At 71.3% G+C, this 57,262-nt stretch carries 47 protein-coding genes and 1 pseudogene (1 of these 48 running past the window's edge); 27 read left to right on the top strand and 21 right to left on the bottom strand.

What is annotated here, in order from left to right:
* Positions 1-107 carry the start of an ABC transporter ATP-binding protein gene (locus ACWGJB_RS14755; protein WP_453380529.1) on the bottom strand. It extends 583 nt beyond the left edge of the window, so the window shows 107 of its 690 coding nt (coding positions 1-107); its start codon is at positions 105-107; the stop codon falls past the left edge of the window.
* Positions 104-628, bottom strand: coding sequence for a PadR family transcriptional regulator (locus tag ACWGJB_RS14750; protein ID WP_453380528.1), 525 nt, complete (start codon positions 626-628; stop codon positions 104-106). The genes ACWGJB_RS14755 and ACWGJB_RS14750 overlap by 4 nt, the downstream gene beginning before the upstream one ends.
* A 179-nt stretch (positions 629-807) precedes the next feature.
* On the opposite strand from ACWGJB_RS14750, the gene ACWGJB_RS14745 reads away from it, so the two are divergent.
* Entirely contained in the window at positions 808-1,746 is a 939-nt protein-coding gene (locus ACWGJB_RS14745; protein ID WP_453380527.1) for an NAD-dependent epimerase/dehydratase family protein, read from the top strand.
* 359 nt (positions 1,747-2,105) lie between these two features.
* Positions 2,106-4,517: a transglycosylase domain-containing protein gene (locus tag ACWGJB_RS14740; RefSeq protein ID WP_453380526.1), complete on the top strand. Its 2,412-nt coding sequence runs from the start codon at positions 2,106-2,108 to the stop codon at positions 4,515-4,517.
* Positions 4,518-4,614: 97 nt separating this feature from the next.
* Here ACWGJB_RS14740 and ACWGJB_RS14735 read toward each other — a convergent pair whose 3' ends face one another.
* The 3 genes from ACWGJB_RS14735 to ACWGJB_RS14725 all read right to left on the bottom strand — a co-directional run bounded on the left by ACWGJB_RS14735 (position 4,615) and on the right by ACWGJB_RS14725 (position 9,194).
* Positions 4,615-6,705, bottom strand: coding sequence for a SpoIIE family protein phosphatase (locus tag ACWGJB_RS14735; RefSeq protein WP_453380525.1), 2,091 nt, complete (start codon positions 6,703-6,705; stop codon positions 4,615-4,617).
* 305 nt (positions 6,706-7,010) lie between these two features.
* On the bottom strand, positions 7,011-7,724 hold the full coding sequence (gene fomD / locus ACWGJB_RS14730; protein WP_453380524.1) for a cytidylyl-2-hydroxypropylphosphonate hydrolase: 714 nt from the start codon (positions 7,722-7,724) through the stop codon (positions 7,011-7,013).
* Positions 7,725-7,808: 84 nt separating this feature from the next.
* Positions 7,809-9,194 carry a class II fumarate hydratase gene (locus ACWGJB_RS14725; RefSeq protein WP_453380523.1) on the bottom strand — a complete coding sequence of 462 codons (1,386 nt, stop codon included), beginning with the start codon at positions 9,192-9,194 and terminating at the stop codon, positions 7,809-7,811.
* Positions 9,195-9,413: 219 nt separating this feature from the next.
* Between ACWGJB_RS14725 and ACWGJB_RS14720 the strand changes: the two genes are divergently transcribed.
* Positions 9,414-9,788 carry a hypothetical protein gene (locus ACWGJB_RS14720; RefSeq protein WP_453380522.1) on the top strand — a complete coding sequence of 125 codons (375 nt, stop codon included), beginning with the start codon at positions 9,414-9,416 and terminating at the stop codon, positions 9,786-9,788.
* 106 nt (positions 9,789-9,894) lie between these two features.
* Here ACWGJB_RS14720 and ACWGJB_RS14715 read toward each other — a convergent pair whose 3' ends face one another.
* Positions 9,895-11,565: a fumarate hydratase gene (locus ACWGJB_RS14715; protein ID WP_453380521.1), complete on the bottom strand. Its 1,671-nt coding sequence runs from the start codon at positions 11,563-11,565 to the stop codon at positions 9,895-9,897.
* 169 nt (positions 11,566-11,734) lie between these two features.
* Here ACWGJB_RS14715 and ACWGJB_RS14710 point away from each other — a divergent pair, with 169 nt between their 5' ends.
* Both ACWGJB_RS14710 and ACWGJB_RS14705 read left to right on the top strand, forming a co-directional pair.
* Complete coding sequence (locus ACWGJB_RS14710; RefSeq protein ID WP_351741704.1) at positions 11,735-12,436, top strand: DUF1707 SHOCT-like domain-containing protein; 702 nt, start codon at positions 11,735-11,737, stop codon at positions 12,434-12,436.
* 153 nt (positions 12,437-12,589) lie between these two features.
* Positions 12,590-12,973 carry a WhiB family transcriptional regulator gene (locus ACWGJB_RS14705; protein ID WP_217551366.1) on the top strand — a complete coding sequence of 128 codons (384 nt, stop codon included), beginning with the start codon at positions 12,590-12,592 and terminating at the stop codon, positions 12,971-12,973.
* Between the two features lie 122 nt (positions 12,974-13,095).
* Here the strand turns inward: ACWGJB_RS14705 and glpX are convergent, their stop codons facing one another.
* Positions 13,096-14,130 carry a class II fructose-bisphosphatase gene (glpX, locus tag ACWGJB_RS14700; protein WP_453380520.1) on the bottom strand — a complete coding sequence of 345 codons (1,035 nt, stop codon included), beginning with the start codon at positions 14,128-14,130 and terminating at the stop codon, positions 13,096-13,098.
* Positions 14,131-14,255: 125 nt separating this feature from the next.
* On the opposite strand from glpX, the gene ACWGJB_RS14695 reads away from it, so the two are divergent.
* On the top strand, positions 14,256-14,780 hold the full coding sequence (locus ACWGJB_RS14695; protein WP_453380519.1) for a DUF4245 domain-containing protein: 525 nt from the start codon (positions 14,256-14,258) through the stop codon (positions 14,778-14,780).
* Positions 14,781-14,864: 84 nt separating this feature from the next.
* Here ACWGJB_RS14695 and ACWGJB_RS14690 read toward each other — a convergent pair whose 3' ends face one another.
* From ACWGJB_RS14690 to xseA, 3 genes are all read right to left on the bottom strand, one after another.
* Positions 14,865-15,455 carry a malonic semialdehyde reductase gene (locus ACWGJB_RS14690; protein WP_453380518.1) on the bottom strand — a complete coding sequence of 197 codons (591 nt, stop codon included), beginning with the start codon at positions 15,453-15,455 and terminating at the stop codon, positions 14,865-14,867.
* A 153-nt stretch (positions 15,456-15,608) separates the two neighbouring features.
* Entirely contained in the window at positions 15,609-15,857 is a 249-nt protein-coding gene (locus tag ACWGJB_RS14685; RefSeq protein WP_453380517.1) for an exodeoxyribonuclease VII small subunit, read from the bottom strand.
* Between the two features lie 36 nt (positions 15,858-15,893).
* Positions 15,894-17,102 (bottom strand): exodeoxyribonuclease VII large subunit, encoded by a 1,209-nt coding sequence (gene xseA / locus ACWGJB_RS14680; protein WP_453380516.1) that lies wholly within the window; start codon positions 17,100-17,102, stop codon positions 15,894-15,896.
* Between the two features lie 193 nt (positions 17,103-17,295).
* Between xseA and ACWGJB_RS14675 the strand changes: the two genes are divergently transcribed.
* Both ACWGJB_RS14675 and ppgK read left to right on the top strand, forming a co-directional pair.
* Positions 17,296-18,309, top strand: coding sequence for a 4-hydroxy-3-methylbut-2-enyl diphosphate reductase (locus ACWGJB_RS14675; RefSeq protein WP_453380515.1), 1,014 nt, complete (start codon positions 17,296-17,298; stop codon positions 18,307-18,309).
* Between the two features lie 75 nt (positions 18,310-18,384).
* Positions 18,385-19,134, top strand: coding sequence for a polyphosphate--glucose phosphotransferase (gene ppgK / locus ACWGJB_RS14670; protein WP_450754778.1), 750 nt, complete (start codon positions 18,385-18,387; stop codon positions 19,132-19,134).
* A 96-nt stretch (positions 19,135-19,230) separates the two neighbouring features.
* Here the strand turns inward: ppgK and ACWGJB_RS14665 are convergent, their stop codons facing one another.
* A complete protein-coding gene (locus ACWGJB_RS14665; RefSeq protein WP_453380514.1) occupies positions 19,231-19,764 on the bottom strand; it encodes a DUF6542 domain-containing protein in 534 nt (177 codons plus the stop codon).
* 196 nt (positions 19,765-19,960) lie between these two features.
* Here ACWGJB_RS14665 and ychF point away from each other — a divergent pair, with 196 nt between their 5' ends.
* On the top strand, positions 19,961-21,049 hold the full coding sequence (ychF, locus tag ACWGJB_RS14660; protein WP_453380513.1) for a redox-regulated ATPase YchF: 1,089 nt from the start codon (positions 19,961-19,963) through the stop codon (positions 21,047-21,049).
* A 58-nt stretch (positions 21,050-21,107) separates the two neighbouring features.
* Here ychF and ACWGJB_RS14655 read toward each other — a convergent pair whose 3' ends face one another.
* The gene (locus ACWGJB_RS14655; protein WP_453380512.1) at positions 21,108-21,686 is read right to left on the bottom strand and encodes a Uma2 family endonuclease; all 579 of its coding nucleotides are present in this window, start codon (positions 21,684-21,686) and stop codon (positions 21,108-21,110) included.
* A 105-nt stretch (positions 21,687-21,791) separates the two neighbouring features.
* On the opposite strand from ACWGJB_RS14655, the pseudogene ACWGJB_RS14650 reads away from it, so the two are divergent.
* Positions 21,792-22,068: pseudogene (locus ACWGJB_RS14650) on the top strand (Txe/YoeB family addiction module toxin).
* Positions 22,069-22,317: 249 nt separating this feature from the next.
* Here the strand turns inward: ACWGJB_RS14650 and ACWGJB_RS14645 are convergent.
* Complete coding sequence (locus ACWGJB_RS14645) at positions 22,318-23,712, bottom strand: M14 family zinc carboxypeptidase (protein ID WP_453380511.1); 1,395 nt, start codon at positions 23,710-23,712, stop codon at positions 22,318-22,320.
* A 219-nt stretch (positions 23,713-23,931) separates the two neighbouring features.
* Between ACWGJB_RS14645 and ACWGJB_RS14640 the strand changes: the two genes are divergently transcribed.
* Together ACWGJB_RS14640 and ACWGJB_RS14635 are read left to right on the top strand one after the other, a co-directional pair.
* Positions 23,932-25,104 (top strand): HesA/MoeB/ThiF family protein, encoded by a 1,173-nt coding sequence (locus ACWGJB_RS14640; RefSeq protein WP_453380510.1) that lies wholly within the window; start codon positions 23,932-23,934, stop codon positions 25,102-25,104.
* Positions 25,101-26,411, top strand: coding sequence for a hypothetical protein (locus tag ACWGJB_RS14635; RefSeq protein WP_453380509.1), 1,311 nt, complete (start codon positions 25,101-25,103; stop codon positions 26,409-26,411). The genes ACWGJB_RS14640 and ACWGJB_RS14635 overlap by 4 nt, the downstream gene beginning before the upstream one ends.
* A 186-nt stretch (positions 26,412-26,597) precedes the next feature.
* Here ACWGJB_RS14635 and ACWGJB_RS14630 read toward each other — a convergent pair whose 3' ends face one another.
* Positions 26,598-27,599 (bottom strand): LacI family DNA-binding transcriptional regulator, encoded by a 1,002-nt coding sequence (locus ACWGJB_RS14630; protein ID WP_453380508.1) that lies wholly within the window; start codon positions 27,597-27,599, stop codon positions 26,598-26,600.
* A gap of 248 nt (positions 27,600-27,847) precedes the next feature.
* Between ACWGJB_RS14630 and ACWGJB_RS14625 the strand changes: the two genes are divergently transcribed.
* The 6 genes from ACWGJB_RS14625 to ACWGJB_RS14600 all read left to right on the top strand — a co-directional run bounded on the left by ACWGJB_RS14625 (position 27,848) and on the right by ACWGJB_RS14600 (position 37,699).
* On the top strand, positions 27,848-29,191 hold the full coding sequence (locus tag ACWGJB_RS14625; RefSeq protein WP_453380507.1) for an ABC transporter substrate-binding protein: 1,344 nt from the start codon (positions 27,848-27,850) through the stop codon (positions 29,189-29,191).
* Positions 29,192-29,198: 7 nt separating this feature from the next.
* Entirely contained in the window at positions 29,199-30,149 is a 951-nt protein-coding gene (locus ACWGJB_RS14620) for a carbohydrate ABC transporter permease (RefSeq protein WP_453380506.1), read from the top strand.
* Positions 30,150-30,199: 50 nt separating this feature from the next.
* On the top strand, positions 30,200-31,006 hold the full coding sequence (locus ACWGJB_RS14615) for a carbohydrate ABC transporter permease (RefSeq protein ID WP_453380663.1): 807 nt from the start codon (positions 30,200-30,202) through the stop codon (positions 31,004-31,006).
* A gap of 23 nt (positions 31,007-31,029) precedes the next feature.
* Positions 31,030-33,756 carry a glycoside hydrolase family 38 N-terminal domain-containing protein gene (locus ACWGJB_RS14610; protein WP_453380505.1) on the top strand — a complete coding sequence of 909 codons (2,727 nt, stop codon included), beginning with the start codon at positions 31,030-31,032 and terminating at the stop codon, positions 33,754-33,756.
* Between the two features lie 38 nt (positions 33,757-33,794).
* Positions 33,795-36,779, top strand: coding sequence for a glycoside hydrolase family 2 TIM barrel-domain containing protein (locus tag ACWGJB_RS14605; protein WP_453380504.1), 2,985 nt, complete (start codon positions 33,795-33,797; stop codon positions 36,777-36,779).
* Positions 36,780-36,871: 92 nt separating this feature from the next.
* Positions 36,872-37,699 (top strand): oxidoreductase, encoded by an 828-nt coding sequence (locus ACWGJB_RS14600; RefSeq protein WP_453380503.1) that lies wholly within the window; start codon positions 36,872-36,874, stop codon positions 37,697-37,699.
* Positions 37,700-37,820: 121 nt separating this feature from the next.
* Here the strand turns inward: ACWGJB_RS14600 and ACWGJB_RS14595 are convergent, their stop codons facing one another.
* Positions 37,821-38,993: a serpin family protein gene (locus ACWGJB_RS14595; protein ID WP_453380502.1), complete on the bottom strand. Its 1,173-nt coding sequence runs from the start codon at positions 38,991-38,993 to the stop codon at positions 37,821-37,823.
* Complete coding sequence (locus ACWGJB_RS14590) at positions 38,990-40,195, bottom strand: serpin family protein (protein WP_453380501.1); 1,206 nt, start codon at positions 40,193-40,195, stop codon at positions 38,990-38,992. The genes ACWGJB_RS14595 and ACWGJB_RS14590 overlap by 4 nt, the downstream gene beginning before the upstream one ends.
* A 99-nt stretch (positions 40,196-40,294) precedes the next feature.
* Here ACWGJB_RS14590 and ACWGJB_RS14585 point away from each other — a divergent pair, with 99 nt between their 5' ends.
* The 6 genes from ACWGJB_RS14585 to ACWGJB_RS14560 all read left to right on the top strand — a co-directional run bounded on the left by ACWGJB_RS14585 (position 40,295) and on the right by ACWGJB_RS14560 (position 46,873).
* Complete coding sequence (locus ACWGJB_RS14585; protein WP_453380500.1) at positions 40,295-41,521, top strand: DUF4190 domain-containing protein; 1,227 nt, start codon at positions 40,295-40,297, stop codon at positions 41,519-41,521.
* 147 nt (positions 41,522-41,668) lie between these two features.
* Positions 41,669-42,421, top strand: coding sequence for a GntR family transcriptional regulator (locus ACWGJB_RS14580; protein WP_351708743.1), 753 nt, complete (start codon positions 41,669-41,671; stop codon positions 42,419-42,421).
* 302 nt (positions 42,422-42,723) lie between these two features.
* On the top strand, positions 42,724-42,924 hold the full coding sequence (locus ACWGJB_RS14575; protein WP_453380499.1) for an SPOR domain-containing protein: 201 nt from the start codon (positions 42,724-42,726) through the stop codon (positions 42,922-42,924).
* 30 nt (positions 42,925-42,954) lie between these two features.
* The gene (locus ACWGJB_RS14570; protein WP_453380498.1) at positions 42,955-43,362 is read left to right on the top strand and encodes a (deoxy)nucleoside triphosphate pyrophosphohydrolase; all 408 of its coding nucleotides are present in this window, start codon (positions 42,955-42,957) and stop codon (positions 43,360-43,362) included.
* A 255-nt stretch (positions 43,363-43,617) separates the two neighbouring features.
* Positions 43,618-44,034, top strand: coding sequence for an ATP-binding protein (locus ACWGJB_RS14565; protein WP_453380497.1), 417 nt, complete (start codon positions 43,618-43,620; stop codon positions 44,032-44,034).
* A gap of 250 nt (positions 44,035-44,284) precedes the next feature.
* Positions 44,285-46,873, top strand: coding sequence for a SpoIIE family protein phosphatase (locus tag ACWGJB_RS14560; protein ID WP_453380496.1), 2,589 nt, complete (start codon positions 44,285-44,287; stop codon positions 46,871-46,873).
* A gap of 208 nt (positions 46,874-47,081) precedes the next feature.
* Here ACWGJB_RS14560 and ACWGJB_RS14555 read toward each other — a convergent pair whose 3' ends face one another.
* Positions 47,082-48,560: a hypothetical protein gene (locus ACWGJB_RS14555; RefSeq protein WP_453380495.1), complete on the bottom strand. Its 1,479-nt coding sequence runs from the start codon at positions 48,558-48,560 to the stop codon at positions 47,082-47,084.
* Between the two features lie 82 nt (positions 48,561-48,642).
* On the opposite strand from ACWGJB_RS14555, the gene ACWGJB_RS14550 reads away from it, so the two are divergent.
* Both ACWGJB_RS14550 and ACWGJB_RS14545 read left to right on the top strand, forming a co-directional pair.
* Complete coding sequence (locus tag ACWGJB_RS14550; RefSeq protein WP_453380494.1) at positions 48,643-49,743, top strand: hypothetical protein; 1,101 nt, start codon at positions 48,643-48,645, stop codon at positions 49,741-49,743.
* Complete coding sequence (locus tag ACWGJB_RS14545) at positions 49,740-50,729, top strand: phosphotransferase family protein (protein WP_453380493.1); 990 nt, start codon at positions 49,740-49,742, stop codon at positions 50,727-50,729. Before ACWGJB_RS14550 ends, ACWGJB_RS14545 begins: the two co-directional genes overlap by 4 nt.
* Here the strand turns inward: ACWGJB_RS14545 and ACWGJB_RS14540 are convergent.
* Genes ACWGJB_RS14540 through ACWGJB_RS14525 form a run of 4 tightly spaced genes read right to left on the bottom strand, consistent with a single transcriptional unit; the run spans position 50,704 to position 54,568 of the window.
* Positions 50,704-51,480: a succinate dehydrogenase/fumarate reductase iron-sulfur subunit gene (locus tag ACWGJB_RS14540; RefSeq protein ID WP_453380492.1), complete on the bottom strand. Its 777-nt coding sequence runs from the start codon at positions 51,478-51,480 to the stop codon at positions 50,704-50,706. The genes ACWGJB_RS14545 and ACWGJB_RS14540 overlap by 26 nt on opposite strands.
* The gene (locus ACWGJB_RS14535) at positions 51,477-53,408 is read right to left on the bottom strand and encodes a fumarate reductase/succinate dehydrogenase flavoprotein subunit (protein WP_453380491.1); all 1,932 of its coding nucleotides are present in this window, start codon (positions 53,406-53,408) and stop codon (positions 51,477-51,479) included. The genes ACWGJB_RS14540 and ACWGJB_RS14535 overlap by 4 nt, the downstream gene beginning before the upstream one ends.
* The gene (locus ACWGJB_RS14530; protein WP_453380490.1) at positions 53,408-54,229 is read right to left on the bottom strand and encodes a hypothetical protein; all 822 of its coding nucleotides are present in this window, start codon (positions 54,227-54,229) and stop codon (positions 53,408-53,410) included. The genes ACWGJB_RS14535 and ACWGJB_RS14530 overlap by 1 nt, the downstream gene beginning before the upstream one ends.
* Positions 54,230-54,277: 48 nt before the next feature.
* Positions 54,278-54,568 (bottom strand): hypothetical protein, encoded by a 291-nt coding sequence (locus ACWGJB_RS14525; protein ID WP_453380489.1) that lies wholly within the window; start codon positions 54,566-54,568, stop codon positions 54,278-54,280.
* Positions 54,569-54,944: 376 nt separating this feature from the next.
* Between ACWGJB_RS14525 and ACWGJB_RS14520 the strand changes: the two genes are divergently transcribed.
* Positions 54,945-57,146, top strand: a complete 2,202-nt coding sequence (locus ACWGJB_RS14520) for an ABC transporter family substrate-binding protein (protein ID WP_453380488.1) — start codon at positions 54,945-54,947, stop codon at positions 57,144-57,146.
* Positions 57,147-57,262 lie beyond the last annotated feature (116 nt).

Below are 57,262 nucleotides of genomic sequence, written 5' to 3'. Positions count from 1 at the left end.
ACCTCGCCCGGGTGTATCGAGAACCCGGCCCCGTCGAGCGCGAGTGTGGGGCCGTAGGCCTTGCGCAGCCCCTCGGCCGCGAGCAGCGAACCAGCGGGAGCGGTCACTTGGTCACCTCCGTGCGGAGCTTGCCGAGGCGGGCGGCGGTCAGTTCCAGCCACCGCAGGTCCGCCTCCAGGTGGAACAGGGCGTGGTCGCAGACGAGCTGGTCGGCGAGGTCGCCCCGGCGCTTGCGGTCGGTGAGGATCCGCATGCTGCGCAGATGCTCGGAGCGCTGGCTGTCGAGGACGTCGCCGGCGTCGCGGTGTGTCAGCAGGGCGAGCACGACCTTGGTGTACAGGGTCGACTGGAGGTACTCCTCCGGCTTCTCCGGAGTGGCCAGCCACTTCTCGACGTCGGTGACGCCGGCGTCGGTGATGGCGTACCGCTTGCGCTCGGGGCCGCCGCCGGCCTCGATGCCGTCGACTTCCACGAGCCCGTTCTTCAGCAGGCGCGACATCGTCGAGTAGACCTGGCCGTAGTGCAGCGGCCGGTCGTGACCGAACTTCTCGTCGAAGGCCCGCTTCAGGTCGTAGCCGTGGCGCGGGCCGGACTCCAGGAGCCCCAGGAGGGTGTGACCGATGGACATGGCAGCACTGTACACACGGTGTATACGCCCTATGTATACGCACGGTGTGTAGATCATGGCGGGGCGTGCGAACGCGCACGTGGGAGCCGATTGTCACGGTTGTGCGACAGCGCGACGTCACGGCGCGCGAGCCTGTCTCGTCCCCTTTCCGGGAGTCTGTTCCTCAGCTCGGGAAGGTGATGGCCGTGCGGGTCTTCGTGGCGGGTGGCAGTGGTGTTCTGGGACGGCGGCTGGTGCCGCAGCTGGTGGCGCGGGGGCATCGGGTGACGGCCACCACGACCGGCGCGGCCCGGTTGGATCTGCTGAGGCGACTGGGGGCCGAGGGCGTGGTGATGGACGGCCTCGACGCGCTGTCGGTCGGGGCGGCGGTGGCCGCGGCCCGCCCGGAGGTGATCGTGCACCAACTGACCGCGATCTCCATGGCGCACGCGGGCAAGCCCGACATCAAGCACCCGGACCGCTGGTTCGCCCTGACCAACCGGCTGCGCACCGAGGGCACGGACCACCTGCTGGTCGCGGCCGAGGCGGCCGGCGTCCCCCATGTCGTCGCGCAGAGCCACGCCAGCTGGAACGGCATCCGCGAGGGCGGCTGGGTGAAGACGGAGGAGGACCCGCTGGACCTGATGGCCGGGACGGCGGCGCACCAGGGCATGCTGGCGCTGCGCCACCTGGAGGAAGCGGTCCTCGAAGCGGGCGGCGCGGCCCTGCGGTACGGCGCCTTCTACGGTCCCGGTGCCATCGACGACCAGGTCACCCTGGTCCGCAAGCGCCAGTACCCCCTGGTCGGCCGTGCCGAGGGGCACAGCAGCTGGATCCACCTCGACGACGCGGCGAGCGCCACCGTGCTGGCCGTCGAGCAGAAAGCGCGGGGCGTGTTCAACGTCGTCGACGACGAGCCGGCGCCGGCCGCCGAGTGGCTGCCGTATCTCGCCGAGTGCGCCGGGGCGAAGCGGCCGCTGCGGGTGCCGGTCTGGCTGGCCCGGCTGGTGGCCGGCGAACAGGCGGTGGTGATCATGACCGAGGGGTGCGGCTTCTCCAACGCCAAGGCCAGGCGGGAGCTGGGCTGGGAGCCGCGGTACCCGTCCTGGCGACAGGGTTTCATGGCAGAGCTGGCGTAAGCCCGCCTGAGGAGCCGAGGGGCCCGAGGAACTGCGTCCTCTTCCCTCCGGGCCGGGGGTGAAGGCCCGACCGGCCGGCGAGGGCGGGGCCGTTCAGGTCTTGGGGGGTCTGGGGGCCGAGCCCCCGGCCCACCGCGCCCGCGCGCTGATAACACTTTATGGAGCAGAGGCAACCCTCTGCCCTCTTCGCTCGTCGGTTCCGTTGGGGCGGGGTGCTCATTGTCACGTCCGTAAAGGGCGGATCGTCTGCTCTTTGTCATAGAGAGCGGTGTTAGCTTTCTGAGCTGACCTGAGCCACGTACTTGTGTGACACCCGTACACACGTGTGACAGCCGAGACGAAGCGGAGCAGACGGACTCATGGGACGAGCGGAAGAGAGAAAAGCGCGGCAGCGCGGTGGCCGCCGTGCCGCGCCCAGGCCCCGCTCGTCGCCGCAGGCCGCGCACGAGTCACCCGAGACCCCGGGCGGCACCGCGACGGCGGTCCAGGCGCCGCCGGCCGAGGGCGGCACCCGCGCGGAGCGCCGCAAGGCCGCCGCAGGCAAGGGGAAGCCGGCCAAGGGCGGCAAGCCCGCGAAGGGCCGGATACGCCGGCTGTTCACCTGGAAGAAGATGCTCGGCGCGTTCTTCGGCGTCTGTCTGCTCGGCATCGGCGCCTTCGTCCTGCTGTACGTGATGGTGGCCGTACCCCAGGGCAACGCGCTCGCACAGACGCAGAGCAACGTCTACAAGTACAGCAACGGCTCGGTCCTGGCCCGCAAGGGCACCGTCAACCGCGAGATCGTGGACCTCTCCAAGGTCCCGAAGGACGTCCAGCACACCTTCGTCGCGGCGGAGAACAAGACCTTCTACAGCGACTCGGGCATCGACCTCAGGGGCATGGCCCGCGGCCTCTACAACACGGCGCGGGGCCGCGGCACCCAGGGCGGCTCGACGATCACCCAGCAGTACGTCAAGAACTACTACCTCGACCAGGACCAGACCGTCACGCGCAAGCTGAAGGAACTGGTCATCTCGCTGAAGGTGGACCGCGAGAAGTCCAAGGACGAAATCCTCGCGGGCTACATCAACACCAGCTACTACGGCCGCGGCGCCTACGGCATCCAGGCCGCCGCCCAGGCCTACTACCGAGTCGACGCCGACAAGCTCTCGGTCCAGCAGGGCGCCTATCTGGCCGCGCTGCTCCAGGCGCCGAGCCAGTACGACTGGGCGGTGGCGGGCCCCGTCGGCAAGAAACTGGTGCAGCAGCGCTGGAACTACGTCCTGAACAACATGGTCGGCCAGGGCTGGCTGGACAAGACCAAGCGCGACGCCATGAAGTTCCCGATCCCCAAGGAGCCGAAGGCCGCCTCCGGTCTGGAGGGCCAGAAGGGCTATCTGGTCGAACTGGCCAACACCCAGCTGGAGAACCAGCTGATGAAGGCGCAGGGCCTCACCCGCTCCGAGGCCGAGGCCCAGGTCGTCGACCAGGGCTGGACGATCACCCTGAACATCGACCCGAAGAAGCAGGCCAAGCTGGAGGCGGCCGTCAAGAGCCAGCTCACCAGCAAGCTCGACGGCAAGAAGCGCAAGGTCGACAAGAACGTCCAGGCCGGCGGCGTCTCCGTCGACCCCAAGACCGGCAAGATTCTCGCCCTCTACGGCGGCGTTGACTACTACAAGCACTACACCGACAACGCCACCCGCGCCGACTACCAGCCGGCCTCCACCTTCAAGCCGATCATCCTCGCCGCCGCACTGGACCAGGACGCCAAGACGCAGGACGGCAAGGACATCAACGCCAACACGATCTACGACGGCACCAGCGGTCGCGCGGTCAAGGGCAGCGACATCGCCTTCTCGCCGCCGAACGAGGACGACGCCGACTACGGCAACATCACCGTGCAGACGGCGATGAACAAGTCCGTCAACTCGGTGTTCGCGCAGATGGGTGTGGACGTCGGCATGAAGAACGTGATGAAGGTCGCCGACGACCTCGGCCTGGACACCACGGACCTGCCGGCGGTGCCCGCGCAGACCCTGGGCAGCATGGGCGCGAGCCCGCTGGAGATGGCCGGGGTGTACGCCACCCTCGACAACCACGGCCAGAAGGTCACCCCGAGCATCCTCGCGTCGGCGGAGAAGACCGGCCGCAAGGTCGACCTGCCGGACCCGATCGGCGAGCAGGTGATCAACCCCAGCGCGGCCGACCAGGTGACCTCGGTCCTGACCGGCGTGGTCGACGACGGTACGGCGAAGGCGTCGGTGGCCCAGAACCCGCTGCGCAAGGGCCAGCAGGTGGCCGGCAAGACGGGTACCTCCGACAACAACAAGTCGGCCTGGTTCACGGGCTTCACGCCCGACCTGGTGACCTCGGTCGGACTGTTCGGCGAGGATGCCAAGACCCACAACCAGGTCTCGCTGACCGGCGCCACAGGCCTCATCCCCGGCACCGGCCGCATCAACGGTGGCGGTTACCCGGCGCAGATCTGGGCGACGTACACCTTCGGCGTCACGAAGAAGCAGAAGTTCGACCTGAACACCGACCTGGGCGCGGCCGTCCAGCCCACGGAGACCCCGTCGAAGTCCGCGACCCCGTCCGAGACGCCGTCGGAGACCCCGAGCCAGACGCCGACCAAGTCCGCGCCGCCGTCCCAGACCCCGTCTCAGACGCCGAGTCAGACTCCGACGACTTCCGCGCCGCCGTCCCAGACCCCGTCGCAGACGCCGAGCCAGTCCCCGACGGGAGGCATCACGGACAACCCGCTGGACCCGGCGGACAACTTCCAGTAGTCATCCGGGTGCCCCGCGCCCCTGAAAGGGGCGCGGGGAACTGCGCGACCGGCCCCCACCGGCCCGCGGTTCCCCGGCGACCTCACGTCCTACGGCGCTACCGGTTCAGCTCGAACCAGACGACCTTTCCGGTGCTCAGCCGGGTCGCTCCCCACCGTCTGGCCAGTCTGTTGACGAGGTACAGCCCCCGGCCGCCCTCGTCCGTCGCCCGGGCCTGCCGCAGCCGCGGCAACTGCGGCACGTCGTCGCCGACTTCGCACCGCAGCACGTCGGTCCGCAGCAACCGCAGCGTCACCGGCCGTGACGCGTACCGCACCGCGTTCGTCACGACCTCGCTGACCAACAGCTCGACGGAGTCGGACAGTTCCTCAAGTCCCCAGCGCGCAAGCGCCCGCCGGGCCAGCCGCCGGGCCCGCCCCGGCGCCGCGTCCTCCGGCTCCAGCAACCAGTACGCCACATCGCTCGGCGCGATCCCGTCGAACCGGGCCGCGAGCAGTGCGATGTCGTCGTCGCGGTCGCCGGGCCCGAGCATGTCGAGCACCTCGTCGCACAGCGCTTCGAGGGGCGGCGGATGGTCCGGCCCGGTCAGCTGCGCGGTCGCGGCGAGCTTCTCCCGCAGCTGCTCTATCCCGGTCCACACGTCCCGCAGCCGGGACTCCACCAGCCCGTCGGTGTACAGCAGCAGCGTCGCCCCGGCGGGCGCGTCCAGCTCGACCGCCTCGAAGTCGACCCCGCCGACCCCGATCGGCGCCCCCGGCGGCACCCGCAGCACCTCGGCCCGCCCGCCCAGGTGCAGCAGCACCGGCGGCGGATGGCCCGCGTTGGCGATGGTGATGCGGTGCGACACCGGGTCGTACACCGCGTAGAGGCAGGTCGCCATCCGGTCGCTGCCCAGCCGCTGCGCCTGCTCGTCCAGATGGTGCAGGACCTCCTGCGGCGGCAGGTCGAGTCCGGCCAGCGTCTGCGCGGTGGTGCGCAGCTGCCCCATGATGGCGGCCGAGGTCATGGAGTGCCCCATGACATCGCCCACGACCAGCGCCACCCGGCTGCCCGGCAGCGGGATCGCGTCGTACCAGTCACCGCCGACCCGCGCGGTCTCCGCGGCCGGCAGATAGCGCGAGGCCAGCCGCACGCCCGTGGCGCTCGGCAGGTGCTCCGGCAGCATGGTCCGCTGCAACTCGTCGGCGATATAGGCCTCCCGGCCGTACAGCACCGCCTTGTCGATGCCGAGCGCGCTGTGCGTGGCCAGCTGGGCGGCGACCAGCAGGTCGTCCGTCTCGAAGGCGAGCCGCTCCGGGCGGCGCAGGAACACGGCCGCGCCGATCACCCGGCGCCGGCCGCGCAGCGGGGCGAGGATCGCGTGCTGTCCGCCGGGTACGAGGGACTCGGCGCCCTCGCCGAGGAGTTCGGGCAGCGCGGCGCGGGCGGCGGGGGAGTCGGCGAAAACCGGTCGTACGCCCCGCAGTACCTCGTTGAGGGCGCCGCCCGGCCGTACCTCGCACAGTTCCGCGGTGAGCGCGGACAGGCCGATGTCGGCCGGTTCCGGCTCGGGGACGGGCAGCGGCGGGAAGCCGTCGGTGTCCCGCTCCTCCGGGATCCGGTCGGTACGGCGCAGCCGCAGCACCACCGGGCCGACCGGCCGCTCGTCGCCGACCGGCAGCGGGTCGCGCAGATAGACCAGGATCGCGTCCGAGAAGGTCGGCACGGTCGCCCGGCACAGCCCCATCACGATCTCGTCCAGGTCGATGCCCCGGGCGATCCGGCGGGTCGCGGCACCCACGAAGCGCAGCCGGTCGCCGTCCCGGCGCATCGGCATCGGCCGGCCGGGCGGCAGCCCGCGTCCGGTACGGCGCTCCTGGGCGCCCGCGCCCGCCACCCGCTCCTGCTCGGCGCCGGGCTGCGGCGGAATGCCCTCCGGGGCGGGGCGCGGCCGGTGTGGATCGGGCTCAGCGCTGGTGGGCTGGGCGTGCTCGGGGCCGTTGACGGAGTGCTCCTTGGACGTGCTGGTACCGGGGCCGGAGGGCGTCTCGCCCGCGCGGGCCTGTGCCGGTAAGGCGGTGGCGCCGAGCGGACGGGGCGGTGCCTGCGGCTGCGGCGGCGGTTGCGGGGTACGCAGGAGCGCCCCGCGGGCCTCCGCGGGGTCGGCGCCCGGCTGTGGGCGCTCGTAGGAGGTGGGGTGCTCCGTCACGCGTGTCGAATCCGTCCGTCCGGGGCTGCGCGCCGGGCGCGCAGGTGGTCCCGCCGAAACTCCGATACCCGGATTACGTGTCCCAGGAACGGAATTCCGGCGTGGCTGGAGGCTGTTCCTGTGCCACCGGCGAACGATCTGCGGGCCGCGCCCCGCCCGCCGGTGCTGCCCTCGTACCCCTCGCTCACGTCCTGCCGCCCCTCGGTGACGTTCGGTCAGCCCGGATGAACACTCCGGGAGTTGTGCTCAACGCGCCCTTGCGGAGGACGATCCTACGGTTGTGCACCGGGGGCGCATCAAGGGTCTCATGTGGACACGTGCGCGGGCGTACGGTCCCAGTCCTCCGGCAGCGACGGTACCGCCCAGGACGGGTCCGGGCGCCAGTGCTGCCAGCCGTCCGAGAACGGCGGCTCCCAGGCCCGTACGGCGGTCACCGCGGCCAGGCCCGCCGCCCGCACCCGTTCGGCCGTCTCCGCGTCCATCAGGCCGTCCCGCTGGGCCTGGGCGAACTCGTCCTCGTCGAGCCAGTGCCAACTCCGGTCCGGGTGCACGGAGATGTCCAGGAAGTGATCCTCCGAGTCCACTCCGCCGCCCCAACGGACCAGCGGCTGCTCAAGATTGACGTACCAGTTCTTGAACTGCCAGCCCGGCTCCCAGAACAGCCACACCGACCACGGCTGACCGGGCCGGGCCAGCTTCAGCACCCCGGTGCCGCGCCAGTGGCCGTGCGTGACCGCCCGGGGTTTGGTGTAGCGGGACTCCAGCGGTTCTTCACCGACCGACGAGCCGTCGGCGAGCACGGGCCTGACGCACTCGGTGCCGGGGGCCAGCCAGACGGCGAGCAGCTCCTCGTCGTCCCGGACTACGGTGACAGGACGCGCGATGTGGAAACCGTCTCCGGCGTTCTCCCGGTACCGCCACAGGATCTGGCTCCCCGGAGCCCAGAACCCGGCTCCGTCACCGGTCGCACCGCCCGTTTCCCCGCGCGTCACGCGTCTCACCGCTCCACCGTCTGCCATGCACAGATATTAGGTGCCGTAGGCATACGACGCTGCGGCGGACGTCACGGTTCTGGCCGGGCGGCGCGAAACGTTCGCACGCGGTTACGGCCGTGTCATCCGCAGGACATCCAGCGCCTCGTCCAGCTGCTCGACCGTCAGGTCACCCTTGTCGACGTACCCGCCCTCGATGACGACCTGGCGGATCGTCTTACGTTCCGCCAGCGCCTTCTTGGCCACCTTGGCGGCCTCCTCGTACCCGATGTACTTGTTGAGCGGCGTCACCACGGACGGCGACGACTCGGCGTACTCCCGGGCCCGCTCCCGGTGCGCGGTGATGCCGTCCACGGTCCGGTCGGCGAGCAGCCGCGAGACGTTGGCGAGCAGCCGCACGGATTCGAGCACGTTCTTGCCGATGACCGGAAGCATCACGTTCAGCTCGAAGTTCCCGGCCGCACCGGCCACCGCGATCGTCTGGTCGTTCCCGATGACCTGCGCGGACACCATCAGCACGGCCTCCGGGATCACCGGGTTGACCTTCCCGGGCATGATCGAGGACCCCGGCTGCAGATCCGGCAGCGCGATCTCGGCGAGCCCGGTCCGCGGCCCCGAGGCCATCCAGCGCAGATCGTTGGCGATCTTCGTCAGGCCGACCGCGACGGTCCGCAGCTGCCCGCTGGTCTCCACGATCCCGTCCCGCGCGCCCTGCGCCTCGAAGTGGTTGCGCGCCTCGGTGAACGGCAGCCCGGTGACCCGCGCGACCTCCTCGATCACGGCGGCGGAGAACCCGGGCGGGGTGTTGATGCCGGTGCCCACGGCGGTCCCGCCGAGCGGCAGTTCGGCCAGCCGGGGCAGCGAGGCCCGCAGCCGCTCCACGCCGTACCGCACCTGTGCCGCGTACCCGCCGAACTCCTGCCCCAGGGTCACCGGAGTGGCATCCATCAGATGCGTCCGCCCGGACTTCACGACGTCGGCGAACTCGTCGGACTTGCGCTCCAGCGACGCGGCGAGATGCTCGAGGGCCGGGATCAGGTCGCGCGTGACGGCGGCGGTGGCGGCGATGTGGATGGACGACGGAAACACGTCGTTCGACGACTGCGAGGCGTTGACGTGGTCGTTCGGATGCACTTCGCGCCCGAGGCGCTCGGTCGCCAGCGTCGCGACGACCTCGTTGGTGTTCATGTTCGACGAGGTCCCCGACCCCGTCTGGAACACGTCCACCGGGAACTGGTCGTCCCACTTCCCCTCGGCGACCTCCCCGGCCGCCTCCTGGATCGCCTGGGCCATGTCCTTGTCGACCACCCCCAGCTCGGCGTTCACCTTGGCCGCCGCGCCCTTGATCCGGGCCAGTGCCTCGATGTGCGCGCGCTCGATCCGCTGCCCGGAGACCGGGAAGTTCTCGACGGCCCGCTGCGTCTGGGCCCGCCACTTGGCGTGGGCCGGTACCCGGACCTCGCCCATGGAGTCGTGTTCGATGCGGTAGTCGCTCATGCCGGTATCAGCGATCGGGGCGCCGCGGTTGTTCCGGACCGTGGGCCGCACGGGGCACGGGGGAGACCTCGGCCTGCTGCATTGGCACCACCGACGTCACCGGGTCGGGGGACTGCATCCCCGGCTGCCGGGCCGGACATCACGGATAAATGTGATTATTCATCCCAAGGTGACAGGGCGATTCCCCGCCGTCACCACGGCTGGCAGGAGGACCATCCGATGAACTTCACTCCCAAGGGTCTGCTCGGCGTCATAGCGGCGGTGTCCATAGGCGCGGCGACCCTGCTGGGCACGGGAGCCGGCACCGCGGCCGCCACCGGCCGCGCCCACCGTGCCCACTGCGACCGCGCCGAACGGCCGGTCTGGAGTGGCGATCCCAGCCGCAACGTGACCGGCCGCGGCTGCAGCGTGCCGTCCGGCGAGGACCGCTGGTACCGCGTCGAGGTCGACACCCTCGTGGAGCCCCACCACAAGACGGACTACCTGAACGGACCGGTCGAGCGGACCGAGACGGAGCACGACACGACCCTCAGGTGCATGGGCTACACCAAGGACGGGGACCAGCTGAACTGGTTCGGCTGCATGCCCCACTGACCGGTCCGGCCGCGGCAGCCCCTGGGACGGTACGGGCGGGGTCGGCGGGGGCGCTGAATCCATCAGCGGCCCCGCCGCGGGCCCTCCCCGGCCGCCCCGAAAGGCACTACGCGAGCCCGGGACCGCGAACCGGGATCGAAGTGAACGTCGGCTGCGGCGCCGGGTCCTGGAAGAAGTCGTTGCCCTTGTCGTCGACGACGATGAACGCCGGGAAGTCCTCGACCTCGATCTTCCAGACGGCCTCCATGCCGAGCTCCTCGTACTCGACGACCTCGACCTTCTTGATGCAGTCCTGGGCGAGCCGTGCGGCCGGGCCGCCGATGGAGCCCAGGTAGAAGCCGCCGTGCGTGTCGCACGCGTCGGTGACCTGCTTGCTGCGGTTGCCCTTGGCGAGCATCACCTTGGAGCCGCCGGCGGCCTGGAACTGCTCCACGTAGGAGTCCATGCGGCCGGCCGTCGTGGGACCGAAGGAACCGGAGGCGTACCCCTCGGGGGTCTTGGCCGGACCGGCGTAGTACACCGGGTGGTCCTTCAGGTACTGCGGCATCTCCTCGCCCGCGTCGAGCCGCTCCTTGATCTTGGCGTGCGCGATGTCCCGGGCGACGACCAGTGGACCGGTGAGGGAGAGCCGCGTCTTGACCGGGTACTTGGTCAGCTCGGCGAGGATCGTGTCCATCGGCTGGTTCAGGTCGATCTTCACCACGTCGGAGGAGTCGTCCAGGTGCTCGTCCGTCGTCTCCGGGAGGAACCGGGCCGGGTCCGTCTCCAGCTGCTCCAGGAAGACGCCCTCGGCGGTGATCTTCGCGACGGCCTGGCGGTCCGCCGAGCAGGAGACCGCGATGGCCACCGGGCAGGAGGCGCCGTGCCGGGGCAGCCGGACCACGCGCACGTCGTGGCAGAAGTACTTGCCGCCGAACTGCGCGCCGATCCCGATCTTCTGCGTCAGCTCGAAGACCTTCTGCTCCAGGTCCTTGTCCCGGAAGCCGTGGCCGAGCTCGGAACCCTCCGCCGGGATCTCGTCCAGGTAGTGCGCGGAGGCGTACTTCGCGGTCTTCAGCGCGTACTCGGCGCTCGTGCCGCCGACGACGATCGCCAGGTGGTACGGCGGGCAGGCGGCCGTACCCAGCGAGCGGATCTTCTCCTCCAGGAACTTCATCATGGAGGCCTCGTTGAGGACCGCCTTCGTCTCCTGGTAGAGGAACGACTTGTTGGCCGAGCCGCCGCCCTTGGCCATGAAGAGGAACTTGTAGGCGCCGCCGTCGGTCGCGTACAGCTCGACCTGGGCGGGCAGGTTGGAGCCGGTGTTCTTCTCCTCCCACATGGTGAGCGGAGCCATCTGCGAGTACCGCAGGTTGAGGTTCAGATAGGCGTCGTAGATGCCGCGGCTCAGCGCCGCCTCGTCGCCGCCCTCGGTCAGCACGTTCTGTCCGCGCTTGCCCATGACGATCGCGGTGCCGGTGTCCTGGCACATGGGCAGCACGCCCGCCGCCGCGATGTTCGCGTTCTTCAGCAGGTCGAGCGCGACGAACTTGTCGTTGGCCGACGCCTCCGGGTCGTCGATGATCCGCCGGAGCTGGGCGAGGTGGGCGGGCCGCAGATAGTGCTGGATGTCGTGGATCGCCTCTTCGGCCAGCTTGCGCAGCGCCTCCGGCTCCACCTTGAGGAACGTCCGCCCGTCCGGTCCCTCGACGGTGGACACACCCTCCGAGGTCACCAGCCGGTACGGGGTGGTGTCCTCGCCCTGGGGGAGCAGATCGGTATACGCGAACTCAGGCATCTCAGCCCATTCCTCACTCTGACGGACGGCCGCCCGCCGACGCTGGCGAGCGCTCTCCAGCGTAGAACCTGGCTCTGACACGGAGCTTGTGAGGTAAGGCTCAGTTCGACACGCCCGGGGTTGTCCACACCCCTAGTCGCGATCTATCGCGTTTCGGTACTCTGCTGCCGTGGACCTTCAGAAGCAGACCCCTCAGGAGCGCGCCGGAACGCCGGTCGCCGAGTTGCGCGCCTCGGACGCCGACCGTGACCGCATCGCCGACATCCTGCGGGAGGCCCTCGCCGAGGGGCGCCTGACCGCCGACGAGCACGCCGAGCGCGTGGAAGGCGTGCTGAGCGCCAAGACGGTGGGCGAGCTGGAGGTCTTCATACGGGACCTGCCTGCGGCCCACGCCGGCCCGGCCGCGTCGGCCTACACGCCGGTCCCGCCCCGGCCGACGCCCGGCGCGATCCCCGTCGAGCCGGACAGCAACGTGGTGGCCGTCTTCAGCAGCGCCCGCCGCCGGGGCCGCTGGCGGGCGGGCCGCCGGCTGCACGCGTACGCGGTCTTCGGCTCCATCGAGCTCGACCTCACCGAGGCCATCTTCGAGTACCAGCAGGTCGTCATCAGGGCGTTCTCGATCTTCGGCGACGTCCAGATCAGGGTCCCGGAGAACGTCTCGCTGCGTGGCACCGGCGGCGGTGTGCTGGGCAACTTCGAGGCGGACACGCTGGATTCGGTCGACTCGGACGCGCCGGTCGTCTACGTCGAGGGATGGGCCGTGCTCGGCAACGTGGAGGCGCGGCCGAAGCGCGGGAAGTTCATCGAGGACATCCTGGACCGGGTTCAGGACAAGGTCGACAGGAAGTTGCGCAAACACCTGGACCGTTGACGGACGCGAATCACTGCTCGACGGACAGCGCCCGGGGTCGTGAACAGGCCGCCGCGCCACGGCTGTTGAGGACGCTGTGCATAGGCCCGCGCACAGCGGGTAGGCCTTGCTGCATCGTCTCTCGCTCGCGAAGCCGTCGTCAGGAGTAGACCCGTGCTGCAACCGCCGCATTCGTCCCTGCAGGTAGCTGCCGTACCGGCCCAGCGGGTGCCAGTGCGGGACAGGGACCAAGACGCACCCTGGCACACCGAGGCGGTGTGCCGGCGCGACGAGGCCGGCCTGTTCTTCGCACCCTCCAAGGAACCAACCGCCGCCCGGCTGTCCCGGGAGGAGGCGGCCAAACGGGTCTGCGCCCGCTGTCCGGTGATGGTCGAGTGCCGCGAACACGCGCTGCTCCAGCCCGAGCCGTACGGCGTCTGGGGCGGCCTCACCGCAGCGGAGCGCCGCGTGGTCCTGGCCAGGCGCAGGCGCCGCGACATGGAACTGAAGAAGGCGGCACGAGCGGCAGCGACGAACCGCATAGCGCAGGCGGGCTAGAGAAAAGGCGCCCTCTCCGCACAGAGGGCGCCTTTTGAGTAGTGCCCCGAAGGGGCGCGGGGAACTGCGCGACCAGCCACAACGCGCCTGTAGCCGCGTATGGTCAGCAGCCCCCGTGGGCGTTACTTGGGCCGGTCGAAGTCGACCGTGCTGTACGCCCGCAGCTTGCGCAGCCGGTGCTCGGAGTCGATCCGCCGCACCGTCCCCGACTTCGACCGCATCACGATGGACTCGGTGAGCGCGGTCTCCGACCGGTACCGCACCCCGCGCAGCAGCTCACCGTCGGTGATCCCGGTGGCGACGAAGAACACGTTCTCCCCGGTCACCAGGTCCTCGGTGGTCAGCACCCGGTCCAGATCGTGCCCGGCGTCGATGGCCCGCTGGCGCTCCTCGTCGTCCTTGGGCCACAGCTTGCCCTGGATGGTGCCGCCCAGGCACCTCACGGCGCACGCGGAGATGATGCCCTCGGGCGTACCGCCGATGCCGAGCAGCATGTCGACGCCCGTGCCCTCGCGCAGCGCGTAGATCGAGCCGGCGACGTCACCGTCGGAGATCAGTTTGATGCGGGCGCCGGCCTCGCGGATCTCCTGGATGATCCCTTCGTGCCGCGGCCGGTCGAGGATGACGACGGTCACGTCCTCGGGCGTGGCCCGCTTCGCCTTGGCGACCCGCCGGATGTTGACCGCGACCGGCGCGTTGATGTCGACGAAGTCCGCCGCCTCCGGGCCGGTGACCAGTTTGTCCATGTAGAAGACGGCGGACGGGTCGAACATGGCACCGCGCTCGGCGGCGGCCAGCACGGCGATGGCGTTGGGCATGCCCTTCGCGGTCAGCGTGGTGCCGTCGATCGGGTCGACGGCGATGTCGACCTCGGGCCCGGTCCCGTCACCGATGCGCTCTCCGTTGAAGAGCATCGGGGCCTCGTCCTTCTCGCCCTCCCCGATGACGACCACGCCGTTCATCGAGACGGTGGAGACGAGGGTCCGCATCGCGCGCACGGCGGCGCCGTCGGCGCCGTTCTTGTCGCCGCGGCCCACCCAGCGACCGGCGGCCATCGCGGCGGCTTCGGTCACCCGGACGAGTTCCAGGGCGAGGTTGCGGTCGGGGGCCTCGGAGGGGACATCGAGTTCGGATGGCAAGTGATGATGCTCGGTCATCGGAGCGCACCTTTCTGATACGACGACGGCCGGATGAGGGTTCCTGTCGACTCTATCGCCAGGCTGACAAAATGAGCAGGGGACCCCACGGATGAGCGCAGCGGGCACCTGCGACGATAGGGGACGTGGCAGGCACGAACGGCAAACAGCAGACGGTCCGGGACATGATCCTCTCCCTGGCCCTGATCGGCCTCGCGGCGGGCTTCATCTACCTGCTCGTCCCGCACGACGATCACGCTCCCGACATCCAGCGGGTCGACTACCGGGTCGAGCTGCTGACGGCTCGGCGGGCGGCGACCTACCCGGTGGCCGCGCCGGAGGGCCTGCCCAGCGCCTGGAAGGCCACCTCGGTCCGCTTCCAGGGCGAGGCCGGCGACCGCTGGCACCTCGGCTACCAGACCCCCGACGGTCAGTACGTCCAGATCGAGCAGTCGACTCAGAAGCCCACGGACTTCATCACCGACGCGAGCCAGGGCGCGTCGGCCACGAAGACGACCGAGAAGATCGGCGACCGCACCTGGACGCACTACACGGGTGGCCGCTACGACGCGCTGGTGCTGGCGAACACCCCGGGCTCCACGACGGTGGTGGCCGGCACGGCCTCCTTCACCCAGCTGACGAAGATGGCCGCGGCCCTGAAGATGTCCTGACCCGTCCTGTCGTGACCTGTCCGTCCTGACACGAGAGGCCCCCGGCGCCGTTGCCGGGGGCCTCTCGTGTGCGTGCGGGGTGGCTCAGACCGTCGTGACGACGTCGTCGTAGGCCAGGCGCGGGGAGCGCGGGAACCAGGCGTCCGGGCCCGGCTTGCCGATGTTGATGACGACGAACGGGGTGTGGTCGTCGTCCAGGAACTCCTTCTGGATGCCCGCGAAGTCGACGCCGGTCATCGGGCCGGCGGCGAGGCCGGCGGCACGGACGCCGATGATGAAGTACGCGGCCTGGAGAGCGGCGTTCAGGGCGGCGCTGCCCTCACGGACCGCGCGGTCGCCGAAGACGGCGTCCTTGGCCTGCGGGAAGTGCGGGAAGAGCTGCGGCAGCTCCTCGTGGAACTCGTTGTCCGCGGCGAGGATCGCGACCAGCGGGGCGGTGGCGGTCTTCTTCTGGTTGCCCTCGGCCATGTGCTGCACCAGGCGCTCGCGGGCCTCGGGGGAGCGGACCAGAACCACCCGGAGGGGCGACTGGTTCATGGAGGTCGGGCCGTACTTGACCAGGTCGTAGATCGCCTGGAGCTGCTCGTCGGTCACCGGCTCGTCGGTGAAGGTGTTGGCGGTGCGGGCCTCGCGGAACAGCAGGTCCTGGGCGGCGGGGTCAAGAACAAGAGACATGTTTTCGAACTTCCTGGAGATCGCGATCCGTCGAATCCGGACCGCGGTCCGGATAGGCTGACGCCACGACCATAACCCCTGAAGGTTCAACCTTCAACAAAGGCCAGGGCCTGGTGATCCGCCTCACAGCCACCGCCCGCTCACACCACCCGCTCACTCCCCCTCCGTGTCCCCGTCCTCCCCTTCCCCCTGCCCCTCTTCCTCGGCCAGCGCCGCGTCCAGCCGGGCCCGCGCCCCCTCCAGCCACCGCCGGCACACCTTGGCCAGCTCCTCGCCCCGCTCCCACAGCGCGAGGGACTCCTCGAGGCTCGTCCCGCCGGCCTCCAGCCGCCGCACGGTCTCGATCAGCTCGTCCCGCGCCTGCTCGTACGAGAGGGCGGCCTCTTCCGTCCTGCTGCTCATGCACTGACCTTTCTCATCGACGGGTACGACACGGCGTCAGCCGTCCACCCGCACCGTGAACTCGCCCTCGGCGACCCGCGCCCGCAACGCCTCGCCCGGCTCGACGTCCCCCGGGTCGCGCACCACATGACCGTCGTCCTTCTGCAGCACGGCGTAACCGCGCTTCAGCGTGGCGGCGGGGGAGAGGGCCACCACGCGCGCGTGGGTGTGCGTCAGCTCGGAGTCGGCACGGTCGAGCAGATGCCCGAAAGTGCGCCGCGAACGGTCCACCAGCGAGGCGAGATGATCGGCCCGCTCGTCGACCATCCGGTGCGGATCCTCCATGACGGGCCGCGCCAGCGCATGCGCCAGCCCCCGCTCCTCCCGCCCCACCAGCCCGTCGACACACCGCCGGGCCCGGTCCCGCAGCATCCGCACCCGCTCCAGCTCCTCGCCGACGTCCGGCACCACCTTCTTCGCGGCGTCGGTGGGGGTGGAGGCGCGCAGGTCGGCGACAAAGTCGAGCAGCGGGTTGTCGGGCTCGTGCCCGATGGCGGACACGACGGGCGTACGGCACTCGGCGACGGTCCGCACCAGCTGCTCGTCGGAGAACGGCAGCAGATCCTCCACGCTGCCACCGCCGCGAGCCACGATGATCACGTCGACGTCCTGCATCGCGTCGAGCTCCTTCACCGCCTGCACGACCTGCGGCACGGCGTGGACGCCCTGCACCGGCACGTTCCGCACCTCGAACCGCACCGCGGGCCACCGATGCCGGGCGTTCTCCAGGACATCCCGCTCGGCGGCCGAGGCCCGCCCGCACACCAGCCCGATCAGCTGCGGCAGGAACGGCAACGGCTTCTTCCGATCGGCGGCGAACAGCCCCTCGGCGGCCAGCGCCTTCTTGAGCGCCTCCAGCCGCGCCAGCAGCTCCCCGACCCCGACCGGCCTTATCTCGGCCGCCCGCAACGACAGCTGCCCACGCGGTGCGTACCACTCCGGCTTCGCGTGGACGACGACCCGCGCGCCCTCACCCACGACGTCCGCGACGGCGTCGAACACCTGCCGGTAGCAGGTGACGCCGATCGAGATGTCGTACGACGGATCCCGCAGCGTCAGGAACACCACACCGGCACCCGGCCGCCGGGAGAGCTGGGTGATCTGCCCCTCGACCCACACGGCACCGAGCCGGTCGATCCACCCACCGATCAACCGGGACACCTCGCCGACAGGCACAGGCGCTTCGACAGACGTGTTCAAAGCCATGCGCCGAGAGTAACGGCGCCGACTGACAGGCCCGTCCCCCCGCGGCCCGCCTGAACGCGGTGAACGCCACCGCGACCGTGGCGACGACATGGACGAGGGCCACCGCGCCGTCCGATGTGGCGTCCAGGGGGCGTCGGTCTCCCCGGAACCGTCACCGGGACGCGATCTCAGGCGCCCCGAACGCGGCCTTACGATGGGTGCCATGACTGCTTCGCCTGGCCGCCGTGTCCTGCTCGCCGCCCCCCGTGGCTACTGCGCGGGTGTGGACCGCGCCGTGATCGCCGTCGAGAAGGCCCTGGAACAGTACGGGGCCCCGATCTATGTCCGCCACGAGATCGTCCACAACAAGTACGTCGTCCAGACCCTGGAGAAGAAGGGCGCGGTCTTCGTCGAGCGGACCGAGGAGGTCCCGCCGGGGAACATCGTGATGTTCTCCGCGCACGGCGTCGCCCCCGTAGTCCACGAGGAGGCCCAGCGCGGCCGCCTCGCCTCCATCGACGCGACCTGCCCGCTCGTCACCAAGGTCCACAAGGAAGCCGTCCGCTTCGCAGGCGAGGACTACGACATCCTCCTGATCGGGCACGAGGGTCACGAGGAGGTCATCGGCACCTCCGGCGAGGCCCCCGACCACATCCAGCTCGTCGACGGCCCGGCGGACGTGGCCAAGGTCGAGGTCCGCGACGAGTCCAAGGTCGTCTGGCTCTCCCAGACCACGCTCTCCGTCGACGAGACCATGGAGACGGTCGACGCGCTGAAGGAGAAGTTCCCGCAGCTGATCTCCCCGCCGAGCGACGACATCTGCTACGCCACCCAGAACCGTCAGCTCGCCGTGAAGCAGATGGGCGCCGAGGCCGAGCTGGTCATCGTGGTCGGCTCCCGCAACTCCTCCAACTCCAAGCGGCTCGTGGAGGTCGCCAAGCTGGCCGGCTCCCGCGCGGCCTACCTGGTCGACTTCGCCGGCGAGATCGACGCGACCTGGCTGGACGGCGTGACCACGGTCGGCGTCACCTCCGGCGCCTCCGTCCCGGAGGTGCTGGTCGAGGAGGTCCTGGAGTGGCTCGCCGAGCGCGGCTACGGCGATGTGGAGATCGTCAAGGCGGCCGAGGAGTCCATCACCTTCTCGCTGCCCAAGGAGCTCCGCCGTGACCTGCGCGAAGAGGCGGCCGCCCTGGTCGCCGAGCGCGGCGGCAGCGGCACCGAGGCGTGAGTGGCGCTCGTACGACGGTGTGACCGGGGGCCGTCCGGCGTCGTGACTGTCAGTCGTACCACGTAACGTGAAGCCATGCAGATCTTCGGCGTGGACATCGGTGGTTCCGGGATCAAGGGCGCTCCTGTGGACCTGGACAAGGGCGACCTGGCCCAGGAGCGCTGCAAGGTGCTCACCCCGCATCCGGCGACGCCCGACAGCGTCGCCGACGGGGTCAAGCAGGTGATCGACCACTTCGGGTGGACCGGCCCGGTCGGGCTCACCTTCCCCGGAGTGATCAGCGACGGCACACATATCCGTACGGCGGCGAACGTCGACAAGAGCTGGATCGACACCGACGCGCGCACGCTGTTCAGCGACCGGCTCGGCGGCCTGCCGGTGACCGTGGTCAACGACGCGGACGCGGCGGGCGTGGCCGAGATGCAGTTCGGCGCCGGCCGGGACCGCAAGGGCGTGGTCATCCTGCTCACCTTCGGCACCGGCATCGGCAGCGCCCTGTTCACCGACGGCGAGCTGGTCCCCAACACCGAGCTGGGCCACCTGGAGCTGGACGGCCACGACGCCGAGAAGAAGGCCTCCAGCAAGGCCAAGGAGGACAACGACCTCACCTGGGAGCACTGGGCGCGCCGGGTCACCAAGTACCTCGCCCATGTCGAGATGCTGTTCACCCCGGAGCTGTTCATCATCGGCGGCGGCGTGAGCCGCAAGGCCGACAAGTTCCTGCCCCTCATCGAGGGCATCAGGGCCGAGATCGTGCCGGCGCAGCTGCAGAACAACGCGGGGATCGTGGGCGCGGCGATGCGCGCGGCGCACCACGCCAAGTAGCCGCCGACAGCCGACAGCCGCAGCCGACAGCCGCAGGCGGCAGCCGGCAGGCGGTAGCCGCCCGCCGCCCGCGGGTCGCGGGGAGCAGCCGGGGGATCAGCCTCCGCGCCGGTGCCGGATCAGCCGGATCCGGCGGACGACGACGATCACCCCGGCGACGAGGGTGCCGCCGTAGAGCCAGCCGGCCTGCGTGGACAGGGCCGTCACCAGGCCCATCACACCGCCCAGGAAACCGCCGCCGCCGTCGTCGGCGACGGTCAGCAGGCCGGCGGCGAAGGCGATCGGGACGATGACGGGGGCGGTCAGCAGATCGCTCCCGCGCACCCACAGCGCGGTCAGTGCGCACACCGGCAGGGACAGCACGCCGTACACCGTCAGGGACGCCCCGAACAGCAGGTCGTCCAGGAAGCCGACCAGGAACATCACGGTCCCGCAGAACAGGCCGCCGCCGAGTCCGGTGAGCCGGGGGCCGGACGGCCGCCGGGGCCCGGCCGCCGCCGTACCGGACCCGCCCGGGGCCGGCCGGCGCTCGGCCGTCGTCGGCCGTCTTCCGGCCTGCGGAGGCAAGGGCGGGCGGGGGGCTCCACGGCGCTGTCCGTGCTGTCGGGGACGGGTCCTGTGATGCTCCACCGGACCAACTTAGGTCGGTTAATGTGCCGAATCGCAGCCCAGACACGCCGAAACCAAGCCGAAGAGCGGAGCTTGTCCAGGTGTTCGACGCGGCCGCCGGCCCGGGCCCCCGAACCCCGTAAACTGGTGGCTCGGCCGGCCCGCCGGCACTGGCAGCCTCCGGCTCACTCACCCACTCACTACGGGAAGTCGCAACGTGTCGCTCACGATCGGAATCGTCGGCCTGCCCAATGTCGGCAAGTCGACCCTGTTCAACGCCCTGACCAAGAACGACGTGCTGGCGGCCAACTACCCGTTCGCCACGATCGAGCCCAACGTGGGTGTGGTCGGCGTCCCCGACGCCCGCCTGGCCAAGCTGTCCGAGATCTTCTCCTCGCAGCGGATCCTCCCGGCCACGGTCGACTTCGTCGACATCGCGGGAATCGTGAAGGGCGCCTCCGAGGGTGAGGGCCTGGGCAACAAGTTCCTCGCGAACATCCGTGAGTCCGACGCGATCTGCCAGGTCATCCGCGCCTTCAAGGACGAGAACGTCGTGCATGTCGACGGCAAGGTCTCGCCGAAGGACGACATCGAGACGATCAACACCGAGCTGATCCTCGCCGACCTCCAGACGATCGAGAAGGTCCTGCCGCGCCTCCAGAAGGAGTCGCGGATCAAGAAGGACGTGGCGCCCAAGGTCAAGGCCGTCGAGGAGGCCAAGGAGATCCTGGAGAAGGGCGACACGCTGTTCTCCCAGGACATCGTCCAGGGCTCGGACCGCGCCGAGCTCCTCCACGACCTGCACCTCCTCACCGCCAAGCCCTTCCTCTACGTCTTCAACGTCGACGAGGACGAGCTGACCGACGACACCTTCAAGGCCGAGCAGCGCGCCCTGGTCGCCCCGGCCGAGGCGATCTTCCTCAACGCCAAGCTGGAGCAGGACCTCGCCGAACTCGACGAGGAGGACGCCCTGGAGCTGCTGGAGTCGGTGGGCGCGGAAGAGCCCGGCCTCGCCACCCTCGCCCGCGTCGGCTTCAACACGCTCGGCCTCCAGACCTACCTCACGGCAGGCCCCAAGGAATCCCGCGCCTGGACCATCAAGAAGGGCGCCACGGCCCCCGAGGCGGCCGGCGTCATCCACACCGACTTCCAGAAGGGCTTCATCAAGGCCGAGGTCATCTCCTTCGAAGACCTGGTGGAAACGGGCTCGGTGACCGAGGCCCGCGCGAAGGGCAAGGCCCGCATGGAGGGCAAGGACTACATCATGCAGGACGGCGATGTGGTGGAGTTCCGCTTCAACGTCTAGCCGCAGCCTCACCTGAGCAGGTCGGACGGGGTTCGGCTCTCCGGAGCCGAACCCCTGCTCAGCCTCGCGGCGGAGTGAGCTTGTCGAGATCCAGGCTGATCTCGAAAGGCACCGGTCGCTTCAGGGCGCCCCGGAAGATCCCCGCGGGTGCGTAGGCTCCGGTCGGTTCGTCGAGTTCGTAGGCGTGCACGACGGGAGCGCCACCTTCGTCCTCGATGCACCAGTAGTGCGGGATGCCCGCCTCTGCGTACTTACGGAGCTTGACCGTGCGGTCCCGATGAGCGGACTCGGGTGAGACGACCTCGATGACGAGCCGCACCTCGTCCGGCGCGAACCAGGTACGGTCTCCGTCGTAGTCGGCCGTCGTCAGCAGCAGGTCCGGCTCAGGCCGGTTACGCTCGTCGAGCTTTATGGTCATCTCACGGCCGACCCTGACATCACCGGGCGCCTGCTCCATGAGAGCGACGGTGAGCATGGTGACGAGGTGGCCGTGCCACCACCTCTGCGGCGACATCATGAAGACAAGCGCTCCGTCGATCAGCTCGGTGTGGCGTGGTGCCTCGGGGAGGCGGTCCAAGTCCTCCGCGAACCAGCCTTCCGCGCGCGGCGGGCGCATCCAGTCGGGCAGTGCGGTCATGGCTCAACCGTAGCGATCCGGCGAGGCTGGGGCCAAAAACGTACGAGAACGCCCTGGCCGACATCAACGTGGCAGAGCGAGAACTGATCGACCCCGACTCGCCAGATGCGGCCAGTGGGGGCATTGCGTGAGGTTCGGCTTCGAGAACAGGGCCGGGAGGACTACACGTCCTGGCCCAACAACGACCGCAAGATGCCCGCCCGGATCAACAAGCTTGTCGAGGACGTCAAGCGTGACCCCTTCACGGGCATTGGCGCGCCCGAGCCGCTGAAGCACCACTTGTCCGGGGTGTGGCCGACGCGGATCGACGGACGAACACCGCCTTGTCCACCTGGCCACGGACAAGGAGACCGTCATCCTCGCCGCTCGGTACAACTACTGACCGAGACGGGATGCCGGGGTTCGTCGGCCGTGGTCATCGCCGGTCGGCTTTTCCGCCTGACAGTTCTTGCTGGGGCGACGGGGCTGGGGGCCATCAGGCTCAGGCCTTCGTCTGTCTGGGCCATGGCGTCTGCCCATCCCTCACGAGTGAGGTCGTCCCTCAGCCGGATCCGGTGGGCGCCTGACACTGTGCTGGCTCTCGCGGTGTCGTAGGCGGGCACGGCCGGGGTGATGTCGCCGGGGATGAAGGTCAGTGCAAGGCGGTCAGTGTGCTCTCGGCTGCCGCCAGTACCGTGCGGGTCTGGTGGGCCACCTGCCGGCGCACGGGTACCCGGCGTAGCCGCAGGGTCTCCTCGAAGTCCGTGCACCAGGTGGTGAAGAGGCCGTCCAGGTCGCGGTGCAGCCCCGGCGCCGCGGGGTCGTCCGCCGCCTCGAGCAGTCGTAGCAGCAGACCCGCGGCGCGCAGCGGCTGTCGGCGGGCCACGATGTCCAGCGCGCAGACCTGGGCCGTCGTCAACCCCGGCGGACCGTCGGCCGCCTGCCGGGCGAGCGGTTCCCAGGAGCCGGCGACCAGGTCGTAGAGGCCGTCGGCCATCCACTCCAGGACGCGTCTGGGCGCGTTGTCCCGGGCCGGCGGCAGAAAGGGGCGCGCCTTGTCGAGGACCGCGGTCACCTGGCGTCCGCCGTCCCGTACCAGCCCGGCCAGGCCGCGCAGGACGGCACCGGCGTCCGGGTGCGGGGACGGGTCGTCGGCCAGGTCGGTCGCCCACAGCGGTACTTCGACGATCGCCGTGACCCCGCCGTACCGCCCGGGTGCGCACCAGGTCGACGCCCCGATGTTCTCGGACCCGGCCGCCAGCCGGGCGGCGCTCTCCGGCGGCGGCAGGACGTAGATGCCGGGGCCGGGGTTCTCCCAGTACAGGGCGTCGAACGTGCCGTGCTGGAGCGGGATGCCGAGCGACGCGGCCGACTTCTCGAACGGTGTGCCGAGTTGGGGAAGAGCGCGGGTCAACTGGACCCAGGTGCCGCCCGCTTCGACGCTGTGCAGGGAGCACTGGAGGACCGGCCGCAGTTCGTCGATGACGTCGAACAGAGCCTGGCTCTCGGGGAGTCGCCGGGACTCGATGGGTGCCCACTCCGGCTGTTCCGCCGCGACCGGGCGGTAGGCGGCACGGTAGTAGTCGGCCAGGGTGCGGCCGGTCCGGGCCGTCGCCTCTTCGATGCCCTGGCTCAGCGCGGCGCCGTCCGGGTCCAGGCACAGGACGATGTCCCAGGTGACGAGGGACGGGTCGGTCGCCGTGGCCGGAAGGTCGCCGCGCGGTACCTGATCCACGCGGGCGCTCGGCCCCCGCTCCGCCGGGGCGCTCGGCCCTCGTTCCGTCAGGGCGCGCGTCCTTCGTTCGGTCAGGGCGCTCGCCACCTGCTCCGCCAGGGCGATCGCGGTCGTGCCGCCGACCGGCTCGTCGGGGTGCGGCCGGGCGACCACCAGGACGTGGTGCGGCCCGTGTCCCACGGACAGCGTCAGGATCGGGCGGCCGGCCCGGGACGTGCCGATCCGGCGCAGCCGGCCGGTCCCGGGGAACCGGGAGACCAGCCGCCTCGCCGAGTCGGTGACTTCCGCGACCGTGAGGTAACGGTCAGGCATCGGCGTCTGGGTCAGCTGCCGCCGTTGCCACCGCTGTCGCCGGTGGTTTCCTTCTTGTCCAGCGGCCGGATCTCGATCTTGTTCGGCATGCCATGTCCTCCCGGTGGTGGCGGTGGCGTGCGGTGATTGACGTGCTCTTGCCAGAGTTCGCCGTACCGGCAACTCTTGTCAACGTCCTTGGTCCACCCGCGATTTGAGGCTCAGGAGATTGGCGCGAAGATGACGGTACCCGCGATGCGGCGGCCTCGGATCAAGCCGGAACACCGGGCCTACCGGACCGTCGACGGCCATGTGCGGATCGGGAGTGTCGTGCACGGCATCGGTGCCGAGGTCACGGATCCCGACGGCTGGGTGTGGACGCTGGTCGAGACCATGGACGGCACCCGGAGCGCCGCGGACATCGTCGCCGAGGTGTCCCGCCGCCATCCGGGACTGCGGCTGCCGGACCCGGACATCGCCCAGGCGATCACGGACCTGACCCTGGCCGGGTATGTGGAGGACGCCGGTGTCGCGCCGCCGGCGGAGCTGTCCGACCGGGAACGCGAGCGGTACGGCAGGGGCATGACCCTGCTGCGCTGGATGGACCTCCGGCCCCGGGAGAGCGCCTGGGAGCCGCAGCTGCGGCTGCGCCGGGCCCGGGTGCTGCTGGTCGGCGTCGGCGGTACCGGCGGGACCGCCGCACGGGACCTGGTGGCCTCCGGGGTGGGGCGGCTGCACTGCGTCGAACCGGACGTCGTCGAACTGTCCAACCTCAACCGGCAGACCCTCTTCGGCGAGCGCGACCTCGGCACGCCGAAGATCGACGCGGCGCTGTCAGCACTGCACGCCCTCAACTCGGACACGACGGTCACGGGCGAACGCCGGGAGGTGCACGGGCCGACGGACCTCGAAGAACTGCTGACCGCGGGCTCGGCCGACGGCGCGGGGTACGACGTGCTGCTGCTGGCCGCCGACCGCCCCGCGGCGATCCGCAGGTGGGCCAACCAGGTCTGTCTGGCCACCGGCACGTCGTGGGCCGAGGCCGGGTACCGGGGTCCGCTGGTGAGCGTCGGGGTGTTCAGGCCCGGCCGGGGTGCGTGCTGGGAGTGTCTGCGCGGCGCCGAGATCGAGCGGCGCGATCTGCGGCTTGCGCCCGGCCAGGACGAGGAGGTCGCCTCACCCCGGATGCCGTGGAACCCGGTCAACGCGGTGACCGCGGGCCTGTCCGGCAGCCTGCTGGCCCATGCCGCGCTGATGCTGCTGTGCGGGATCCCGCCGGTCGACCCCGGATGCCGGTTCGGCCTCAACCTCATGCTGCCCGGCGACCCCGTCATGCAGCGCTCGGAGCGCCGCCCCGACTGCCCCGCCTGCGGCGCGGCCCGCGCGGCCCGGCCTGCCGGGGAGCTCGCGTGACGGAGACCGCGGCGTTGGACCGGCCCCGGATCGAGCCGTCGACCCGGGTCCTGCTGCACGACCTCGGGACACGGCGGGACCGGGACGAGTGGATCGTGGGCCGTATGGCCACCCGGACCTTCGTCGCCCTGCCCGCGGCCGGGGCCCGGGCGGTGGAACTCCTCGGCCAGGGACTGAGCGTGGCCCGCACGGCGGAGCTGCTGCGCGAGGAGACCGGCGAGGAACTCGACATCACGGACTTCGTCCGGGACCTGGCCGCCCTGGGGTTCGTGGCACGGATCGGGGACCGCCCGGTCGCGGATGCCGTACCGCCGCGCGCGTCACTGCCGTGGCTGCGGCCCCGCGCCGTCCGGCTCGCCCTGCACCCGGCACTCGCGGTGCTCGTCGCGGTACTGCTGACGGCCGCCGTCGCCGTCCTGGTCCGCCGTCCCGACCTGGTCCCCGGCTACCGGGACCTGCTGTGGAGCCCGCACGGCAGCCTGGTCCTGCTCACCGGGGCGGCGGCCGGGTGGGCGCTGCTGTTCGCCCACGAGCTGGCGCATCTGGTCACCGCCCGGGCCGCGGGTGTGCCGGGGAGGATGCGGCTGGGCACCCGGCTGCAGTTCCTCGTCATGCAGACCGACATCAGCGGCATCGAGCTCGCGCCCCGCCGCCACCGGCTGACGGCCTACCTGGCCGGTATCGCCCTCAACCTGTCCGTCGCCTCGGTCCTGGTGCTGGTCCTCGCCCTGACGGACACCGGGACGACGGTCCACCGGGTGCTGGCCGCGGCCCTGCTGCTGGCCCTGTTGCCCCTGCCCTTCCAGTGCATGGTGTTCACGCGCACGGACCTCTACTTCGTCCTCCAGGACGTCACCGGCTGCCGGAATCTGTACGGCGACGGTCTGGCCTACGCCCGCTACCGGGTCCGACGGCTGCTGCGCGCCCCCCAATTCGGCGCCCCCCACTCCGGTGTCCCCCACTCCGGCGCACCTCACCCCGGCGCCCCCCACTCCAGCGCACCCCACCCCGCCGCGACCGGTGACCCGAGTACCCGGCTCCCGCCGCACGAGCGCCGCGCCGTCCGCCTCTACAGCGTCGTCCTCGTGATCGGCACGGTGGCCTGTCTGGCGTTCATGGCCGCCGTCACCCTTCCCGCCGACCTCACCCTGCTGGTCCGCGCGGCCCGCGGACTGGGCCCGGACCACGGCCTCGCGCGCAACGCCGACTCGGCGGCCGTGCTGGTCACCCTGGGCGGAGTCAACGTCCTGTGGCTGGTGACCCGCTGGCGCAACCGCCGCGCACGCCGGTCCACAGGAGGAGCCTGAGCACGGCGACCGTGCCCGGGCATCCACCGCCGCCCCGAGAGGGGCCGGCGGCCTCCGGCGGTGCCGCCAGGACAACGGACCGCGCACCGGCGCGCCTGGGCACGGCGGACGCGTGACCGGTCACCGAGCCCGCGTGACCGGCCCACCGGTGACGCCGACTCGCGCAGCCGCTGTTCCCGGCGCCGGCTACGCCGACTCGCGCAGCCGCAGTTCCGCCCCCACCGTCAGTTCGTCGGGGCGCAGCGGGCCGGCTCCGGTCAGGAGTCTGGCCGTCTGTTCGACGGCGAGCGCGCCGAGGCGGCGGGTGTCCAGGGCCACCGTGGTCAGCGCCGGCTCGACGAGGGTGCCCAGGCCGAGGCCGTCGAAGCCCAGTACGGCGAGATCCCCGGGGACCTGGCGGCCGAGCCGGCGGGCGGCGCGCAACGCCCCGAAGGCGATGATGTCGTTGAACGTGAAGACGGCGGTCAGGTGCGGGTGCCGGGCCAGGAGTTCCTGGAGCGCGTGCTCCCCGCCGTCCACGCTCTGGTCGGCGCGGGCCACCGAACCGGCGTCCAGCCCGCATGCCGACATCGCGGTGTCGAACCACTCGTGCCGGACGCTCGGCTCGGAGCGCTCCGCGTGGTCCAGCATGCCGATGTGCCGGTGCCCGGCCCCTATCAGGTGGCGTATCGCCGCGTGCACGCCCGCCTCGCCGTCGATCCGGATCGAACTGAACCGCTCGGTGGGGCGCTTCCGGTCGATGAGGACGACGGGCAGCCCCCGGGTGAGCCGCGCGATGTCGTCCTCCGGCAGGCTCAGATAGCCCACCACGGCGTCCACCTGCGAGGCGATCACCTCCAGGGTGCCCTGCTCCTCCTCGACGCGGTCGCCGGTGTCGTACACCACGACGTGCCAGCCGCGGCCCCGGGCCGCGTCCAGCGCGGCGGCGGCGACCTCGGTGAAGAACGGGTTGAGCAGATCGGGGATCACCAGTCCGACGGTGATCGTGTCCTGCCGGACCAGCCCCCGGGCGAACCGGCTCGGCCGGTAGCCCAGCGCGAGGGCGGCGTCCAGGACGCGCTGCTTGGTGGAGACGCCGATCTCGCCCTTGTCGTTGAGCGCGCGTGACACGGTCTGCCGGGACACGCCCGCGGCCTCGGCCACATCGTCGATCGTCACCCTGCGGGGTCCGGTCCCCGACGGCGCCATCACTCACCTCCGTGCAGTTGCCGACGCGACCGCGTCGCAGGGACACCGAGTATGCCGGGTCCGATGTTCTGAGCCTTGACACTCCGGCGGACCGGAGCTCACACTCCCAATCAACTTCCCGTTACCGCTCCCGTGAGCGCTCACGTTACCGCTCACGGAACCTGATTCCAACCAGAAGGCATCCGCCTCCAGGTGTCAACGTCGACCCGCCTGCCGACCCTCGGCAGGCGTTCTCTGGAACGGAAGATATGAGCAGCACAGTCACACGCACCCGCCTCGCCGCCGCGGTCGCGGCCGCCACAGCGGGCATCGTCGTACTCGCCGGGTGTTCCTCGTCCGGTTCGTCGGACAAGGCGTCGTCCGCCTCGTCCTGCGCGCCCGCGAAGGGCAAGGTCACCCTCCAGTACTGGAACACGGTCCCGGGCATGGACAAGGTCGTCGCCCTGTGGAACAAGCAGCACCCCGACGTCCAGGTCGAGACCAAGAACATCTCCAACGACCAGTACGGCACCCTCGGCAACGCCCTCAAGGCGGGCAAGGCGCCGGACCTCGCCCAGGTCGGCTACGACGAACTGCCCAACCTGCGCACCCAGAACGCCTTCGTGGACGCCTCCGCCTGCAAGGCGGCCACCGCCGCCAAGTCGAAGTTCGTGCCCTGGACCTGGTCGCAGACCAGCTTCGGCAACACCGGGGTGTTCGCCCTCCCGCAGGACACCGGCCCGATGGCCCTGTTCGTGCGTACCGACATCTTCAAGAAGTACAACGTTGCCGTCCCCACGACCTGGGACGAGTACGCGACGGCCGCCGAGAAGCTGCACAAGGCGGACCCCAACCTCGACATCACGTTCTTCGATCCGAACAACGCCGAGTGGTTCAACGGGCTCCTCTGGCAGAACGACGCCCAGATGTACGGCTACTCCGGCGACAAGTGGCAGGTCAGCGTCGAGTCGGCGCAGAGCAAGCAGGTCGCGGACTACTGGCAGAAGCTGATCTCCGGGAAGCTGGTGCGCACCGACCTCGCCAACGGGTCGACGCAGATGTACGCGGCGTACCAGAAGGACCAGATCGCCAGCTATGTCGGCGCCGCCTGGGGCTACAGCATGTTCCGCGACAACCTGCCCAAGCAGTCGGGCAAGTGGTCGATCGTCCCGATGCCGACCTGGGGCACCAACGGCTCCTCGGGTGACTGGGGCGGCTCGACCGTCGCGTTCATGAAGGGCAGCAAGCACCTCTACGAGTCGGTCGAGTTCAACACCTGGCTGAACTCCGACCCGCAGGCGCTGGCGATGGAGAACGAGCTGGGCGGCCTCTACCCGGCGGCCGACGCCGGGCTGAAGCTGCCCGCGCTGTCCAAGGGCGTGCCGTACTACAACAACGAGAAGATCTTCGACGTCTTCGCCGACTCGTCCAAGAAGATCGACACCAGCTTCAGCTGGGGCCCCACCCAGAAGACGGTGAACCTGGCGCTCCAGGACGCGATGGCCAAGGCGGCGGCCGGCGACGGCACCCTCACCGACGCGCTCGCGGCCGCCCAGGCCGCCGCGCTGAAGTCGATGAAGGACCAGGCCATTCCGGCCGAGGCGGGCAAGTGACCGCCGTATGACCGACATCGCGCCCCGCCCGACCAGCGCGGTGCTGCCGACCGGGGGTCGCCGTCGTCGTCTCGACGGCGGCGGCCCCCGGCTGGGCACCATCGCCGCCTTCGTCACCCCGTTCTTCCTGCCGTTCCTGCTCTTCTACCTGGTGCCGGTCTGCTACGCGCTCTGGCAGAGCTTCCGCGTGGTGCGCCGCAGCGGAGGGCAGTACGGCACCTCGTACACGACCTTCGGCGGCTTCGACCAGTACGTCCAGGTGTTCCAGAACACCGAGTTCTGGTCCAGCATCGGCCGGATCGGGCTGTTCGGCATCGTGCAGGTGCCGGTCATGCTGTTCGTCGCGCTGGTCATCTCGCTGCTCCTGGACACCCCGGTGCTGAAGGCCAAGGCGTTCTTCCGGATCACCGCGTTCATGCCGTACGCGGTGCCCGGTGTGATCGCCGCGATCATGTGGTCGTACCTCTACTCGCCGCAGCTCAGCCCCGTCGTCGACCTGCTGAACAGCGTCGGGCTGCATCCCGACTTCCTCGGCCCGGGTGCCGTGCTCTGGTCGGCCGCGAACGTCTCCACCTGGCTGTGGACCGGCTACAACATGCTGATCATGTTCTCGGCGCTCCAGTCGATCCCGCAGGAGCTCTACGAGGCCGCCAAGATCGACGGCGCCTCCAACTGGACGATCGCCTGGCGGGTGAAGGTCCCGATCATCGCCCCGTCGATCGTGCTGACCACGGTGTTCTCGATCATCGGCACGCTCCAGCTGTACGCCGAGCCGGCCGTGCTGCGGCAGATCTCCTCGAACATCTCCAGCACGTTCACCCCGAACATGCTCGCCTACACGGTGGCCTCCGGGAACAACTACCAGCAGGCCGCGGCCATCTCCGTCGTCATCGCCGTCATCACCTTCGTCTTGAGCTTCGGGTTCATGCGACTGACCTCGAAGAAGGCCGGACTGTGAGCAACCACCCCACTGTGATCAAAGAGAGCCGCGTCAGCCGGACCGCCGCCATGGGCCTGATGCTGCTGCTGGCCGTGTACTTCCTGCTGCCGGTCTACTTCCTGGTCGTCGCCTCGACCAAGCCGCAGGGCGACCTCGCCTCCACCAACGGGCTGGCGTTCTCGCACTTCAACCTGTTCGACAACCTGCATGTCCTGTTCACCCGCAGCGACGGCATCTTCGGCCGCTGGATCCTCAACACCGTCATCTACGCGGTGCTGGGCGCGGCCGTCGGCACCCTGATCTCCGCGCTGTGCGGCTACGCCCTCGCCAAGTTCCGGTTCCGCGGCCGGGAGTTCCTGTTCTCCGTCATCCTCGGCGGCGTGCTGGTGCCCACCACCGCGCTCGCCCTGCCGCTGTTCCTGCTGTTCTCGGCGACCGGGCTGGTCAACACCTACTTCGCGGTGTTCCTGCCGAGCATCGTCAGCCCTTTCGGCGTCTACCTGGCGCGGATCTTCACCAACGCGGCGGTCCCGCAGGAGCTGATCGACTCGGCGCGGCTGGACGGCGCGGGCGAGTTCCGCACCTTCTTCTCGGTGGGGTTCCGGCTGATGACACCGGCCCTGGTGACCATCTTCCTGTTCCAGTTCGTGGCCATCTGGAACAACTTCTTCCTGCCGATGGTGATGCTGCAGAAGGAGTCCCTCTTCCCGATCACGCTCGGCCTGTACGAGTGGAACGGCCAGACCGCCCGGGCTCCCCTGTTGCAGCAGTCCATCATCACCGGCTCGCTGGTGTCGATCGTGCCCGTGATCATCGTGTTCATCCTGCTCCAGCGCTTCTGGCGGACCGGTCTCGCCGCCGGCTCCCTCAAGTGACCACCCGGAAGGTGCCCCTCGTCATGCCCGACTCCGCCGTCTTCGTGCCCCACTTCCACTGGGACCGGGAGTGGTACGAGCCGTTCCAGGTGTTCCGGCACCGCCTCGTCACCGCCCTCGACACCGTGCTGGCGACCGCCGACGCCGACCCGGACTTCCGGTTCACCGTCGACGGGCAGATGGCCGCGGTCGAGGACTACCTGGAGATGCGCCCGGAGAACCGCGACCGGGTCGCCGCCCTGGTCCGCGAGGGCCGGCTGGCCGTCGGGCCCTGGCTGATCCTGCTCGACGAGTTCCTCTGCTCCGGCGAGACCATCGTCCGCAACCTCCAGATGGGCTGGGCGGCCGCGGAGCGCCTCGGCGGGGCCATGCCCATCGGCTACCTCCCGGACATGTTCGGCCATGTCGCGCAGATGCCGCAGATCCTGGCCCGCGCCGGCATCGAGCACGCCGCCCTGTGGCGCGGGGTGCCCGGCTCGGTCGAGGGCCACGCCTTCCGCTGGCGCGCCCCCGACGGCTCCGAGGTCCGCACCGAGTTCCTCTTCGACGGGTACGACAACGGACTCGACGTCCTGCTGGTACCGGACCGGATCCGGCAGGCACTCGCCGAGTACGCCGAGCTGACCGCCGGGCGCTGGGGCGGCGACCCGCTCCTCGCCATGGCCGGCACCGACCACAACGCGCCCGACCCGAAGCTGGCGGACTGGCTGCGGAAGGCCTCCGGCGAGGAGCGGCCGATCACCGTCGCGACCCTCGACGAGTACCTCCGCAAGCACGTACGCGACGAGGTCACCGCCGTCGTCACCGGTGAACTGCGCAGCCATGTCCGGGGCAACATCCTGCCGGGCGTGCTGTCCGTGCGGCTCGGGCTCAAGCAGCGGATGGCCCTCGCCGAGCGGACCGTCGACCACGCCGAGCGGATGAACGCCCTGTGGTCGCGGCGCGACGAGTCGCACTTCCTCGCCCTCGCCTGGCACAAGATCATCGAGTCGACCGCCCATGACTCGGTGGTCGGCTCCGGCACCGACGAGACCTGCGACCAGGTCGCCGCCCGCCTCGCCGAGGCCACGCAGACCGCCCGGGCGGTCCGGGACGCGGCCCTCGCCGAGCCCGCCGCCCTGGTCCCGAGCGACGGCCACCTGGTCGCCAACCCGCTGCCCGTACCCCGTACCGCACTGGTCGAGGTGGATGTCGTGGCCGCCACCGAAGGGCGCACGCTGGTCGCGACCACCGCCGACGGCTCGGCGCACCCCGTCCAGCTGGTCTCCGAGGCACCCACCGCCCTCAGCGACGAGCGGCTCGACGCCTCGCAACTCGAACGCGTGCTGCGCCGTATCCACCGCCGCGAGCTGTTCGGCCTGCTCATCGACCGCTACGAACTCACCCCGAACTCGCTGGTCTTCCACCTCGCCGAGGCACCGGCCGGACCCTTCGACCTGATGACCCTGCGCGGCGAGGTCGCCGCCGCCGCGGCCGCGCACCCGGGGGAGTGGCGGGTGCGGACCCTGGCACAGGCCCGGGCCACCGCGCTGGTGGCCGTGCCGGTCCCCGCCGGCGGACTGGCCGCCTTCCGGGTCGAGCCGGCCGACCGGCCCACCGCCTTGGCGGCGCAGCCGGTGACGGCGGCACCCGACCGTCTCTCCAACGGGCTGGTCGAGGTCACGGTGGCCGCCGACGGCACCCTGGAGGTGACCGGACCCGACGGCACCGTCCTGTCCGGAGTCGGCCGTCTGGTCGACGGCGGCGACCGGGGCGACAGCTACAACTACGCCCCTCCGGCGCACGACGCCCTCGTCTCCGAGCCGGCCCGGGTCGGCGTCGAACTCCTCGACCAGGGCCCGCTGCGGGCCAGGCTGCGCGTCACCCGCGTCTACGACTGGCCGGCCGCGCTCGCCGACGGCGACCGGGACCGGCGCGACGGCGCCACCGTCGCGACCCCCGTGGACATGGTGGTGGAGGTCCGCGCGGGCGAGCCGTTCGTCCGGATCGCCACCGCGTTCCTCAACCAGAGCGCCGACCACCGGCTGCGCTTCCACGTGCCGCTGCCCGAACGTGTCACCACCTCCGCGTCGGCCGGGCAGTTCGCCGTCACCGAGCGCGGACTGACCGCCGAGGGCGGCTGGGGCGAGTACCCCCTGCCGACCTTCCCCGCCAGCTCCTTCGTGTCGGCGGGCCCGGCCACCGTCCTGCTCGACCACTCCGCCGAGTACGAACTCGTCGACGACGGCTCCGCCCTCGCGCTCACCCTGCTGCGCGCCATCGGCTCGATCAGCGTCAACATCCACCCCCTGCGCGACGAACCCGCGGCGAGCGAGATCCCCGTCCCCGGCGCACAGGACCTGGGCATGCGCATCGAGAACCGGTTCGCCGTGCTGCCCTCGGCGAGCGGCTGGCAGGGCGCGGACGCGGTCGCGCTCGCCGAGGAGTTCCGGGCCGACGTCCTGGTCGCCCGCGGCACCGCGCCCGGCGGCGGCCCGCTGCCCCCGGACGCGACCGGGGTGCGGGTCGACGGCCGGGACGTCCAGGTGTCCAGCATCCGCCGGGTCACCGACCCCGAGCACGGACCCGGCACCGAGGTCCGGCTGGCCGCACTGCGTGACACGGCGGCGGCCGTCCGGGTGATCGGCGCCTTCACCGAGGCCACGACCGTCGACCTGCTCGGCCGGCCGATCGCCGCGGAGCCGGTGACCGGGGACGGGCTCGAACTCGTCCTCGGGCCCTGGGAGATCCGCACCGTCGTCCTGCGCTAGCCGCCAACACCCCCAGATACCAAGAAAGTTGTGAACTCTTGCCCTCCGAGCACTCCGCGTACGTATCGGACACCGCCCCGTGGCGTGGCGCCCTGCGCCCGGCCCGCTCGTGGCTGCACTCCGACGCCCCCGCCCTCTCGCTGAACGGAAACTGGCGCTTCAGGCTGTCGCCGACGGCGGCCGTCGCCGAGGAGTTCGCGGCCGAGGACTTCGACGACCACGGCTGGGACGGCATCCCGGTGCCCGCGCACTGGGTGCTGGAGGGCGACGGCGCCTACGGCCGGCCGATCTACACGAACATCCAGTTCCCGTTCCCGATCGACCCGCCGCACGTCCCCGACGAGAACCCCACCGGCGACTACCGCCGCCACTTCGGGCTCCCCGACGGCTGGTCGGACGCCGAGCGGGTGCTGCTGCGCTTCGACGGGGTGGAGTCGCTGTTCAAGGTGTGGGTGAACGGCGTCGAGATCGGCAGCGCGAGCGGCAGCCGGCTGGCCCACGAGTTCGACGTGACGTCCGCGGTCCGCCCCGGTGACAACGTCGTCGCCGTCCGGGTGCACCAGTGGTCGGCGGCCAGCTACCTGGAGGACCAGGACCAGTGGTGGCTGCCGGGCATCTTCCGGGACGTCACCCTGCTCGCCCGGCCGGCCGGCGGCGTCGAGGACGTCTGGCTGCGCCCCGGCTACGCCGACGGGCACGGGCGGATCGACCCGGAGATCACCGCCGACGCCTCGGCCTTCCCCGTCACCCTGCGCATCCCCGAACTCGGCGTCGAGCGGGTCTGGGAGACGGCAGCCGACGTGACGCCCCTCGACGTCCCGGGCGTGCAGCCGTGGTCGGCCGAGGAGCCCCGGCTGTACGACGTCACCGTTTCGTCGGCCGTCGAGACCATAGCCCTGCGGGTGGGCTTCCGCACCGTCGAGATACGCGGTGACCGCTTCCTGGTCAACGGCCGCCGGGTGGTCTTCCACGGCATGAACCGGCACGAGGCCCACCCCGAGCGCGGCCGGGTCTTCGACGAGGCGCACGCCCGCGAGGACCTGGCCCGGATGAAGCGGTTCAACGTGAACGCCATCCGCACCAGCCACTACCCGCCGCACCCCCGGCTGCTCGACCTCGCCGACGAACTCGGCTTCTGGGTCGTCCTCGAATGCGACCTGGAGACCCACGGCTTCGACAAGGCCGGCTGGACCGGCAACCCGACCGACGACCCGGCCTGGCGCGCGGCCTGCCTCGACCGTATCGAGCGCACGGTCGAGCGCGACAAGAACCACCCCGGCGTCGTGATGTGGTCGCTCGGCAACGAGGCCGGGACCGGCGCCAACCTCGCCGCCATGTCGGCCTGGGTGCACGCCCGTGACCCCGAGCGTCCCGTGCACTACGAGGGCGACTACACCGGCGAGTACACCGACGTCTACTCACGCATGTACGCGACCGTCACGGAGACCGAGCAGATCGGCACGGACGGCTCCCGCGCCCCGCTGCTCGGCTGCACCCCCGCCCAGGGCGCCCGGCAGCGCACCAGGCCGTTCCTGCTGTGCGAGTACGCCCACGCGATGGGCAACGGACCCGGCGCCCTCGACCAGTACGAGGAACTGGTCCACCGGCACCCCCGGCTGCACGGCGGCTTCGTCTGGGAGTGGCGCGACCACGGCATCCTGGCCAGGACCCCGGAGGGGACGCCGTACTACGCCTACGGCGGCGACTTCGGCGAGGTCGTGCACGACGGCAACTTCGTCATGGACGGCATGGTGCTGAGCGACGACGTGCCGACGCCCGGCCTCCACGAGTTCAAGGCCGTGGTGCAGCCGATCCGCTTCGCCTTCGACGGCGACCGGCTCGCGATCACCAACCTGCGGCACTCCGCGGACACCTCCGACCTGCGCTTTTGCTGGCGCGTCGAGCACGACGGCACCCTCGTGGCGTCCGGGGACCTGAAGGTCCCGGCGGTGGCGGCGGGCGAGTCGGGGCGGGTGCCGCTGCCGCCGGTCCCGGTCGCCCCGGACGCCGAGACCTGGCTGACGGTCGAGGCGGTACTGGCGGCGGAGACAGCCTGGGCACCCGAGGGGCACGAGATCGCGACCGCCCAGCTGGACCGCTCGACACCTCGCCCGGTGCCTGCCGTCCGGCGCCGGACCGGCTGGCGGCCCGCCGCGGGCACGCTCACCCTCGGCATCGCCGAGTTCGCCGGCGGATCCCTCACCCGCCTCGCCGGACGGCCGGTGACCGGCCCGCGGCTGGAACTGTTCCGCGCCCCGACCGACAACGACGAGGGCACCTCCGACCGGCTGGAGGGCAGCGACGCCAGCGCCGCCGATGTGTCCAGCGCCGACCTGTGGCGCCGGGACGGACTCGACCGCCTCACGGCACGGCGGGTCACCGTGGAAGAGACCACGGACGCCCTGCGCACCGTCGACCGGGTCTCCGCCGCGCACTCCGCGCTGTCGGTGACGGTGGAGACCGTGTGGTCCGTCGAGGACGGCGAGCTGGAACTGCGCGTGGACATCGAGCCCTCGCGCGGCTGGACGACGGTGTGGCCGCGGATCGGGGTGCGCTTCGAACTGCCCGACGGGACGGCCCCGGTGGACGGCGCGGACTGGTTCGGCCTGGGCCCGCACGAGTCCTACCCCGACAGCCTCCGCGCGGCCCGCACCGGCCGCTTCTCCGCCGCCGTCCCGGACCTCGCGGCCGGCTACGCCCGTCCCCAGGAGACCGGCCACCGCTCCCGGCTTCGCCACCTCGCGCTGACCAGCGCCGACACCGAGGTACTGCACCTCACGGCGCTCCCCGACACCCAGGGACGGCGCCCCGGCTTCACCCTCGCCCGCCACACCCCCCAGCAGCTCGCCCGCGCCGCCCACCCCTTCGAGCTCCCGGAGTCCACCACCAGCCACCTGATCATCGACGCGGCCCAGCACGGACTCGGCTCCCGGGCCTGCGGACCTGACGTGTGGCCCGAGTTCGCGCTGCGCCCGGAGGCACGCACGATCAGGCTGCGCATCACCCAGGGCGTACGCCGGTGAGGTGAACCCGTCCCGGAAACCCGTTGGACGCGAACTCCCTCCCGGGTGAGGGTGGTTGGCTGGACCGACCGCGGACAGCAGGGAGACGGGACATGACCAGGATCTGGCTCATCACCGGGGCGAGCAGCGGCTTCGGACGGGCGCTCGCCGAGGCCGCGCTCGCCGCGGGTGACACCGTCGTCGGGGCGGCCCGGCGCCCCGGGGCACTGGACGACCTGGCCGCCGCCCACCCGGGGCGGCTGGACCCGGTACGTCTGGACGTCACGGACATCGCCGCGATCGAGCCCGCCGTACGGGACGTCGTGGCCCGGCACGGACGGATCGACGTCCTCGTCAACAACGCCGGCCGTACCCATGTCGGCGCCTTCGAGGAGACCACCGACGCCGAACTGCGCGACCTGTTCGACCTGCACGTGTTCGGCCCGGCCGCGCTGGTCCGGGCGGTCCTGCCGCAGCTGCGGAGACAGCGCTCGGGCGCGATCGTGCAGATGAGCAGCATGGGCGGCCAGATGTCCTTCGCGGGCTTCTCGGCCTACAGCGGCACGAAGTTCGCGCTGGAGGGCATGTCCGAGGGGCTCGCCGACGAGGTGCGGGAGTTCGGGATCAAGGTGCTGATCGTGGAACCGGGCGCCTTCCGCACCGCCCTCTTCGACGCCGGCCGGGTCGGGGCCAGCCCCGACACCGGGGTGTACCCGAAGGTCGCCGAGACCCGTCACGCCGTCGAGGGCGGCCACGGCACCCAGCCCGGCGACCCGGCCAAGGCGGCCGCCCTGATCCTGACCGCCCTGGCCGCCGACGAGACCCCGCTGCACCTGCCCCTGGGCGACGACGCGGTGACCGCCGTACTGACCCAACTGGACGCCGTACGAGGGGACATCGTCGCCTGGGAGAAGCGCACCAGGGCCACTGATTTCGGCTGAGCATCAGCGCCCCGTAAGGGGCGCGGGGCTGTATCGAATTTGCGGCTGCCGCCGCGCGGGCGCGACCAGCCACGACGATGCCGCGGACGCACGACGGCGCACGGCCGCACCCCCAGAGCGCTCAGCCCACCACCGCCGGCTCCGTCACCCACCCCGCCGCCAGGACCAGACGGGTGTCGCGGTGCACGGCGAGGAAGCCGAACGGGCGGTCGAAGGTGGCCCGGACGACGGTCGACTCGTGCCGGTACTGCGGCGGGCCGCCGCCCGGCGCCGCCAGCACGGCCGTCACCGCGGCGGCCCGGAAGCCCAGCGGGCCGAACTCCGCGACCGCGGACTGCCCGGCCGCCCCGATGGCCAGTGGCGCGTCGCTGATGCCGGGGAAGTGCCCCTCGCGGGCGTCGGCGGCCGTGGAGAGCCCGAACAGACCGTGCAGTTGCAGCAGATCGTGGTCGGCGCGCACCTCGAAGCCGACGGTCGTCACATCCAGCCGCACGGGGTCCGGGGTGGCCGACGGCAGCCGCTCCACGGTCACCCCGGGACCCGCCTGACCGTAGGGGAGCTGACCGCCGGTGGTCACCGCCAGGGCGCGCTCCAGGACGCCGATGCCGGTGTGCAGCACCTGCCCGGGCGCCATCCCCTCCTCGCCGAGCAGCAGATGGACGTCGAGGGCGTTGCCGCCCAGCACCTTCAGTGTGGTGACGTGCCCGTCCGGACCCGCGGCCACCCCGATCCGGTCCGTCCGCACGCTGCTGCGGTGCAGACCGGCCAGCGTACGGCCCTGCCAGGGCCCGGAGCCGGGCCGCAGCGTCGTCTCCCGGAACGGCTGCCGCCAGTCCGTGTGCAGGGCCAGCGCGGTCGCCAGCACCATCCGGGCGCCCTCGGTCAGCTTGACCGGCATCCGCCCGACCAGCCCCTCGGTGCGCTTGGCCGCCCAGGCGTCCAGCACCTCCTGGGAGGCCGCGGCGTCGGCGCCGAGCACTCCGTGCGCGCCGGCGGGCAGCCCGGCCGCCCACTGCTCGCGCAGTTCCAGCGCACGGTCGGTCCACAGTCCCAGGGCCGCCCCGACACCGTGCGTCGAGTCGAGCCCGCCGAGTAACTCCCGGGCACCTGCGGCCGCTTGGTCCGCTTGCACTCCCACGGCCTGGGTCAGTTCGTCCCGGGCGCGGCCGGCGGCGCCGTCGGCGAGGAGGGCCAGCAGCGGCCAGACACCGGCGGCCGAGAAGACCGTGGCCTGTCTGGTGCGCTGCGCCCAGCGTGCGGTGAGCGCGTTGACGGCGCTGACGGTGTCGTTCATTCGTCGTCCTCCCAGGAGTACTCGGGGAAGGGCAGGGGATCCGTGACCCAGCCGGCCGCGAGGACGAGCCGGGAGTGCCGGTGCAGGGCGAGGAAGCCGAACGGACGGTCGAAGCGGGCGTCGATCCGGGTGGTGACGTAACGCCGCTCGGGCGGGATACCTACCCCGGCCATCCCGAACGCTGTCACCGCCGCCGCCTCGAAGCCCAGCGCGCCGAACCTCGCCATGACGGCCTGCTCGGCGGACCCGACGGCGAGCGGGAAGGAGCTGATGCCGGGGAAGTGCCCCAGACCGCCGTCCAGCGCCGTGGTGAGCCCGAACAGCCGGTGCAGTGCCGCCAGGTCGTGGTGCGCGGTCATGTCGTACGCCACGGTCGTCACGTCGAGGGAGGGGGGCTCAGGGGTGGTGCACCGCAGCCTCTCCACGGTCAGGCCAGGCCCGGGTGCCCCGAAGGGGAGCCGGTCGCCCCGGACCGGCCGATGCGTGCCGGCCAGGATGCCGACGCCGGCCCCCAGCACCTGCCCCGGCGTCATCCGCTCCTCGCCGAGCAGCAGATGGACGTCGAGGGCGTTGCCGCCCAGCACCTTCAGCTCGGTGACGAAACCGTCCGGGGTGTCCGCCACGCCGATCCGGTCCAGCAGCACGCTGGAGCGCCGCAGGCCGAGCCGCTCGGTGGCCGCCCAGGGCCCGTACGCCGTCTCCAGCGCCACCTCGTCGAACGGCGCCAACCAGCGGGTGCGCATCGCCAGCGCGCTCGCCAGGACCAGCTCCGTGTCCTTGTCGAGGGCGACCGGCATCCGGTCCACGAGGCCGCCCGTGCGCCGCGCGGCCCAGGCGTCCAGCTCCTCGCGGTCCACCGGCTCGTCCCCGGTCAGCACTCCGTGCGCGTCGGCGGGCAGACCGGCCGCCCACTCCTTACGCAGCTCCAGGGTCCGCTTCGTCCACAGGCCCAGCGCGGTGTCCAGGCCTTCCGCACCGGCCATCGCACCGAGCAACTCCCGTGCGGCACCGGCCGCTTCCCCGGCCGGCAGGCCCAGCGCCGCCGCCAGTTCGGCCCGCGCCCGCCCGTGCGCCCCGTCCGCCAGAAACGCCAGCAGCGGCCACACCCCGGCCGCCGAGAACACCGTGCCGTCCCCCGCGGCGGTCGCCCAGCGGGCGGTCAGCGCGTTCACCGCGCGCACGACCGCTCTCCCCACCCTCATTCCGCCCCCGTTCACGGCGCGCTTACGATGCGCGCAGTCGTACGTCAGTTCAGCCGTCCGTTTCACGCGGCCAGACGCCCCCTCAGGAGCACGGTACCGGTGTCCATACCTCCGCCTCCCGGCCCCCAGCAGCCACAAGGGCCGTACCAGCCGCCCCAGACGGGTCAGCCGCAGTACCCGCAGTACCCGCAGTACCCGCAGGGACCGTACGGACAGCAGCCGCCGCACCCCTCGCCGTACCAGGCCTGGGGCCAGGGCTACAGCCCCTACGCGGTCCCGGCGCCCGTCAACGGCCTCGCCATCGCCTCCCTCGTGCTCGGGCTGCTGTGCTGCCTGCCGGGGGTGGGGCTGGTGCTGGGGCTGGTCGCGCTGAGCCAGATCCGCAAGCGCGGTGAGCGCGGCCAGGCGATGGCGGTCGTCGGGTCGGTGTTCTCGGGGATCGGGCTGGCCCTGTGGGTGCTGCTGCTCGCCACCGGCGGCGCCGGCGACTTCTGGGAGGGCGTCAAGGAGGGCGCCAGCGACAGCTCCAGCCTCTCGCTGTCCACCGGCGACTGCTTCGACACCCCCGACGGCACCCTCACCGGCGACCTGGTCACCGACGTCACGCACGTCACCTGCGACGACGCGCACGACGGCGAGGTCTTCGCCACCTACGACCTCAAGGGCGCCGACTACCCGGGCGACGACTCGGTCGGCGACTCCGCGGACCACCGCTGCTACGGCCTGGAGGACACCTACGCCTTCGACCTCTGGGCGGTCCCCGACGACGTCGCCGTGTACTACTTCACGCCCAGCGAGGACAGTTGGGCGGCCGGGGACCGCAGCGTCGTCTGCGCCTTCGGCGGTGCCACCGAGGGTGACGAGCTCACCGACTCCTACCACCAGGACGCCGACTCCTACGCCCCCGAACAGGTCGCCTATCTCAAGTCCGCGCACGTCCTGAACGCGGCCCTGGACACCGCACCGGACACCGAGTACATCGAGGACGACCTGCCCGGGAACAGGGCGTGGGCGGGCCGGGTGGCCACGGCGCTCGGCAAGGAGTCGGCGCTGCTGCGCTCGTACGAGTGGACCGCGGACACCAGGAAGCCGGTCCTCGCCCTCGCCGCCGACCTCGACAAGGCGCGTACCGAGTGGGCGAAGGCCGCCAAGGCGTCGGACGTCGATAGCTTCTACGCGCACTACGACAAGGGGTACAAGCTGATCGACCCGCACCGCACGGTGACCGTACGCGATGCTCTGGGCCTGACCACCGTCCCGCCCGCGTACGACGACGGAGACGGCGGCTCCGGCGGCGGAGGAAGTGGCTCCGGTATGCAGGTGTGACTGCGGCCATAGCGGGGAGAAAGTGCCTGCGTAAAGCCTTCCCCGGCCACATGTCATCACATCGAGTGATTCTCTGGCCTTTGCTTGCACGGTGGAACCCACGGTTGCCAGGCTGTTGCTGTCTGTACAACCTGATGGGAGCGGCCAGTGACTTTCGGTGAGCAGCCGGCGTATCTGCGTGTCGCGGGTGATCTCCGTAAGAAGATCGTCGACGGTTCGCTGCCCCCGCACACCCGGCTCCCCTCCCAGGCCCGCATCCGCGAGGAGTACGGCGTCTCCGACACCGTCGCCCTGGAGGCCCGCAAGGTGCTGATGGCCGAGGGGCTGGTCGAGGGCCGCTCCGGCTCCGGGACCTATGTGCGGGAGCGGCCGGTACCCCGGCGGGTGGCCCGCTCCGGGTTCCGCCCGGTCGGCGGCGCCACCCCGTTCCGGCAGGAGCAGACCGAGGCGGCCGCACGCGGCACCTGGGAGTCCAGCAGCGAGCAGGCCGAGGCCGGCGCCGTGATCGCCGACCGGCTCGGTATCCACGTCGGCGACCGTGTGATGCGCACCCGGTACCTCTTCCGGGACGCGGGCGAGCCGATGATGCTCTCCACCTCCTGGGAGCCCCTCGCCGTCACCGGCCGCACCCCGGTGATGCTGCCCGAGGAGGGCCCCCTCGGGGGCATGGGCGTGGTCGAGCGGATGCGGGCCATCGACGTCATCGTGGACAACGTCACCGAGGAGGTCGGCGCCCGCCCCGGCCTCGCCGAGGAACTGCTCACCCTGGGTGGTGTCCCCGGCCATGTGGTCCTGGTGATCCAGCGGACGTACTACGCCTCGGGCCGCCCGGTGGAGACCGCTGACGTCGTCATCCCGGCCGACCGGTACCGAGCCGCGTACCACCTGCCCGTGAAGTAGCGCACACCCTTGCGATAGTTGACGTCTGCACGGCCTCTGTCGGGGCCTGGACCCGGCCGCTGCGATCCGGCCGTTCTTGCAGGTGGGTCGGGCTGTCCGCGGTATGTCTCCGACTCGAAGTGCCGGGTGCGCGAACGGCGCATTCGTCATCGTGCGCCCCCACCCTTCTGGCTGGTTGCGTACCTCTTTGTGAAAAGCCGTATTCGCTGCGTAAAGGTTAGGCGTACGCTCGGGCATATGCGGAGTGCGGTTTCCTTAGCGGGGCGGGGATGGGCGGGAGCCGGGAGAAACGGAGGGGCGCGATGACGGAAGGCACGGTCTCTCTCCCCTGGCTCGTCATACGGCAGGACGACAGCGGCAATCGCTATCGCGTCGGCCGGTACGCGACCCGGGCCGAGGCGCAGAAGATCGCCGACAGTCTCGACGACCGCGGACACAAGCAGCTCTACTGGGTCGAGCGCATCGGCCTCGGCGGTGGCGGCGGGGACAGCACGCGCAACTGACCGCGCACCGCCTCCCGTAGGCTCCGGGCCATGAGCGAACGGATCGTGGTGGTCGGAGCCGCCCTGCTCGACGCCGGCCGCCTGCTCGCGGCCCGCCGCAGTGCACCCCCGGAACTGGCCGGCCGCTGGGAACTGCCCGGCGGCAAGGTCGAGCCCGGCGAGACCCCCGAACAGGCCCTGGTGCGCGAACTGCACGAGGAGCTGGGCGTGGCGGCGGAGCCGCTGACGCGGGTGCCGGGCGAGTGGCCGTTGCGGGAGCCGTACGCCCTCCAGGTGTGGACGGCCGCCCTGCGCCCGGGTTCCCCCGCCCCGAAGTCCCTCCAGGACCACGACGAGCTGAGGTGGCTGACCATGGACGAGCTCTGGGACGTGAACTGGCTGGACCAGGACGTACAGGCGGTACGTGAGGTTGCCGCGATGGTGGAACTCGGGGCGTAGCCCCGGTTCCACCGGGGGTGCGGGGCTGCGTTGAATATGCGGCTACCGCCGCGTGGGCGCGACCAGCCACGACGGCGCCGCAGCCGCCCGACGCCCGCACCCCCTACCCCCTGGGCGCTCGGCCCTCTTTCTGTGCGCCGTTCGGGCCACAGTGCGCCCTCTCACGCGGTACTGACTCCTGGTATCCGGGTATGTGCCCATTAACCCCACGAAACCGGACATGGGTGGGCTCGCGGCCAGCGATGTGACTGGGAAGTGATCGGTGTGATCGACACCGAAGGTGAGACCGCCGAGTGGACCTTTCCCGCGGAACCGGGCGCCGTGCGCACCGCCCGGACCGCGGTCCGTCACCAACTGACAGGCTGGGGCCTCGACGGCCTCGCCGACATCACCGCCCTGCTGGTCAGCGAGCTGGTCACCAACTCGCTCCGGCACGCCACCGGCCCCATCGGCGTCCGCCTGGTCCGCCCCGCGGACCTCGACCACACCCTCCGGGTGGAGGTCTCCGACCCGCTCCCGGACCCGCCCCGCGAGCGCGCCGCCAGCCCCGACGACGAGAGCGGCCGCGGTCTCCAACTGGTCGCCGGCTCCTCGCGGAGCTGGGGTACCCGGCCCGGCGACACCGGCAAGACGGTCTGGTTCGAGCTGGCGATACCCGACCGGACGGGGTGAACGGGGTGTACACGCAGTGCTACGGCGTCCACTCTCGGGAGTGGCCGGGGAATGGGTGCCGGAGCGCGTGATTCGACGGCGTGTTCCCTGGTTAGAAGACTGGAAGTGTTGTCACGGTCCGGTCCGGAAAACGTCGGGACCGTGCTGTGATCGTGAACACCGTGTCAGGCGGCACCGTAGTGCTGGATACTGCGGGCAGCCGCCCCCGGTGACCGGTGCCGGGCGCGGTGAGCTGGAGGGGACGGTTCGCGTGAGCGAGATACCAGCTAAGGCCACGGAGTCCGAGGACCCGTCGGACGGTGCGAGGGCGGGGACCGCGGAGACAGCCGCGGCCCCCGGCGACGCCATGTGGCAGAGCAGCCCACCCGGCTCGATCTACGACTACATCAAGGTCGCCTCGTTCTCCATCGGCGCCGGCGGCCTGGTCGACCAGTGGAGCCTGCGCGCCGAGCAGATCTTCGGCATCCCCGCGGAGCGCGCCGTCGGCATGGACCCCATCGAGGCGTTCGTCGACCCGGACCTGCGCGAGCGCGGCCAGCGGAAGATGGCCGAGATCCTGGACGGGCGGGAGTGGACCGGTGTGGTCCCCTTCCGGATGCCCGACACGGCGGACGGCGAGCGCGGTGAGGAGGGACTCGCCGAGGTCTACGTCATGCCCACCCGCACCGCCGAGGGCGAGAACGCGGCCGTGTGCATAGTGGTCGACGTCCGCACCCTACGCAGCATCGAGACCGACCTCGCCGCCTCGCAGTCGATATTCGGTCAATCTCCGTTCGGCTTCCTGCTGATCGACCCCGACCTGCGGATCCGCCGCGCCAACGTACGGTTCTCCTCCATCTTCGGCGGCAGCCCCGACGACCACCGCGGCAAGGGCGTCCACGACTATCTGCCGCGCTCGGAGGCCGAGCGGGTCGCGGCCACCCTGCGGCGGGTCCTGGAGACCGGCAACTCCATCACGGACATGCACGTCACCGGATTCGTGCCGGGCTCCGAGGAGCGCCGGCACTGGTCCATCAACCTCTACCGGGTGCACAGCGGCACCGGCCGCCCCATCGGCATCGCCTGGCTCGGCCTGGACATCACCGCCCGCCGCGCCGCCGCCCGCGAGGCCGCCGCGGCCCGGCGGAATCTCGCCCTCCTCAACGAGGCCGGCGCCCGGATCGGCAACTCCCTCGACCTGGAGACCACCGCCCGCGAACTCCTCGACGTGGTCGTGCCCGGCTTCTGCGACCTCGCCACCGTCGACCTCTACCAGGGTCTGCTGGCGGGCGACGAGCGCCCGCCGGGGCTCTCCGACGGCAGTGCGGAGCTGCGCCGGGTCGCGTTCGCCAGTGCGGTCTCCGACGCGCCCTTCGTGGGCGGCGGTGCCCCGGTCGCCGTCGGCGCGGTCCACCACTACCCCTTCAACTCGCCCTGTGCGGACGCCCTGCGCACCGCCCGCCCGCAGCAGGTGCCGGCCGAGGAGGGCGGCCTCGTCCAGTCCACCCTCGCGGTCCCGATGGTCGCCCACGACACGGTCGTCGGCCTCGCCCAGTTCGCCCGAACCAAGGGCAGCGAGCCGTTCGGCGACCGCGACCGCGAGCTGGCCGTCGAGCTGGCCGCCCGCGCCGCCGTCTGCATCGACAACGCGCGCCTTTACCGACGTGAGCACGAACGCGCGTTGATACTGCAACGGTCCCTGCTCCCGCCCGGTGACCCCGAGGCGTCCGGGCTGGACATCGCGTGCCGCTACCTGCCCGGCAACGCGGCGACCGAGGTCGGCGGCGACTGGTTCGACGTCATCGAACTCCCCGGCCACCGCACGGCGCTGGTGGTCGGCGACGTGATGGGCCGAGGGCTGCGCGCGGCGGTCGCGATGGGTGAACTCCGCACGGCGGTCCGTACGCTGGCCCTTCTCGATCTCGAACCCGCCGAGGTGCTCTCCGCGCTGGACGAGATCGCCCGCGGCCTCGGCACCCCCGGCGGAGTCCAGCAGGCCACCCGCACGGCCCGCCAGCCCCGCGACGCCGACCTCTCCGAGGTCTACCTCGCGACCTGCGTGTACGCCGTCTACGACTCCGTCACCAGGCGCTGTACGTTCGCCAACGCCGGCCACCTGCCACCGGTGCTCGTGGAACCGGGCGAGGACGCGCTGATGCTCGACGTGCCGCCCGGCATGCCGCTCGGCGTCGGCGGCGAGCCCTTCGAGGAGGTCGAGGTCGAACTCCCCGAGGGTGCGCTGCTCGCCCTCTACACGGACGGCCTGGTCGAGTCCCGCGACCATCCCCTCGACGAGGGGCTCCAGGCCTTCGTGGGGGCGCTCACGGACCCCTCCCAACCCCTTGAGGACGTCTGCGACCACGTTCTGAACACCCTCGACACGCACCACGGCGAGGACGACATCGCGTTGCTGATGGCACGTGTACAGGGGCTGCCGGCCGAGTCGGTCGGCGACTGGACGCTGCCGCGCGAGCCGCGCAGTGTGGGCCGGGCCCGTGAGTACGCGCGCGGCCAGCTGCTCAGCTGGGACCTGGAGCCGCTGGTCGACACGGCGGAGCTACTGGTCAGCGAGCTGGTCACCAACGCGCTGCGGTACGGAGAGGGCGAGATCCGGCTGCGGCTGCTGCTCGACCGGACCCTGGTCTGCGAGGTCTGGGACTCCGGCCTGGTCCAGCCGAGGCGCCGGCGCGCCCGCGACACCGACGAGGGCGGCCGGGGTCTCCAACTGGTCGGGCTGCTGAGCGCGGCGTGGGGCTCGCGCCGGACGCCACGCGGGAAGACCGTGTGGTTCGAACTCCCCCTGCCGGACGGCGAGACGGGCCTGACGGACCCCGCGGAGGCTCTGCTCAGCCTGTTCTGAGAGGGACGACACCGACCGCCTAAGAGCACGGCACCGTCACGGCGGCCCCGCGTCCCTAGCGCCCGTGCGGCGCCGCGGGGGCTGGTCGCGCAGTTCCCCGCGCCCCTGACGGGGTTGCGGCGGGTTCGCCCCGTGCGGCGCCGTCGTGGTTGCTCGCCCCCACGGGCCCGTAGGCGCCCGACGGCCGGTCGTGGCACCCCCGTGGGCGTCAGCCCAACCGCGTCCGTGTCTCCGGGCCGCCGAACGCCACCACCGGCCCCCCGTCCCCTTCCTCGCCGAGCAGCACACCCCCCAGCACCGCCCCCGCGAGCCCGCTCTCGTGGGCCGCCTCCCCGGCGTACGGGTTGCCATGGACGCGTACGTCCCGCCCCGCCAGCTCCCGGGCCCGCCGTGCCAGCCGGTCCGCGTCCGCGGGCGCGGCCCGCCGCGCCTCCGCCAGCAGCGCCCGCGCCTCCGCCCCCACCGCCCCCCGATGCACGCCCACGAAGTCGTCCGCCGCACCCAGCGCGCTCCGCGCCACCAGCTCCGCCCCGGCGGCGATCACCCCGGACCGCCCGCCCCCGGCGCCCTCCACCGCCCGTACGATCCGGCGCAGGGCGTCCAGCGCGTCGTACGGGCCGCCGGTCACCTCGTCCCGCACCGCGGCCAGCACGGTGTCGGCGTGGGCCAGGCGCGACGGCGAGGCGGCTGCCCGGACGCCCACCAGTTCCGCCTCCGCGCCCGTGAGCGCGGCCGGCACCAGGCCCGCCGCCGTCCGCAGTTCCGCCGCGAGCCGGGCCACCCCGCCCAGCAGCACCCCGGCCTGCGCCACCGCCCCCTCGGCGGCACGCACGCCACGGCGGAACCCGTCGCCGTCGCCCGAGTCGGCGTCCTGGCGGGCCTGGTTGAGCCGTCCGGTCGCGAACACCAGCCGGTCCTTGGCCTGTTCGACGTACCCCACCACGGCGGCCGCGGCCCCGTTCCCGTACCGCTCGCCGGCCTCCGTCAGCGCACCCGCCCCCCCGCCCGTGCCCGCGGCCAGTTCCCGGAACCGCCCCTCGGCCACCGCCAGCGCGTCCCCCGCACCCCACTCGGCGTCGAACCCCTCAGCCGCCGCGTCCAGTTGCCGCCCCGCCTCCGCACACCGCCCCACCACCCCGACCAGCGCCTGCCGCCGGCCGGTGTCGTCCCCGGGTATCCCCTCCTCGTACCGCCGCCATATCGCGAACGCCGCCGACAGTTCGGTCTCGGCCGCCCGCAGGGCCCCTGCGACGGAGTCGCCGCCGTCGACGTACCCGAGCGCCTCCCGGCTGGTGCGGACGCAGTCGTCGGCCAGGACCAGGGCGGCCCGCGCCTGCCGCTCGAGATCGACCGGCGACGGCCTCGGCGGGGCGGCGGAGACGATCCCGGGGGTGGTCCGCGAGCGGGACCGCCGTACCCGCCGTACGTACCCGTAGCCGCCCAGCGCACCGGCGGCCGCCACCGCGACCAGCGGCATGACGTAGTCGGCGGTGGACGCCCCGTCCGCCCGGGCCGCGGCGACCGGCTCGCGCGCCGCCGCGGGAACCGGATCTTGAGTGGTGGTCGTCATCACCGGCAACACCAGCCAGACCGCTCCGGCCACCCCGCCCAGCACGGCATGCCCCACCCGCACACCTATGTGGCCGGTGGCGTGCCTCGGACGGCCCCGGATCAAGGATGACGTCACATTTCGGAGCGTATGGGCAGCAACTCGGACTCGCGACCGGGGCGGGGACGGCTGGGGGACGACGAGAAGAGGGGGGCGACCGATGGCAGCGGAATCAGAGTCGAAGGGGGAGGAAGACGGGGGAAGGGAAGAGGAGAGGGAAGGTGAGGGTGCGCCGGAGGTGCCCGGCACCCGGAAGAGAGCCTCCTGGGTCCGCTGGGCCCGGCGAATCGGGCTCGCCGCCGTTCTGCTCCTGGTCCTCCCTCTCGTCACCGCCGAGACCGCCCTCCGCGTCAACTACACCGGCGACCCGAGGCCCGGCACCCACACCCGGGACAAGGACGTCATCTGGCTCGGGCACGCCTGGGTCGACGGCCGTAAGACCGACGCCGACGTCACCGCCCTCGCCGCCCGGCTCGTGGACACCGGTATACGCGACCTCTACGTCCATGCCGGACCACTGGAACACAACGGCACGCTGCCCAGAACGGACTATCCCAAGGCCCGTTGGCTGATAACGGCAGTGCATCGAAAACTCCCCGGCGTCCGTGTCCAGGCCTGGCTCGGGGACGAGATCGCGCCCGAGAAGCCGTACGCCATGCATCTGGAGAAGAGGGAGACGCGTGCGGCCGTCGTCGCCTCGGCCCGGCAGGTGATCGCCGCCGGCTTCGACGGAGTCCACTTCGACCTGGAGCCCCTGCACTCCGGCGACCGGAACTACCTGGCTCTCCTCGACGCGCTGCGGCCGGTGACCCCGCTGCTGTCCGTCGCCGCACACCAGATCGATCCGCTCCCCGATTTTCACTCCTTCTGGGGTACTGTCACCGGCCATCCCAAATGGTGGTCACAGGAGTATTTCGGGCAAGTCGCCCGCCGGGTGGACCAGATCGCGGTGATGTCGTACGACACCATGCAGCCGCTGCAGAGCCTGTACGGCGGGTACGTCGCGCAGCAGACCAGCCTTGCGCTGGAGGTCACCCCGGCGGACACCGACCTCCTGATGGGTCTGCCCTTCTACCACGAGAACCGTTTCGGCCACTGGGCGCACGCGGAGACCGTACCGGCAGCCGTGCGAGGGGTTCGGCTGGGACTGTCCCGCACGGACGCGGATCGCGCTAACTTCGGCGTCGCCCTGTACGTCGACTTCGCCGCCACCGAGGATGACTGGACCTCTTATCGGAAGGACTGGGTCCGTACGTCATGACAACCGCTCGTGCCCACCTCACCCGTGACGACCTCGCACCGCTCGCCCGCGAGGCCCTCGGCCGTGCCCCCGCCACCGTCACCCGGCTGCGCGGTGGCTCCAAGAAAGGCGTCTACCGGCTCGCCCTCGACAACGGCAGGACCGCGATCGCCTACGTCTGGTCCCCGGACGAGGACTACTGGGGTCCCGCCGACGCCGACATCCGCGACCCCTTCGCGCACGCCTCCGGGCTCGGTCTCTTCCTGTCGGCCCACGACCGGCTGACCGAGCTGGGTGTGCGCACCCCGCGTCTGCTGTTCGCCGACGAGGAGGCCGAGCACCTGCCCTCGTACGCGGCGGTCGTCGAGGACGTCCGCGGCGGCAGCCTGGAGGTGCTGCTGCGCAGCGACCCCGGCGCGGCCCGGGTGCCGCTGGCCCGGCTGGCCGGGGCGCTCAGCGTGCTCCGGGAGTGTGTGTCCCCCGGGTACGGCAAGGCCGCCCTGGTGGAGGAGGGCGGCAAGCCGCTCGGCAGCTCCTGCGAGCAGGTGGTCGCGGACCGCGCCGTGCACGACATCGTGGAGGTCGCCGAGCGGGACCCCCGGGTGCGGGAGGTCCGCCAGGCGCTGTCGGAGCGGGTCCGGCAGCTCTACGACGCGATCGAGCCGCGCGACCACGTCTCCCTGGTCCACGGCGAACTGGGCCCGGACCACGTCCTGGTGACCGAGGACGGCGATCCCGCGCTCATCGACATCGAAGGCCTGATGTACTTCGACGCCGAGTGGGAGCACGTCTTCCTCCAGCACCGATTCGGGCCCGCCTACGACGTGCTGCGCACCGCCGACCTCGACGAGGACCGCATGGGGCTGTACCGGCTCGCGATGCACCTCAACCTCGTCGCCGGGCCGCTCAGGCTGCTGGACGGCGACTTCCCGGAGCGTGAACCGATGCGGGAAATCGCCGAGTTCAACCTCCGGCAGGCGCTCAGCCTCCTGCGGGGCGCCTCCTGATCTTCGAGCCGAGCCACACCAGCGGGTCGTACTTGCGGTCCACGGCCCGCTCCTTCAGGGGGATCAGTGCGTTGTCGGTGATGTGGATGCCCTCGGGGCACACCTCCGTGCAGCACTTGGTGATGTTGCAGTAGCCGAGACCGTGTTCGTCCTGGGCCGTGCGCTTGCGGTCCAGGCCGGACGCCTCGGCCGCGTCCAGCGGGTGCATGTCCAGCTCGGCGACCCGCATCAGGAAACGCGGCCCGGCGAACGCCGTCTTGTTCTCCTCGTGGTCGCGGACCACATGGCAGGTGTCCTGGCACAGGAAGCACTCGATGCACTTGCGGAACTCCTGGGAGCGGTCCACGTCCTCCTGGAACATCCGGTACTCGCCGGGGCCGACTCCGGCGGGCGGTACGAACGCCGGGACCTCCCTGGCCTTCTGGTAGTTGAAGCCGACGTCCGTGACCAGGTCGCGGATCACCGGGAAGGCGCGCAGCGGGGTCACCGTGAGGGTCTCGTCCGGTTCGAAGACCGACATCCGGGTCATGCACATCAGGCGCGGGCGGCCGTTGATCTCCGCCGAGCACGAACCGCACTTGCCCGCCTTGCAGTTCCAGCGGACCGCCAGGTCGGGGGCCTGGGTGGCCTGGATGCGGTGGATGATGTCCAGGACCACCTCGCCCTCGTTCACCTCGACCTTGAAGTCCTCCAGGCCGCCGCCCTCGACGTCGCCTCGCCACACCCTGAAGTGGGCCGTGTAGCCGCTCATTCGTACAGCTCCTCTTCGGCGAGGTACTTGACCAGCTCCTCCTTCTCGAAGAGGGAGAGCAGGTCGGCGCGGATGGGGTCGGTGGTCTCGCGGGTGAGGGTGATCTGGCCGCGCACCGGGTCGGTGGCCGCCAGCCCGCCCGTGGGGTCGGCCAGTCGGCAGAGCAGGTTGATCCGGCGCCAGTCGCGGTCCATCGTCGGATGGTCCTCGCGGGTGTGCCCGCCGCGCGACTCGGTGCGCTCCAGGGCCGCCCGGGCCACGCACTCGCTGACCAGCAGCATGTTCCGCAGGTCCAGGGCCAGGTGCCAGCCCGGGTTGAACTGGCGGTGCCCCTCCACCCCGGCCCGGCGCGCCCGTACCCGCAGTGCGCCGAGCCGCTCCAGGGCCTGCTCCATCTCGCCCTCCCGGCGGATGATGCCGACCAGGTCGTTCATGGACTGCTGGAGCTCCTGGTGGAGGGTGTACGGGTTCTCCGGCGGGCCGGAGTCCGGTTCCTGGCCCTCGGCGGAGAAGGGCCGCAGCGCCTCCGCCGCCGCCGCGTCGATCTGCTCGTCGTCCATTTCCGGCCGGGCGGCGAGGCCGGCCGCGTAGTCGGCCGCGTGCCAGCCCGCCCGGCGCCCGAACACCAGCAGGTCGGAGAGCGAGTTGCCGCCGAGCCGGTTGGAGCCGTGCATCCCGCCGGCCACCTCACCGGCCGCGAACAGCCCGGGCACCCCCCGCGCGGCCGCCGTGTCGGAGTCCACCGCGACCCCGCCCATCACGTAGTGGCAGGTCGGCCCGACCTCCATCGCCTCCGCTGTGATGTCGACGTCCGCCAGCTCCTTGAACTGGTGGTACATGGAGGGCAGCCGGCGCCGGATCACCTCGGCCGGCATCCGTGTCGACACGTCCAGGAAGACCCCGCCGTGCGGGGAGCCGCGGCCGGCCTTCACCTCGGAGTTGATGGCCCGGGCCACCTCGTCGCGGGGGAGCAGTTCGGGCGGGCGCCGGTTGTGGTCCGGGTCCTCGTACCAGCGGTCGCCCTCCTCCTCGGACTCGGCGTACTTCTCCTTGAAGACGTCCGGGACGTAGTCGAACATGAACCGCTTGCCCTCGGAGTTGCGCAGCACCCCTCCGTCGCCGCGCACCGACTCCGTGACCAGGATCCCCTTCACCGACGGCGGCCAGACCATGCCCGTCGGGTGGAACTGCACGAACTCCATGTTGAGCAGGGGAGCCCCGGCCAGCAGGGCGAGCGCGTTCCCGTCGCCGGTGTACTCCCACGAGTTCGACGTCACCTTGAAAGACTTGCCGATGCCGCCGGTAGCGACCACCACGGCGGGCGCTTCCAGGACGAAGAAACGGCCGGACTCACGCTCGTACGCGAAGACGCCCGACACCCGGCTGCCGTCTTTGAGGATCCGGGTGACCGTGCACTCCTGGAAGACCTTCAGGCGGGACTCGTAGTCGCCGGTCTCCTTCTGGTCCTCCTGCTGGAGGGAGACGATCTTCTGCTGCAGGGTCCGGATCAGTTCGAGGCCGGTGCGGTCGCCGACATGGGCCAGGCGCGGGTACTCGTGGCCGCCGAAGTTGCGCTGGGAGATCTTCCCGTCCTTCGTACGGTCGAACAGGGCGCCCCAGGTCTCCAGCTCCCAGACCCGGTCCGGGGCCTCCTTGGCGTGCAGCTCGGCCATCCGCCACTGGTTGAGGAACTTGCCGCCGCGCAGGGTGTCGCGGAAGTGGACCTGCCAGTTGTCGTGCTCGTTGACATTGGCCATGGCCGCCGCGATACCGCCCTCGGCCATCACCGTGTGCGCCTTCCCGAACAGCGACTTGCAGATCACCGCCGTACGGGCGCCCCGCTCGCGCGCTTCGATCGCGGCGCGCAGTCCGGCCCCGCCGGCGCCGACGACCACGACGTCCCACTGCTGCCGCTCCACCGCTGCCATCAGAAAAACCTCGGATCGTCGAAGACACCGGACGCGAGCAGATAGACGTAGAAGTCGGCGAGCGCCACGCTCACCAACGACGCCCAGGCCAGCTGCATGTGGCGGGCGTTGAGCCGGCCGACGAGCTGCCACGCCTTGTAGCGCACGGGGTGTTTGGAGAAGTGCTTGAGCTTGCCGCCGACGATGTGCCGGCAGGAGTGGCAGGACAGCGTGTACGCCCAGATCAGCACGATGTTGACCACGAAGACGAGGGTGCCGAGGCCCATGTGGCCCCAGTTCTCGTGGGTGTCCCGGAAGGACAGCACCGTGTCGTAGGTCAGCACGCCGGCGACCAGCAGGGCGAAGTAGAAGAAGTACCGGTGGACGTTCTGCAGGATCAGCGGGAAGCGGGTCTCACCGGTGTACTTCGCGTGCGGCTCGGCCACCGCGCACGCCGGCGGGGACGCCCAGAAGCTGCGGTAGTACGCCTTGCGGTAGTAGTAGCAGGTCAGCCGGAAGCCCAGCGGGAAGATCAGGATGATGATCGCCGGGGAGATCGCCCACCAGCTGCCGAAGAGGTCGGCGTTCGGGCCGGACGGCATGGTCTTGCAGTTCTCGGCCAGACACGGCGAGTAGAACGGCGAGACGTACGGCGCCGAGTAGTAGTGCGCGTTCGAGAAGGCCCGCCACGTCGAGTAGACGACGAACGCGAACAGACCGGCCGCGGTGACGGCGGGTGCCAGCCACCAGCGGTCGGTCCGCAGGTGCGGGGCGGAGATCGCGGCGCGCGTACGGGTGCGTACGCCGCCGCTGTTCGGATGTGGTTCCGTACCAGTGGCCAATGGATGACTCCGGTCGGTTCGGGGGTCGGGGGCCTGCGGGCAGCCCGGCTACGGTGCGCGCCGGTCGCGGGCGCCGAGACCCTCGTCGTCCGTGTCCGTCCACAGGTTGATGTCGTACGGGTCGTCGGAGATGGTGACGAGTTCGGGACGCTTGCTCGGGGCGCCGGTGTTGGCCGCCTCCCGCAGCAGTGCCACGCTCTCGCGCAGGTGATCGGCGTCGGCACGGACGCGGCGCATCTCCAGTCCGCCGCTCCCGAGCTGCTGCTCCAGGCGGCCGACGGACCGGTTCAGGTCGTCAAGGCAGCGCTGTACTGACGTCAGGTCGTCGTGCACGGACATGACGTGACCTCACTTCCGCGGACTTCGGTGTCCAAGGCGGCAACGTTCATGCGCCTGCGAGTGTTGCGCGTCACACCTGCTGATGTGAAGGCATGTGCAGCGATTGGCGGATTGCGCGCCTCCGTCGCACGCCCGCACGCGCTCTGTGTGCGCCGGGGGCGGGCGCCGCCGCGAGGGTTGCCGCCCCGTGCGCCGCCCGGGTGGGCGTTGCGCCGCACGGGTGGGCTTTGGCAGCCCCCGCCGCCGTGTCGTCCCCGGCCGACGGACCCCGTCCATTTCAGTGGGGTCCGTACTTCTTACATGTGATCAACTCCAAAATACCCCCAAATGTGTACAGACCCCACCCGTGTCACCGGGCCTCCCGGAGGTAGCAGAGATGTCTCACCACGGCGTCGGACCCAGGGCTGGCCGCAGTGCGGTCATGCGCTCCGTCACGTTCCTGACCGCGGGCGCCCTCGCGGTGCCCTTTCTCGCGGGCTGCGGCTCCGACGACGAGGGGAGCAAGCCGCTGGCCGGACAGGACATCGCGGCGGCCGCCCGTGACGCGGTAGCCGAGGGCGGCACCCTGAAGTGGGCCGTGGACGCCGTACCGGAGACCCTCAACACCTTCCAGGCCGACGCCGACGCGGGCACCACCCGGGTCGCCCAGGCCGTTCTGCCGTCGATGTTCACCATCGACGCCACCGGCCGTCCGGTCCGTGATCCCGACTACCTGGAGTCCGCGAAGGTCATCGAGACCGAGCCGCGCCAGGTCGTCCTCTACAAGCTCAACCAGCAGGCCGTCTGGAGCGACGGCCGGGAGATCGGCGCCGCCGACTTCGCCGCCCAGTGGCGCGCCCTGTCCGGCAAGGACTCCGCCTACTGGACCGCCCGCAACGCCGGCTACGACCGCATCGGCAAGATCGAGCGCGGCGCCAACGACCTGGAGGTCCGGGTCACCTTCGAGCGGCCTTACGCCGACTGGAAATCGCTGTTCTCGCCGCTCTACCCCAAGGAGGTCATGGGCACCCCGGACGCCTTCAACGACGGCGCCCGCCGCAAGCTCACGGTCACCGCGGGACCCTTCAAGGTCGACAAGGTCGACACCGTCAAGAAGGACGTGGTCCTCACCCGCAACCCGCGCTGGTGGGGCCGCCCGGCCAAGCTCGACGAGATCGACCTGCACGCCGTGGACCGGGAGAAGCGGGCCACCTCGCTCGCCGCCGGCACGGTCGACGTCGCCGACATCGACGCCTCCGAGGCCCAGCGGATCATCATCGCCGGGCGGGACAAGGGCACCGGCACGCCGTTGCAGGGCGCCGGGAAGACCTCCGCGAAGAAGCTGCGCTCCTGGGCGCTCACCCTCGGCATGGACGAGGAGAAGCTGCCCAAGGGGCCGAAGAAGCTCCGCAAGACCATCGCCAAGTGGCTGGAGCAGCAGCAGGAGCTGCGGGACTTCGACGTCCGCAAGTCCCTGGAGCCCGCCTACACACAGCTCGCCCTGAACGGCTCCGAGGGCCCGCTCGCCGACGAGCGGGTGCGCCGGGCCGTCGCCCGGGCCCTCGACCGCCAGACCCTGGCCAAGCTGGTGCTCACCCCGCTGGGGCTGCCCGCGGTACCGGTCGGCAGCCACCTCGCCCTGTCCGGGCAGGCCGCCTACGCCGACAGCAGCGGGTCGATCGGCGGCCTCGACACCCACGAGGCGCAGGCGCTGCTCGCCGACGCGGGATGGGTGGCCGGCGGTCCGATCAAGGCCGGGGACAAGGCGGCAGGCGCGCAGACCGGGAACGGCGGCAAGACGGGCAAGGGAGAAAAGGGCGACAAGGGAGACAAGGGAGACAAGGGCGACGACTCCGGGGGCGGGAGCGACGGGCAGTACATCGTCGGTGAGGACGACAAGGGCCCCGACGGCAAGAGCCCCGACGACAAGGACACCCGCGACCACCAGAAGGACCACGCCCACGGGGCACCCGGGGCGTACGCGCCGAAGGGCACGGCCGCACCCAAGGGGGCCCAGGCCGCGTCCGCGCCGCTGGCCAAGGACGGCAAGGCGCTGAGCCTGCGGTTCGTGCTGCCGTCGGGGCCGGGGTCGGAGACGCTCCAGGACGTCGCCGAGCGGATCCGGCAGATGCTGGCGACGGTCGGGATCCAGACCGAGATCACCAAGGTCTCCGACGAGAGCTACTTCAAGGACCACATCGCGTCCGGGCAGTACGACCTCGCCCTGTACTCGTGGCCGTCGTCCGCGTTCCCGGCGACGGACGCACGGCCGATCTACGCGAAGCCGGTGCCGGCCGCCGACGGGTCGCTGAACGTCGAGCAGAACTACACGAGGGTGGGCACCGACCAGGTCGACCAGCTCTTCGACCAGGCGCTCGGGGCGCTGGACGAGGACGAGGCGGACGGGCTGCTGCGGAAGGCGGACTCGCGGATCTGGGCGTCGGCCGGGTCGCTGCCGCTGTACCAGCGGCCGCAGATCGTGGGGGCCCGGAAGGGTCTGGTGAACGTCGGGGCGTTCGGGTTCCAGACGCCGGTCTACCAGGACATGGGGTTCCTGAAGAAGGGGGCCAAGCCGTCGCCGAGCGCGTCGGGCCGGTAGGGCCCGCAGCTCCCACACGAGTGTGGGGGGGGGCGCCGCGCGGGGGGGGGCCCCCCCAGGTGTGCAAGGGGTGCGGGGGGGGTGGATCCAGCGGCCAAATTTTCACCCAGACCCCC

The organism is Streptomyces sp. NPDC054813, assembly GCF_053611365.1.
This window is presented reverse-complemented; position numbering and strand designations above follow the sequence as displayed.

Excerpts from the sequence above, each read along its gene's own strand:
- ACWGJB_RS14550 (WP_453380494.1), top strand. The coding sequence starts at position 48,643 with ATGGCAGCGGAATCAGAGTCGAAGGGGGAGGAAGACGGGGGAAGGGAA.
- ACWGJB_RS14570 (WP_453380498.1), top strand. The coding sequence starts at position 42,955 with ATGAGCGAACGGATCGTGGTGGTCGGAGCCGCCCTGCTCGACGCCGGC.
- ACWGJB_RS14750 (WP_453380528.1), bottom strand. The coding sequence starts at position 628 with ATGTCCATCGGTCACACCCTCCTGGGGCTCCTGGAGTCCGGCCCGCGC.
- ACWGJB_RS14630 (WP_453380508.1), bottom strand. The coding sequence starts at position 27,599 with ATGGCGCCGTCGGGGACCGGACCCCGCAGGGTGACGATCGACGATGTG.
- fomD (WP_453380524.1), bottom strand. The coding sequence starts at position 7,724 with ATGGCAGACGGTGGAGCGGTGAGACGCGTGACGCGCGGGGAAACGGGC.
- ACWGJB_RS14645 (WP_453380511.1), bottom strand. The coding sequence starts at position 23,712 with ATGCCTGACCGTTACCTCACGGTCGCGGAAGTCACCGACTCGGCGAGG.
- ACWGJB_RS14720 (WP_453380522.1), top strand. The coding sequence starts at position 9,414 with ATGAACTTCACTCCCAAGGGTCTGCTCGGCGTCATAGCGGCGGTGTCC.
- xseA (WP_453380516.1), bottom strand. The coding sequence starts at position 17,102 with ATGGCTTTGAACACGTCTGTCGAAGCGCCTGTGCCTGTCGGCGAGGTG.
- ACWGJB_RS14745 (WP_453380527.1), top strand. The coding sequence starts at position 808 with ATGGCCGTGCGGGTCTTCGTGGCGGGTGGCAGTGGTGTTCTGGGACGG.
- ACWGJB_RS14600 (WP_453380503.1), top strand. The coding sequence starts at position 36,872 with ATGACCAGGATCTGGCTCATCACCGGGGCGAGCAGCGGCTTCGGACGG.
- ppgK (WP_450754778.1), top strand. The coding sequence starts at position 18,385 with ATGCAGATCTTCGGCGTGGACATCGGTGGTTCCGGGATCAAGGGCGCT.
- ACWGJB_RS14590 (WP_453380501.1), bottom strand. The coding sequence starts at position 40,195 with ATGAGGGTGGGGAGAGCGGTCGTGCGCGCGGTGAACGCGCTGACCGCC.
- glpX (WP_453380520.1), bottom strand. The coding sequence starts at position 14,130 with ATGACCGAGCATCATCACTTGCCATCCGAACTCGATGTCCCCTCCGAG.
- ACWGJB_RS14715 (WP_453380521.1), bottom strand. The coding sequence starts at position 11,565 with ATGCCTGAGTTCGCGTATACCGATCTGCTCCCCCAGGGCGAGGACACC.
- ACWGJB_RS14595 (WP_453380502.1), bottom strand. The coding sequence starts at position 38,993 with ATGAACGACACCGTCAGCGCCGTCAACGCGCTCACCGCACGCTGGGCG.
- ACWGJB_RS14540 (WP_453380492.1), bottom strand. The coding sequence starts at position 51,480 with ATGAGCGGCTACACGGCCCACTTCAGGGTGTGGCGAGGCGACGTCGAG.
- ACWGJB_RS14610 (WP_453380505.1), top strand. The coding sequence starts at position 31,030 with ATGCCCGACTCCGCCGTCTTCGTGCCCCACTTCCACTGGGACCGGGAG.
- ACWGJB_RS14740 (WP_453380526.1), top strand. The coding sequence starts at position 2,106 with ATGGGACGAGCGGAAGAGAGAAAAGCGCGGCAGCGCGGTGGCCGCCGT.
- ACWGJB_RS14655 (WP_453380512.1), bottom strand. The coding sequence starts at position 21,686 with ATGACCGCACTGCCCGACTGGATGCGCCCGCCGCGCGCGGAAGGCTGG.
- ACWGJB_RS14725 (WP_453380523.1), bottom strand. The coding sequence starts at position 9,194 with ATGAGCGACTACCGCATCGAACACGACTCCATGGGCGAGGTCCGGGTA.
- ACWGJB_RS14575 (WP_453380499.1), top strand. The coding sequence starts at position 42,724 with ATGACGGAAGGCACGGTCTCTCTCCCCTGGCTCGTCATACGGCAGGAC.
- ACWGJB_RS14525 (WP_453380489.1), bottom strand. The coding sequence starts at position 54,568 with ATGTCCGTGCACGACGACCTGACGTCAGTACAGCGCTGCCTTGACGAC.
- ACWGJB_RS14690 (WP_453380518.1), bottom strand. The coding sequence starts at position 15,455 with ATGTCTCTTGTTCTTGACCCCGCCGCCCAGGACCTGCTGTTCCGCGAG.
- ACWGJB_RS14675 (WP_453380515.1), top strand. The coding sequence starts at position 17,296 with ATGGGTGCCATGACTGCTTCGCCTGGCCGCCGTGTCCTGCTCGCCGCC.
- ACWGJB_RS14545 (WP_453380493.1), top strand. The coding sequence starts at position 49,740 with ATGACAACCGCTCGTGCCCACCTCACCCGTGACGACCTCGCACCGCTC.
- ACWGJB_RS14640 (WP_453380510.1), top strand. The coding sequence starts at position 23,932 with ATGACGGTACCCGCGATGCGGCGGCCTCGGATCAAGCCGGAACACCGG.
- ACWGJB_RS14520 (WP_453380488.1), top strand. The coding sequence starts at position 54,945 with ATGTCTCACCACGGCGTCGGACCCAGGGCTGGCCGCAGTGCGGTCATG.
- ACWGJB_RS14535 (WP_453380491.1), bottom strand. The coding sequence starts at position 53,408 with ATGGCAGCGGTGGAGCGGCAGCAGTGGGACGTCGTGGTCGTCGGCGCC.
- ACWGJB_RS14620 (WP_453380506.1), top strand. The coding sequence starts at position 29,199 with ATGACCGACATCGCGCCCCGCCCGACCAGCGCGGTGCTGCCGACCGGG.
- ACWGJB_RS14615 (WP_453380663.1), top strand. The coding sequence starts at position 30,200 with ATGGGCCTGATGCTGCTGCTGGCCGTGTACTTCCTGCTGCCGGTCTAC.
- ACWGJB_RS14685 (WP_453380517.1), bottom strand. The coding sequence starts at position 15,857 with ATGAGCAGCAGGACGGAAGAGGCCGCCCTCTCGTACGAGCAGGCGCGG.
- ACWGJB_RS14625 (WP_453380507.1), top strand. The coding sequence starts at position 27,848 with ATGAGCAGCACAGTCACACGCACCCGCCTCGCCGCCGCGGTCGCGGCC.